This window comes from uncultured Campylobacter sp., assembly GCF_937997405.1.
Lineage (GTDB): Bacteria > Campylobacterota > Campylobacteria > Campylobacterales > Campylobacteraceae > Campylobacter_B.
The window spans coordinates 1-43,950 of record NZ_CALKTL010000150.1 but is presented as its reverse complement, the minus strand read 5'-3'; the positions used below and the strand labels follow the sequence as shown (position 1 = coordinate 43,950).

The window sequence follows — 43,950 nt, the reverse complement described above, 5'->3', positions numbered from 1 at the left end:
AAATTTGGGCGAGCTAAATCGCGAGAAGATTTATAAAATTTACCACCTCGCTTTTTGCGATACGGCGCTAAAAAACACCAAGCGGCTGATTCTGCGGATCCGCAACGGCAGCGAGGTGCTCGTTTATCCGACCGAATACATCGTGGGCGATAATTTCACCGAAAAGGTGCGCGAAATCATCGCGGCGTAGGTGCGACTCTTTCGTCGCGCCAGGTCGGTTAAAATTTTATTCTTGCTTGTTGCACTGCATACAAGCGGTATTTGAGCGCGCAGAAAGCCTAGACTTTGACGCGGTTGCGATAAGAGACGACAATATTTTCGGCTCAAAACTTGCTGCATGTAAAATTTACTGTGCTGCACGCAAAAACTAAAATCACGCAGATCGTCCGTGATATCTAAATTTATTGTGTTTATCGCGGTGGAATTTTATCTGTCAAAATTTACAAAAACGCAGACCGCTTCTGCTTCATTGCGTTGGCAAGGCTTGTAGCGCGCTGTTTGAGTTGCCGCAATAACAGCTCGCCATACCTTGACAGAGTTGAATTATATTGTCGCACTTAGCCTACCTTCGGTACAATAAATGGCGCGGACACTTTTAAATTTCTAGCTAAATTTTTGCAAAGTTTTACTTTGGCGGATCTCTACGCAGCTTTAAAATTTTAAACTTTAGCGGATTTGAAATTTTAGGTATAGCTTTACTACGTAAAATTTTATCGCGGTAAAATTTCGCCGAGCAAATTTAGTAAAGCACGCAAAAACGGACTCAAGACGTGCAGAAAAAATCCGAAACAAAGCTGACCCAAGCAAACGGTGCCCTAAAATCGAGCTAGCGCGCACTAGGCTCGAGCCGAGCCGCGCGCCGGGATGCAACCTGTCTTAAATCCAAAATTTATCAAAATTATTAAACGGCTGTATTTGAAATTTTTCGCACTGTATATATTGACTGCGCTAAACGTGTTTGTCCTTCCTAAAAATATAGGCAGTAATGCCGTTTACGCGGGCTTTGTAAGTCTTATAAAGCAGTTTTTCAAATATCGCCGTAGCAGGGATTGATCCGTACGCGCGGCTAGCATCTTTGATTTTGGCGCAGGCTACTTTCTATACTTAAAGAATGGCGCTAATTCAATTTCGCGCGATTTTTAGTGGCGAAATTTAGCGAGTTGAAATTCAGAAATTCTGCCGTTTCCAAGCCGCTGGAATTTGAGCTCAAATTTAGAGTTCGCGAGAATTTTAAATTTTACGACGTGAAATTGTGAAGCGGGATTTTAGAATTTTGAAATTCTGCGCCGTGGAGTTTTGTATTTTGAAATTTCGCGAGCTGTAAATTTAGGCTAAATTTTAAAATTTGTAACGATAAATTTTAAAATTTTAGGCTGCGCGGCTCGGCAAAGCGCATCCGCCTCTTGATAAATCAAATTTCTAATCTGGTTTAAATTTAAGAAGCACGGTTGCTGCCGTAAAATTCTATACGCAGCAGCGGTTTTTTAAACGACAGCGCGCCAAAGTGGTGATGATTCTCACGCAAAATATGCCGCGCCTGCCGCAAGCACTGCGTGGCAGGGCAAGCGAGCATTTACGCGATCGTGCGGGCTAGTTTATCTCTTAAATTTAAAATTTCATCGCGCTTTAGCACGAAGCTGTTTTTGTTGGCGATGAGGTGCGCCGAGCTTTGCATTATGGTTTCTGCGGGTTGCAGCCCGTTTTGCTTCATCGTAGCGCCGGTCTCCACGACATCGACGATAGCGTCGGCAAGCCCTATGAGCGGGGCTAGCTCGATCGAGCCGTAGAGTTTGATGATATTTACGGCGACGGCCTTGGAGGCGAAGTATTCGCGAGTGATGTTGGGCATTTTCGTAGCGATCTTAAGGCTCGGAGCGCCGTAGTTTAGCTGAGTGCCCGCATGTACGCCCACACAGACGCGGCATTTTCCGATTTTAAGATCGAGCAGCGTAAGTACGTCGGGGCGATGCTCCTCAAGCACGTCAAGCCCCACTACGCCGATATCCGCCGCACCGCCCATAACGTAAGTAGGGATATCTTGGTTGCGGACGTAGAGGAATTTAAAATCGCCCTCTTGCATTATGAGTTTGCGATCCTCGAAAGCAAAATCAAGCCCGAAGATGGTTTTGAAAATTTTAAGCGTATCGTCGGCTATACGGCCTTTTGGTAGGGCTATGGTTATCATGCGAGCTCCTTTTTTGCGATCAAGCTCACCATCGATTTAAAGATCAGATCCTTTTCATAGATCGAGTTGCGGAAATACCGCATCAGATAGGCTCCGTCGCCGCCAGTGAAGTAAATTTTATTATTGCCCGCGATGTTTTCGATAGTAAGCACGATAGGCTTTAAAATCCCGTAGTTTACGGCATTTATGGTCTTTTGCGGTAGCGGGTCCAGATCGATATTGGTTGAAAGCGTAACATCCAGCACGGGCGCGATGCTCGCGAACGACTTTAAAAGCGTGCCGATACCAGGCATTATGAATCCACCTAGGTGTGAGCTTTTAAACATCAAATCCACGGTGATTGCGCTGCCAGCATCGACGACGACGCCGGTGTTTACGGCCGAACACGCCGCTATGCGGTCGATCCCAAGCCCGCGGTAGGCGGTTTTTAGCTCAAAGTGCGGCGCGAGATCGACAAATAGAGGGTTTTTCAGTTTTTTTTTCACGCTTTCGTTTACGCTAATGAAAAAAATTCGCTCCTTCGGCTCATACCGCATAAACTCCGCTACGGGCATACTTTGCGTTACGCCGCCTTTATAAAATTTAACCCTGGAATTTCCTATGTCACACAAAAGCATAGAGGCTAAATCCGTTTTCTTTTAAAAATTTCGCGCTTTTAGAGCACATTTGCGAGTTGTAAAACAGCACGCGCTTTTTCACGACCTTGCCTAGGCTTGCGCTAATATCGCTTGCGAGCGAGAGCAGAAATTCCGCGTCGCGCATTACAAAGCGAGATTTTGCGTCGCGCATAAACAAAAGGACGTTGTAGCTTTTCAGATCTACGCCGAAATACGCGCCGTATGATCGCGAGCGCGTAAAGCTAGCGATATCTAGCGTTTGGAATTTTTGAAGCAGAAGCCCTTCGCGAACGCAAAGTTTTGAAATTTTATCTAGCATCAAAATTTAAAATTTTATCGTCGTAGTAAAAGGACGCGCCCGCGATAAAGGACTTATCATCGAACTCGCCATTTAGCTCGTAGATCGCTTGTCCCTCTAAATTTTCATTTAGACGGATGACGTAGCCGTTGCGCTCGATGATATACAAATAGCCGCCGCTAAGTAGTGCGCCACTAAACTGCGCGAAGGTAAATTTACGCGATTTGATCAAATTTAGCCCGCGATCTAGTAGCTCGACTCTGCCGTCTTTTAAGAAAAGATAAATTCTATCGCCGCTAAAAATCACGTCTTTGATGTCTACGTTATGATTTTTATTGCCCGCAGGACTTACCAGCATTAGCCTAGTGGCAGTTACGGCATAAAGGTTATCGCCCTTGTTTTCTAAGGCGATAATGTTGTTAAAAAACGGCTGGTTGCTCACGACGAAATCGCGTGCCGAGCGCCCGCCTACGTTTTCTGCGATGCTGACTAGTCCGTCTAACGCAGGATAAGCGATAAGTTGGTTGATAAATATTGGTGACGCTACGCGCGAATCGATTGCGAATGCATCGCCTACTTTATGATCGAGTACCACTGCGCCCGAACTTAGCTTGATAAGCATGATCGAATCATCGCTCATCACTAAAGCCAAATCATCGCCGCGTATATTTGCGCTGAGCGCTTGTCTGCCTAGGGCTTTTTCAAATTTTACGGCGCCTGTGCCACTAACTACTTTAAGCGTGCCATTGATATCGGCTACGACGAAATTTCCGTCATATTCGCCTAAAAATTTTTCACTTTTTAGGACTTTGAAATTTTTTACCAATCCGTTTTTAGAGATGACTTCGCCGTCTTTTAGCGTCGCGCCATCTTTACTAACCGCTACGATTTCCGATGGCAGTGAGCCGTTAAATTTCATATCACCTGTGATGTTTTCGTCGCTGGGTTCAAAATACTGGCGCTTCGTCGAGCAGCCTAAAAATAAAAACGATAGTAAAAGCGTAAATATCAGCGTTTTTTTCATTATTTATTGCCTCCATAGTGTTTCAAAGCAAGTGCGATTTGACGAACTGGCGAGTTGAGCGGAATTTTATCTAGCTCTGCGTGAGCTTGCTCGATTTTGCCCTCTTTTAGTAGGTCGTAGCCTTTGAGCAAAGAATCGTAATCGGCGAGTAGCACTCCGCCTTGTTTGCCGTTTTGTAGATTTATTATCTCTTTTAGCATAACATCGATGCCTTGGGTATTTTCTAGCGCCGCTCGCTCGTCTGCAGAGCCGTTTTGCAAAATATAAAGAGCGTATAGATTTATATCTTTTTGCTTAAGCTCGGCTAGCTTAGTGTCGTCGCGCTTGTTAAGCAGCTCGTCATAGATCGCATTGGCACTTGCTATACGGCGATCACTTAGAAATTCATTTGCGTAATATCCGATAAATGCTACGATCAAAACCGCAGCCAAAAATATCAGCGGCTTTTTGTATTTTTTTACGAAAATTTCACTTTTTATGACGCTTTCTAGAAACTGCTCTTCTGTGCCAATCTCTTTTTTCACGCCTTCGATGTCGTCTTTTAAAGCCAAAATTTAGTCCTTTATTTGAGAAAATCGGCGTAATTGTAGCATAAAAAATTTTAAATACCGCCTAAGATAAAGAATTTTTATGATATAATGTCGCATTTATCAGAAAAAGGAAAGTTATGATAATAGACGATGCCTTGCTAAGTAAGCTGGAAAGGCTATCTGCTCTTAAAATTCCAGATGAAAAACGGGAGGAATTCAAGGGGCAATTGAATAATATCGTAGATTTTGTAGAAATTTTAAATGAGCTAGATTTACAAAGCGGCGAGGTGGCTATCACTACGCTAAAAGGCGGTACTCCGTTTCGCAAAGATATCCCGCGCAAAAGCGATGTCGCAGAAAGCGTCTTAAAGCATGCTCCACAGTCCGAAGGCGGCTACTTCGTAGTACCGAAAATCATAGATTGAAAGGAATTTTATGGAAGAAGTTCAAAGAAATTTAGTAGATATCGAAACCCTACTAAAAACTGTCGTTTTTAACAAAGCGAGCGACCTTCACTTAGTTTCGCGCTCGGCGCCTCAAATACGTATTGACGGAACATTGCGCCCGCTTGCCATGGATCCGCTTAAGGGCACGGATATCGAGTATATCTGCTACGCGCTCATTACCGATGCTCAAAAAAGTGCGCTCGAGGAAAATAAAGAGCTCGACTTTGCGATCGAGCTTCCTAATATCGGACGCTTCCGTGGTAACTACTACTACACTATGAACGGCGATTTGGCTGCTGCATTTCGTATTATTCCTATCGATATTCCTAGCCTGGACGATTTAAAAGCCCCTACGATTTTTAAAGAGGTAGTTAAGCACGAAAAAGGCATGATTTTGGTTACCGGACCTACTGGTAGTGGTAAATCAACTACTCTTGCCGCGATGCTAAACGAGATTAACGAAAAAGAGCGCAAGCACATCATCACCGTTGAAGATCCGGTTGAGTTCGTCCATACCAATAAAAAAGCGCTTTTTTCTCACAGAAATATCGGCACCGATACCCATTCCTACGCTAATGCGTTAAAATTTGCCTTACGTGAGGACCCGGACATTATCCTAGTTGGTGAGATGCGCGATAGAGAGACTATCTCGATCGCCATTACCGCGGCTGAGACCGGTCACTTGGTATTTGGTACGCTACACACCAACTCCGCGATGCAAACGATCAACCGTATTATCGATAGCTTTGATGGCGGCGAGCAGCTCCAAGTGCGAAATATGCTCTCCGTATCACTTACCGCGGTCATTTCGCAATCGCTTTTGCCAAAGCTTGGCGGCGGACGTATCGCGATCCATGAAATTTTGCTAAATAACAATGCTGTAGCGAATCTAATCCGCGAAAACAAGGTACATCAGATTTACTCTCAAATGCAGCTAAATCAGCAATCTACCGGTATGATAACTCAAACTCAAGCGATGGTTAAAGCGATCCGTGCAAATCAAATTTCAAAAGACACGGCGTTTAGGTACTCGACTAACCTACAAGAGCTAATAGGCGTGGTGGGTGCTTGATGGAAGGTATTAATTGGTTCGACGTCGGCTGTTTGGTACTCGTAGTGCTCTTCGGACTGCGCGGCATCACCAACGGCATCGTTAAAGAAATTTTTGGAATTTTGGGTCTCATCGGCGGTCTTTTTGCCGCAATGCGCTATAAAACTATGGCGGGCGTGTGGATTGCAGCAAAAATTCCAGCTTTACAGAATGCAAACGGCGTGCTTTCGGGCGATACGACGCAGGTTCTCATCGGCTTTATCGCTGTGCTTTTTGGGGTATGGATCTCGTGTCTGATTATAGGCGAAATTATTTCAAAATTCTTTAAATGGAGTGGACTCGGATTTGTCGATAAGATCGGCGGTTTCGTGTTTAGCGTAAGTAAAATTTTCTTGATTTTTGCCGTTATTGTTACACTTGCAAGCGGCCCTATGTCGATGAATGAACAGACCAAAAAGTATTTTGAAAGCAGCAAAACTGCGCCGATTTTTTTAAAAATAGGAAATTGGATTTTAAATCTCAAAGACGATCCGAAGATCAAACAAAGCTTGGATTCTATTGGTTCTAAGATGGATGATAAGCTCTTAAAAGATCAGAATTCTACCGCCCGTATGAACTCGGATCAAAATCAAAGCACTGAATCTAGCGATTTTAACGCCAGTTCAGAAGTAAATTCTACAGAAAGGACGAAATTATGAATGCAAAAATCGAAAATTTAGAGTTTGACGCTCTAATTGTTGAGTTTAAAAAGGCGCTTGCCGCTAGCGGTCTAAAATATACCAAGCAGCGCGAGGTTTTACTCCGCACGCTTTATAACAATAACAAACACTTCACGCCTGAGGCGCTTCACAACGAGATCAAAGCGAAATTTCCGGAGCTGAACGTAGGCATAGCGACCGTCTATCGTACTTTAAATTTGCTTGAGGATTCGGGGATGGCGACATCGATCTCATTTGGCGCGCAGGGTAAAAAATTTGAGCTTGCGAACAAGCCTCACCACGACCATCTAATCTGCAAAAGCTGCAATAAGATCATAGAATTTCAAGATGCTACTATCGAACGCAAGCAGCTTGCCGTCGCCAAAGAACACGGATTTACGCTCACGGGGCACATGATGCAGCTGTATGGAATTTGCCCTGAATGCGCGGCAAAAAGGAAGTAGATTGTTTGATAGCCAGTTAGAGATCCAAAGGATAGACAAGGCGTCGGAACTTCGGAATTTGGGGGCTAATCCCTATCCGCACTTTCTAAAAAAAGATATGAGCATAGCCGAGTTTAAAGAGAAATTCGGCTACATAAAAGATACCGAGGATAAAAAAGCGAGCGAGGAGGTAAGCCTTGCCGGAAGGTTAAAGCTAAAGCGTGTCGCGGGCAAATCCACCTTCGCAAACATAGAAGATCAAAGCGGCAATATTCAAATTTATTACTCTCGCGACAGTATCGGCGAGGAGGATTACGCTAAATTTAAGAAAAATCTCGAAGTGGGCGATATAATTTTGGTGCGCGGATACGCTTTCGTTACCCAAACGGGCGAGTTTTCGATACATGTCAGCAAAATAACGCTCGCATCCAAAGCGATCTGCCCGCTTCCGGAGAAATTTCACGGCCTCGTCGATATCGAGATGCGCTACCGCCAAAGATACCTCGATATGATAATGAACCCCGAGATTCGCGAGGATTTTATCAAGCGCTCGATCATCGTTAGCGAGATCCGTAGCTTTTTTGAAAAGCGCGGATTTTTAGAGGTCGAAACGCCGATGATGCACCCAATCGCGGGCGGCGCGAACGCTAAGCCATTTATCACTCATCACAACGCCCTCGATGTCGATCGCTACCTGCGTATCGCGCCGGAGCTGTATCTAAAGCGCCTAGTCGTAGGCGGCATGGAGGCGGTCTTTGAGATCAATCGAAATTTCCGCAACGAGGGTATGGATCTGACGCACAATCCGGAATTTACAAGTATAGAATTCTACTGGGCGTGGCATGATTATAACGACGCGATGAACCTAACCGAGGAGCTATTTAAAGCGCTGTTTAAGAGGCTCGGGCTAGGCGAAATTTTAACTTATGATGAGCGCGAGATCGATTTTTCAAAGCCTTTTGCGCGCATAAAGTATCTCGACGCGCTTACGCAGATAGGCGGCATTGAGCCGCAGATCGTAAATGATCGCGAAAAGATCATCGCCAAACTCAAAGCCGATAAATTTGAAGTCAATGAAAAGCTCGATCTAGGCCACCTGCAGAGCGAACTTTTTGATAATTACGTAGAAGCTAAGCTCATAAATCCGACCTTCATCGTGGATTTTCCGATCTCGATCAGCCCGCTTTCGCGCAGAAGCGACGAAAATCCGCAGATAGCCGAGAGATTTGAGCTCTACATCGCAGGCAAGGAGCTAGCCAACGCCTTTAACGAGCTGAACGATCCGCTCGATCAATACGCCAGATTTAAGGCTCAAATCGACGCTAAAAACGCTGGCGACGACGAAGCTCACGAGATGGACGAGGATTACGTCCGCGCGCTTAGCTACGCGATGCCGCCGACTACCGGCTGGGGGCTTGGAATCGACCGCTTGGTGATGATTTTGCTGAATAAAAAATCGATCCGCGATGTGATTTTGTTCCCCGCGATGAGGCCGCTAAATTCTGAAAAGGAGCAGTAATGTCAAATTTAGAAAAATTCGATAATGAAATTTTTAGTCTAACCAACAAAGAGCTTGCCCGCCAGTGCGATTATTTGGAGATGATCGCGAGCGAAAATTTCACCTATCCCGAGGTGATGGAGGCGATGGGCTCGGTGCTAACGAACAAATATGCCGAAGGCTATCCCGGCAAGCGCTACTACGGCGGTTGCGAGTTCGTAGACGAGATCGAACAGATCGCGATCGATCGCTGCAAAAAGCTCTTCGGCTGTGAGTTTGCAAACGTCCAGCCAAACAGCGGCAGCCAAGCTAACCAAGGCGTCTATGCTGCATTTTTGAAACCTGGCGAGAAAATTTTAGGCATGGCGCTTAGCCACGGCGGGCATTTGACGCACGGCGCGAAGGTCTCAAGCAGCGGAAAGATGTATGAGAGCTTCGAATACGGCGTAGAGCTTGACGGCCGCATAAATTATGATAAGGTGCTTGAGATCGCTCAGATCGTAAAGCCGAAGATGATCGTTTGCGGTGCGAGTGCCTATACGCGCGAGATAGATTTTGCTAAATTTAGACAGATCGCTGATAGCGTGGGCGCGTTTCTTTTCGCCGACGTAGCGCATGTCGCTGGGCTCGTCGTTGCAGGCGAACACGCTAATCCGTTTCCGCACTGCCACGTCGTAAGCTCGACAACGCATAAAACGCTTCGCGGTCCGCGCGGCGGCATCATAATGACCAACGACGAGGAATTTGCTAAAAAGATCAACTCGGCGATCTTTCCGGGTATCCAAGGTGGCCCGCTAATGCACGTCATCGCCGCTAAGGCGGTCGGCTTTAAACACAATCTAAGCCCTGAGTGGAAGGTCTATGCCAAGCAGGTCAAGGCAAACGCTAGAGTTTTGGGCGAGACGCTGGTCGGGCGTGGCTTTGATCTCGTTAGCGGCGGCACCGATAACCATCTGATTTTAATGAGCTTTTTAAATAGGGATTTTAGCGGCAAGGACGCTAGCGCCGCGCTTGAAAACGCAGGTATTACGACGAATAAAAATACCGTTCCGGGCGAGACGCGCAGCCCGTTCGTCACCAGCGGCATCCGCGTCGGAAGCCCCGCACTTACGGCGCGCGGCATGAAAGAGAAAGAATTTGAGTTTATCGGAAATAAAATCGCCGACGTGCTAAGCGACATCTCAAATTCTAAGCTTCAGGCACAAGTTAAAGAGGAAGTGCGGGATTTGGCGCACCGCTTTATCATCTACGACCGCGCGATGTATTAAATTTAATAAATTCGGGTAAGCTTACCCGAATTTATTTATTTCGTAAATTTTGCGTGGTAGAATTTACAAAGTAAATAATAATCTTAGGAGAGAGTATGAACGACAAAAATTTCGATATGAGCAGCATAGACGACATAGTGATCAATAGCGGCAATGTCGATAAGAACGCGAATTTGAAAAAGGGTCTTACCGTCGCAGCCGGCGTCGTAGTTTTATTCTTAATCATTTTAATCATAATGAAGGCTATTAATAAAGACGATATTGATACTAACGCAGGTCTTACTATGCCTAGTGAAGAAGAGCTTGCCAAAGCGGAGCAAAAGCCTGCCGTACAAGTTCAAAAACCTGAACCTTCGCAGCCTGAGCCTGTAGAGGTGAAATCAGAGCCCAATGCAGCATCTGCAGCTCCAACCAAAGTAGAGATAAAAACCCAGGAACCTAATTCCGAAAGCAAGGTCGTCGCAAGCGCTCAGCCTGAAGCACAGAAAGTAGAAATCCAAAAGCCCGAAATCAAAGAAGAGCCAAAAAAATCCGAAGTTAAAATAGAGAGTAAAAAGATTGAGCCTAAAGACGAAGCTAAAAAACCTGAAAAAACTGACGTAAAAAAGTCCGAGCCTAAAAAAGAGTCTGCAAAAGACGAGATAAAAAAAGAACCTTCTAAAACCGAAATTAGAAAAGTCGAGCAAAAAGTAGAGCCTAAAAAAGAACCTGAAAAACAAGCAAAAACAGAAGTTAAAAAAGAGCCTTCAAAAACGGAAGCTAAAAAGGAACATGCTAAAGCTGAGGCCAAAAAAGAGCCCGCTAAGCCCGAGCCTAAAAAAGAAGCTAGCAAACCAGAGTCTAAAAGTGAGAGCGTAAAGGCTGGCGTTGCGGCGAAGAGCACCAGCACCAGCGTGGCAAACGGCAGTTATGTGCAGGTTTTCGCATCCAATGCCTACGATCCAAACGGATCTGATACCAAAAAAATCACCAAAAAAGGCTACAGCCCAATTGCGCTACAAACTCACGTCGGAAGCAAGAGCGTGACTAAAATTTTAGTCGGACCTTTCGAGGGTGAGGCGCTACAAAAGGCGCTTAGCGATATGCGCTCAATCAACAGCGGCGCGTATATTTACCGAGTGAAATAGTGGACAGATTTGCGGTTTTCGGCAACCCGATCGCCCACTCCCTCTCGCCGCTACTTCATAATTACGCTATAAAATTTCTAGCCCTAGACGCCTACTATGGGCGAGTTTTGCTGCAGCATGGCGAGGAACTGCGCGCTAAATTTGAAACTTTAGGGCTTACGGGCGCGAACGTAACCGTACCTTTTAAGCTCGACGCATTTAAAGCATGCGACGTCCTAAGCGAGGCAGCGCAGAAGATAGGCTCGGTAAACACCCTGGTGCTAAAAAGCGGCGCGTTGCACGGCTTTAACACCGATGCGCAGGGGTTTTTCTGCGCGATTTTGGGCTTTGGTGAGATTCGCAATGCGCTTATTTTAGGCGCAGGCGGCACGACGCGGGCAATCGGCTACGCGCTAAGCAAAAACGGAGTGAAATTCGACATTCTAAATCGCAGCGCAAAAGATTTTGACTTCGGCTGCGAGGAATTTTTTACCTATGAAAATTTCAGATCCAAAGACTACGACCTTATCGTCAATGCCACCGGCGCGGGACTCAAAGATGACACGCTGCCTGCGCCCGAGGGGGTAATAGATGAAATTTTATCCCGCGCAAAATTTGCTTTTGATGCGATCTATGGCAAGCAGACTCCGTTTTTGCAAGCCGCACACGCAAAAAATCTACTCGCAAAGGACGGCAAGGAGATGCTGATAAATCAAGGCGCGCTTGCTTTCAATCTTTTTTTCGGCGGTAAATTCGACCTAGCAGAGATTGTATCGCTGATGAGCCGTGCTGCAAATTTACGCTAAATCGGCTCTTAGGCTTTTCAATTATCCGCCCAGCCTAACGAAATGCTTTAGATTTTGCGCCGAGTTAATTATACGTTCTTAAATTTTATATCGTGTAATTCGGGCGTTTAGCCTCAAAATTTTTACGTCTGCTTTCAGCTGAGGCGCGTTAATTTGCCTGTAAAAAATTCTATTAAAAATCACTACGAATTAGGCACAAAGATGCTTGGTAAAGTCTCGCGCATTTTTCTGCTCGTTTCTTGGATGTGTTCTATTCTAAAATTTTACGACGAATCTAAACTAAAATTTTGTGCAGTTTAAGTAAAATGCGATCGGTTGCGAATTATGCGGTAGAAACTTTATTTAAGTGTGGTGGCGCAAAAACTCATTTATTAAAAAGATAAAATTGCTACCAAAATTTCAAAATTTAAAGCTAAATTTTAATTAATTGTTATACAATAAAAAATATAAACTAATAATTGCTAAAGGTTAAAATTTGATGTTTTTCGGCAAAATTTTAAAATTTTACGCGCACGGATTTGCTTCGATGAAGCTTGGCAAAACGCTGTGGGCGGTGATTTTGATCAAACTATTCATAATTTTCGTGCTACTTAAATTTTTCATTTTCGACGAAAACTTGGATTCTAAATTTAAAACCGATCAAGAAAAAATCGATTTCATCTATAAAAATTTGACTAAGGAGTAGGAATGCAAGAGCTTGCTAGCGTGGATTGGTCGAGGGCGCAGTTCGCACTCACGGCACTTTATCACTTTCTTTTCGTGCCCCTAACGCTGGGGCTTAGCTTTATCGTGGCGTTTATGGAGAGCCTGTATGTCGCGACCGGTAAGCAGGAGTGGCTCAAGATCACTAAATTTTGGCTGCGCCTTTTCGGTATAAATTTCGCCATCGGCGTCGCGACGGGCATCATAATGGAGTTTGAGTTCGGCACCAACTGGGCGAATTACAGCTGGTTCGTGGGCGACATCTTCGGCGCGCCGCTTGCGATCGAGGGCTTGCTAGCGTTTTTCTTGGAGGCTACCTTTTTTGCGGTAATGTTCTTCGGCTGGGACCGCGTAAGCAAGAAATTTCATCTTCTTTCAACCTGGCTCGTGGCGATCGGATCAAATTTAAGCGCGTATTGGATCTTAATCGCGAATGCTTGGATGCAAAACCCAGTGGGTACGAGCTTTAATCCTGATACGATGCGCAACGAGATGAGTAATTTTTTAGATATCGCGCTGTCTCACTTCGGAGTGGCTAAATTTTTGCATACCGTCGGCGGCGGCTATATTACCGCGGCGCTTTTCGTGCTTGGAATTTCGGCGTTTTATATGCTAAAAAACAAAGACTTCGCGATTGCTAAAAAAAGCTTCATCGTAGCGGCAAGCTTCGGTATGCTAAGCTCGCTTTTCGTGCTATTTAGCGGCGACGAGAGCGCCTATCAGGTCGCGCAAAAGCAGCCGATGAAGCTTGCGGCGATGGAGGGTCTGTATAAGGGCGAAGTAAATGCAGGCATCGTCGCGGCGGGAGTTTTAAATCCGAGCAAAACCGCGGGAGACGATAAGGAGCCGTTTTTGTTTGAGATTAAAGCACCTTACGCGCTAGGGCTGATGGCTACGAGAGGGCTTGATAATTTCACGCCGGGCATCGATGATTTGGTATTCGGAAATGAAAAATTCGGCATCGAAGGCGCGGATAAAAAGATAGAAAAAGGCAAAATCGCCCTGCAAGCGCTAAAGGATTACAAGCTCGCCAAAGACGCCAATGATACTGCGGCGATGCAGCAGGCGCGCGAAATTTTACTCGGCAACCAAAATATGCAAAATTTAGGCTACGGCTACTTTGACGACGCGAAGCAGATCGTCCCTCCCGTGACGCTTACCTTTTACAGCTTCCACGTGATGGTGGCTTTGGGAAGCTATTTTATCTTGCTATTTTTCGTGACGCTATTTTTGGCGATGCGAAAGAATCTCGCCGAATACAAAAAAATTCTATGGCTTTGCGTCTTTAGCATTCCTCTGGGATACGTCGCGTGCGAGGCGGGCTGGATCGTAGCCGAAGTAGGGCGCCAGCCGTGGGCGATACAAGATCTTATGCCTGTAGGCGTCGCGGCTACGAGCCTGGCGGGGACGAACATAATGATCTCGTTTGCGCTCTTTGCGGTTTTATTTACGGTTTTATTCATAGCCGAGATAAAGATCATGCTAAAACAGATAAAGATAGGATTTTAAGATGCACGAAATTTTTCAAATTTATTGGTGGTGCGTGGTTTCGCTTCTGGGCGGAATTTTGGTTTTTATGCTCTTCGTGCAGGGCGGTCAGACGCTGCTTTTTACGCTGGCGAAAAATGAGACCGAGAAGGATTTTATAATAAATTCCATCGGCAAGAAATGGGAACTTACATTTACTACGCTCGTTATGTTCGGCGGAGCGTGCTTTGCGGCGTTTCCGCTATTTTATGCGACCAGCTTCGGCGGGGCATATTGGGCGTGGATGGCTCTGCTTTTTTGCTTCATAATCCAAGCCATCGCTTACGAATACAGAAAAAAGCCCGATAATTTCTTGGGCGCTAAAACTTATGAAGCCTTTCTTTTCATAAACGGCTCGCTGGGTACGATCCTGCTTGGTATCATCGTCTCGACGCTTTTTAGCGGTAGCGAGTTCGCGCTGGGAGATAATAATTTCGTGCAGTGGAAAAGCCCCGCTCGCGGACTTGAGGCGCTAGCAAATCCGTTTAATTACATCTTGGGAGTTGCACTATTTTTCTGCGCTAGGACGGGAGCAAATTTATACTTAATGAATAATATCGCCGAGCCCGAAATGATCGCTAAGCTCAAAGCCTCGCTTAAATTTAACGCTAGCGCTTTTTTGATATTTTTCATCGCGTTTTTGGCGTGGGTTTTGCTAAAACAGGGCTACGCGATCGGCGCTGACGGCGTCGTAAGCCTTGAGAGCTTTAAGTATCTGCATAACTACCTAAGCCTGCCTGTTGCGCTAATCTTGCTGCTGCTGGGCGTAGTGCTGGTGCTGGTGGGGATATTCAAAGGCGCATTTACAAGCAGCGTGCGTGGAGTATTTTTCTACGGCGTGGGCGTCGTATGCGCGGTAACGAGCGTATTTTTGATCCTGGGTCTGAACAACACGGCGTTTTATCCGTCAAATTTCGACCTGCAAAGCTCGCTTTCGATAAGCAACGCAAGCTCGAGCCTCTATACGCTTAAGACGATGTTTTACGTGTCGTTTCTAGTGCCTTTCGTGCTGGGTTATATCAGCTACGTTTGGTGGCTGATGGACGCTAAAAAGCTCGATAAAGAGGGGCTTTCAAACGAGCATTATTAGGCGCGCCCGCTCTCATGCGCAGCTTTTGCGAGTCGTGTGGCGGCGAGAGGCTGCTTGCGTGCGCGGCACTGCGTGCTTTTGCGCTTGGTTAAATTTCATATCGACGGCGCCTTTTGCGCGCCGCATTATAAAAATTTTAAGGATTAAAAATGGTCAAATCTTTAGTTTTCATCGCGATTTGGATAATCTTGCTAATCGCGAGCTATAAATTTATAAAGCTAAACATTACTCATCAAGAAAAAAGAGAGCAGTAAAAGCGTAGAAATTTTAAAAGCTTGCGGCCCGGAATTTCGCTTTAAATTTAGAAAGCAAAATCTAGGGCCGCAAGGTGCGGGCGAAATTTTATCTAGCCCTTGTAATCGATATTTTTTTCAAACTCTTTAAGTCGCATATGGATTGAGCGAAGCTCCGTGATTGTCGTCCAGTTATCGATAAAAACGCTAAAGCTGCCGCGTACTTGGCTAAAAGCATTGCCTACTTGAATCATCACTCCAAGCGTAATCGCCTTAGTAAAAAGCCCCGGTCCCATTATGAGATAGGGCACGATGACTAGTATTTGCGAGAAAGAATTTAGCCATAAATCAAAGTAGCAGTAGTGCAAAAATAGCCTGTAATAGTTGTGCTTTAGTTTGCCAAATAGCGTCTTTGTGGTCTCTTCGCTCGCATATTCCGCCTTATTCTCCTCGGCATAAACCAGCTCTTTGCGAAACGCAGCTTCCGCCTTTTGATTGTTGTATTCAAGCCTAGGCAGAAACCAACCTACTAGCCAAGAAATTATCAGTCCGCCGATGCTTACTGCAAGTGCGATCCATACGAGAGAGCCGGGAATTTTTTTGAGCGCCTCAAAAGGTACTTTCTCGCTAAGACTCCACAAAACAGGGATAAACGCAAAAAGAGTCATCGCCGCCGAAAGTACGCGCGTGCCGATATCTTCGATGATTTTTGAGAAGCGGTAGATGTCTTCTTGGATACGCTGCGAGCTTCCTTCGATATCTTTACTTACCTTTTTCCAGTATGAAAAATAGGAAAAGGTCATCGCCTCTCGCCATTTAAACGCCCAAATTCGCGCCACGTATCGCTCCGAAATCGCCGCCGCTACGGCAGGCATCGCTATCCATAAAAAGACCCTCATCTGCGCGTAAAAATCGTTTAACGTATGACGATCTACGTTTTGACATAAATCATAAAATACGCGATACCATTCGTTGAAACGCACGCTCAGCGTAGTTTGGTACCAATTGATAGCGATCAAAAATACTAGCCCTGTATATGCTAAAAGCGCCCATTTTTTGCTTTTAAAAAATGAAACGAACATTAGCGTTTCTCGGAGCTTTTTGGATTTAAAATCGCCGTAAATAGCCTATCGCTTAGCATTTGTGCGGCTTTTTGCACATCCGCGCTTTTTACCGCATTTATGCTTGCCGCGTAGCTTTTTTCATCATAGAGCGGATAGCCGTAAAGCTCGTGTGCAGTGATATTAGCAAGCCAAAAATCGTTCGTCTGTGCAGCTCTTTTGGTCGATAAAATTTGTGCTTTTTTGAAATTTGCCAGCTCGCTATCTTTCGCACCGGAGCTTTCGATCTGTTTTAAAATTTCACTCACGCTTGCTGCAACCGCACTGGCGTCTTTCGGCTCGGTAGAAAACGATACGTTCAAGCTCGCTGCGATTTGTGGCTCACGCACATAGGCGCTATGCACCATCGCCGAGTAAATTTGTCCGCGCGCCTCGCGGATCTGCTCGACGATACGATTGCTTAGCACGCTTTTTAACGCTTGAAATTTATAAGTGTCTGAAAAGTCAAAATTTTGCAGCTCATAGTTTGAAAAAATCATCCGAACTTCGCTTTTATCACTATCGCCGTAGTCTTGCACAATCTCGCCGCTAGAAGTATTTAGCATCAAAGTTTTAGGCATAGCGCTGCTTGTGCCGGGCTTTAGATTACCGATATATTTGGCTAGAATTTGTTTTGCGCGCGCAGGCTCGAAATCGCCGCTAAGCACAAAGATAAAATCTCCAGCACCTGAAAAAATTTCATCCGCATCGCGCTGTAAATCGGCAAGATTTGCGCTCTTTACGTCATCTACGCTAAGCGGCTGCTTGCGAGCCGTATCTCCTGAATATAGAGATTTTAAAATTTGCTCGCCGAATTTAAATTCCGCCGTCTCGTCGCGCAGCGCGATCGCCGAAAGCGCGTCGGTTTTATATTTTGTAAGCGAGCTTGCATGAATTAGCGGCTCGCTAAATCTTGCGTAAAGCTCGCGTACCATCGCCTCCAGATCCGCTCCTGCGCCTCTAAGACCGCAGTCTGCGTCATCCATCCTAAATCTTAGCTTATAATCAAATTTTGAGGTCAAGCGCCCCGCCTCATATTCGTTTAGCTCGCCTATGGTGCCCGAGTTTAGCAGGGCAGTTAGAATTTCGCCACGAGCCTTGCCAAAGTGCGCGTAACCGCCTTTTTTAACGGCTACGAGGGCGATTTTATTTTTCTCGCTTTTAAGAGGCTTTAAAATTACCTTCGCGCCGTTTTTAAACTCCAAAATTTCAGTGCCGCTAGCGCCTTTTTGCGTTTTAAATTCCGTCTCTTTTAAATCTGCTCCCGCAAGCTGCTTGGAAGCAAGCTTCGAATCAGCGAAATTAAACGGCAGCGCTTTTTCGTAGAGCAGCTCCGCGTCTTTTTGGCTAATGCCCAAATCCTTTGCCGAGATAATCTCCGTAAATCTCGCTCCATCCGTTATCTGAGAGAAAAATTTATTAACATCTGCTAGCGTTATTTCTTCTAACGCCTTGAGGCTTAGATCGTGCTCGTCTTGCTTACTAAGCTTTACATTGCCGTTTTGTACGAAATCAAGTAGTGCCCCTATTTGCGCACTTTGTGTATCGTTTTTAAGTAGATCGGCTTGCACTTGATGTTTAAATTCCGCCTTAACGCTATCAAAATCGTCATTGTTAAATCCGTGTTCGCGTACCCCTTTGATCGCGCTAAAAAGACTATTTAATGTGGCGTTGACGTCGAAATTAAAAATATTTGCGCTTATGCTGTATAGTCTGCGGTTTTTAAACAGATCGTCCGAGCCGAAATAGGCTTTAAGCGGAATTTTGGCATTTACATTCATCGCGTCGTATCCAAGCTCCATCAGCCTCGATACGTAGGCTTGCAGCCACTCATTTTTAAGTGCACCGTAGCTTCTTAACGGCTCATATTTGCCTGCGTAAAGCACGCTAGCGACATTGGCGCCGAGCTCGGGCTCTACGGTGCTTGCTAGCCCGCCTTCAAATGGGCGTAGGCTAAGATCGCGCGGGATTTTTTCGCCGTGCGCAGAAAGAGAGCTAAAATTTTGCTTGATTAGGTTTTTAATCTGTTCAACGTTTACGTCGCCTACGACTATGATGCTAATGGCGCTAGGGAGGTAGTTGCGCGCGTAGAATTTTTTTAGTTGCTCGCCAGTGGCGCCTTTGATGATTTCATTTTGTCCGATCGGAAAGCGTCTTGAGAATATGGAATTAGGGTATAAATATGTGGCACGCTTTTCATAAAATCGCCTCTCAAAGCCTTTTTTTGCTTCCTCTAATATTACACCTTTTTCCTTTTGCGTTTCGTTTTCGTCAAATTTAACGCCGCCCGCATAATCGCGCAGCACCAAAAATACATCCTTTAGCGTCTCGTCGCTCACTTGGGCCTGGATGTTGTATGTGGTGTTTTCAAAGCCAGTCTGTGCATTGAGATCGGCGCCGAATTTCACCCCTAGGCGCTGCAAGGTATGAATTAGTTCATTTTTATCAAAATGTTCGCTGCCGTTGAACGCCATATGCTCGACGAAGTGCGCTAAGCCCTGCTCATCGTCATTTTCATCGACACTACCCGCGGCTACGTTGAGATAAAAAAGCGCGCTATTTTTTGGCACGTCATTTTTGAGGATATAAAATTTCACGCCGTTTACCAGCTTACCGTGCACGACGCTAGGATCGAGCTTAAGTGGCGCGTCCGGGTTGGTATCTGCGGAGTAAAGGCTCAAAGAGCAAAGCAGGGTGGCGATAAAAAATATAAGTTTTTTCATAATTGTCCTTGGATTTAAAAACTTACGATTGTAACAAAAGCTAGTTTAAAGTATGATTTTACAAGCTTTGCTATGGGTGAAATTTTGCCAAGGATTTGGGATTTTACTTGCGGTTTTGAAATTTAACTTGTAGAATTGAGAGGAATGGAATTTTTGGAATTTTTGGAATTTTTGGAATTTTTGGAATTTTTGGAATTTTTGGAATTCCGCCGCCGCGACTCAAAATTTTGGCAGCGGAATTTAGAAAGCTTTGAGAGCTTTAATAGCCTGCGCAAGGCTAAATTTAAACTTTACGCAGTTAGAATTTGTACGCCCGCGCGAAGAATTTTACAACTTATAGTTTGCTTGCGTTTTTGTCTAGATACTCTGCGACGCCCTTAGGATCTGCTTTCATCCCTGCGTCACCTTTGTGCCAGCCTGCAGGGCAGACCTCGCCGTGCTCGTTCGTAAATAGCATCGTATCGACCATGCGAAGCATCTCATCGATATTGCGACCTAGCGGTAGGTCGTTGATGACGGCGTGGCGGACGGTGCCATCTTTGTCAAGTAGGAAGCTGCCGCGAAGCGCTACGGCGTTACCAAACAGTACGTCGAAGCTGCGTGCGATATCCTTCGTAATATCCGAAACTAGCGGGAACTGCACTTTGCCGATACCGCCTGCGTTTACCGGAGTGTTTTTCCACGCAAGGTGGGTAAACTCGCTATCGCAGCTAACGCCGATAACTTCGATGCCCTTGGATTTGAAATCTTGATATCTGTGATCAAATGCGATGATCTCGCTCGGGCAGACGAAGGTAAAATCTTTTGGATAAAAGAATACGACGGCGCCTTTTTCGCCGATATTTTTATAGAGGTTGAAATCCTCAACTATTTCGTTGTTGCCTAAAACCGCAGTTGCCGTAAAATCAACGGCTTTGTTGGTTACTATCATTTGTTTCTCCTTGTTAATAAAATTTATGATGGCGATTATACATTTTAAAACTTTATATTTGCTGAAATTTGATGAAAATTTTTATATAATAAAATTTATTTGTTCAATAATATTAAATTTTATCATTTTTTAAATTTAGTATGTTATCATTACTCCATATTTTTTGATAAAGGAGAAACAATGGCTGTAAAAATCACCGATATTTGCATAAGCTGCGGCTCATGCATCGACGAGTGCCCGGTAAATGCGATCGTTGACGATAGCGATAACCCAAGTGGCGAGGATAGCTACTATGTATATGCCGATAAATGCGTCGAGTGCGTGGGCTACAACGATGAGCCGGCTTGCGCTAGCGCCTGTCCGACCGACGGCTGTATCGTCTGGAGCGACATCGTAGCGGGTCAACCTAGCAGGGATAGTATAGGTGCGGATCTACGCAGCGGAGATACCCCGGTATTTGCTTAGCAGATAAAATTCCGCGATCAAATGCGCGGAATTTTAATTCATTCAATCCTTAAATAAATTTTAACCTATTTTTCGATACAATCCGCCTTTCACTTTAAGGAGATTATATGCAGCAAACGCTTTCTATTATTAAGCCTGATGCCGTTAAAAAGGGCGTTATCGGCAAAATTATCGATCGTTTCGAAAGCCACGGACTAAGAATCGCAGCGGCTAAAAAATTATGCCTAAGCGCCGAAGATGCGGGTAAATTTTATGAAATTCACAAGGATCGCCCTTTTTATAAGGATCTGATTGAGTTTATGACTAGCGGCCCGGTGGTCGTAATGGTGCTAGAAGGCGATGATGCCGTAGCTAAAAATCGTGCGCTAATGGGCGCTACCGATCCGAAAAAAGCCGATAAAGGCACGATCAGAGCAGACTTTGCGGACAGCATTGACGCTAATGCCGTTCACGGCAGCGACAGCCTAGAAAACGCAAAAACCGAGATCGCATTTTTCTTTGCAAAAAGAGAAATTTGCTAAGAGTGCCACGTGAAGATAGCTTTTGCTAAAATTTCCGCCGCGCCCGTGCCGTTTGAAATTTCGAGGGATGGACTTAAACTTAGCGGAAATTTAAAACGAAAAGACTCTAAGTTTATCGAGTGCAAAGGCGAAATTAAGGGTAAAATTCCATACATTTGCGACCGCTGCGGCAAAGAATTTGATCTTGACGTAAATGAGAGCGTGAATTTGCTTTTAAGCGAAGGCGTTTTTAACGACGAAAGGCACGAGAGCTTGGACGTTATGGAGTTTTTCGGCACCGAAGTTGATCCGGATGAAATTTTAAGAAGCGAAACGGAAGCTTTCAAAAGCGACTATTTTTATTGCGAAGAATGCAAGAACTAAATTTATAAAGGAGAAAAAATGGCAGTTCCAAAGCGAAGAGTTAGTAAAACTCGTGCGGCGAAAAGACGCACTCACTACAAAGTGACCCTTCCGATCCCCGTCAAAGATAAAGACGGAAGCTGGAAAATTCCGCATAGAATAAACAAAACTACGGGCGAATATTAATCCGATGATTTCCGTTGCTATAGACGCGATGGGCGGTGATTTCGGCTGCGAGCCGATAATAAACGGAGTCGTAGATGCGCTGCGAGAGCGTAAATTTAATGCGTTTTTGGTAGGTGACGAAGCGCAAATCAAGCCTTTTATTCCACAAGATCAAGGCTTTGAGAAACATATTACTTACGTGGCCGCAAGCGAAGTTTTCGAGATGAAAGAGGGTGCAACCGACGCTCTCAAACGCAAAGAGAGCAGCATCTTTAAAGCGGTCGATCTAGTAAAAGACGGCACTTGCAAAGCCGTGGTATCGGCAGGACATAGCGGCGCTACGATGAGCCTTGCTACGCTTCGCATAGGAAGGCTCAAAGGTATCTTGCGCCCGGCGATTGCTACGCTGATGCCAAATTCCATAGGCGGTCGCACGCTTGTGCTAGATGTGGGCGCTTATGTGGATTGTAAGCCTGAGAATTTGTTTCAATTTGCGATTATGGGCGAAGCATATGCCAAGGAGATTATGGGTTTAAACGCACCACGCATCGGCTTATTATCCAACGGCGAGGAGGATAGTAAAGGCAACGAGGTAACAAAAGAAACCTTTCATATGCTTAAGAAGATGCAAAATTTTATCGGTAATGTCGAAGGCAATCAAATTTTTGACGGCTCCGTGGATGTCGTAGTTTGCGACGGATTTATCGGTAACATTATGCTAAAATCCAGCGAAGGCGTCGCAAGCACCATAGGTAAGCTCATCAAAAACGAAACTAAAAAATCCCCTATCGCTATTGCGGGCTCCCTCTTGATGAAGCGCGTCTTCAAGATCATCAAAAAAAGCACGGATTATGACGAATATGGCGGTGCGCCGCTTTTGGGCGTCAAGGAATGCGTCATTATAAGCCACGGCAAAAGCACTCCGAAAGCCGTTAAAAATGCGATCTTTCAAGCGCTTAAATTTGCAGATTCTAAAATCAACTCCGCGATAGAAAGCGAAATTTCTTCAAATGAGCAAAAATGAAAAAAGCCTCGATGATCTCGATCGCAGCATACGCGCCGAGCGAAATTTTAACCAATTTCGATCTTGAAAAAATGGTTGAAACGAGCGATGAATGGATCGTCAAGCGCACAGGCATTCATGAGCGCCGCATAGCAAAGGGCGAGACCACTAGCGATCTAGGCGCGAAAGCGGCTTTAAAGGCGATCGAGCGTAGCGGCTTACAAAAAAACGAGATCGATGCGATAATTTGCGCCACGATCTCGCCCGATTATTTCTGTATGCCCTCGACAGCATGCGTCATAGCAGATAAACTGGGCTTAAATTTCGGCATCACGGCATTTGATATAAATGCCGCCTGTACGGGCTTCATCTATCTTTTGGAGCTCGCAAAATCCCTCATTGAAAGCGGCGCTAAAAAACATGTGTTGATAATTGGCACGGAAAAGTTAAGCTCGATAGTCGATTGGAGCGACCGCGCTACGTGCATACTTTTCGGCGACGGCGCAGGCGCTGCGATTATCGCGGCACGCGACGATAACGAAATCATCGACATTCATACAGCTAGCGACGGCAGTAAGGGCGATCTTCTCATCACCGCAGCTCCGGGTAGCGTCAATCCACTCAGCCAAAAAATCATCGACGAAAAGCTGGGCTTCATGCAGATGGCGGGGCGCGAGGTCTTTAAAATAGCGGTGCCGACGCTTAGTAACGACGTTGTGGAGATTTTGGCGAAAAATAAAATTTCGCCCGAGCAGGTCGATCTTTTCATCCCGCATCAGGCAAATTTACGCATTATCGAGGCGGTCAAGGCGAGACTAGAGTTTAGCGACGAGCAGTGCGTGCTTACGATCGGCAAATACGGCAACACGAGCTCGGCGTCGATCCCGATGGCTATCAACGACGCTTACGAGAGCGGTAGACTCAAAAACGGCTCGCTTATGCTTTTAGATGCGTTTGGCGGCGGCTTTACGTGGGGCAGCGCGCTTTTGAAATTTGGCGGAAAGAGCATAAACTAGCATTTTTTAAATTTCATTAATCTTTGAATTTCGCCATATTTAAGAGTTAAATTCTAAGCTTATTTACAAAACTAATTTCAAATTTATATTTATTCCGAGTCGGGTTTCAAAATTTTAAAATGAAGCGTTTGCGATTAAAAGCATATTTATGATCTTGTGCAGTTTGAGTATTGACTTCTTACGCGAGATGGTAAAACGACATTAGTTTGAGCGCCTATCGCTTTTGACGATGGGCTTTTCTAATATAAAAGAAATCAAATATACGATAGCCTAAATGGGTGTTAATTTCAGCTGATTCTATACATTAACGGCTTGTAATTGGCTGCAAAGCTCGGCAAGTATTTTTACGGCGGTGTATGTGGATCTTTTGAGCGACCTACACATAGGCTGTAGAATAAAATTCAAATACCAAAACGCTCACAACAGCAAGCATCAAATTGCCTTAGATTTGAAATTTAGCATAAACACCGGTAAATTTAAATCAAATACTACGAATGGAACAATAAAGGACGCTATGTCATGAGTGCAGGAGCGTCGTATCTCTAAATATCTATAGGGCGTTAAAATCTCCAGCTATCTCCCGTTATACAATATATATTATCTCTATATAGATAGCGGCGAGCCGGAGGGCGCAGCCACGCTATAGCTACAGACTGAAGCGATCAATGCGTTTAGTTTTAGTGCGAAAGCTACAGCTATTTATAGGTTTTGATGGTAGGTCCAGCTCAATGCCATTGCAAGCATTTAAAAATTTTAGCACGAAATATCATCTTACAGTTATGGACGACAGGTATTAAAGCATATTATTAAGGCGATTTTTTATAAATTTTAAGTTCAAATTCCGTTCGGATAAAATTTCGATTATTTTTTAGAAAGCGATCTAAAATTATTTAAAATTCCCCCGTTAACTTGGACTATCTAGCGTTTTGTTCGTGCGCTCGGTTTAAAATTTTAAATAATGTAAAATCCCAAATTCTCGTGCTTAAGGATAATTTTTCTGATCTCTTTTAGTAAGCTGAGCGAGGCTTCAATTTCTACGCGCCGGGTGCTTACGCTCTCGATGTTCGCGCCTACGCTCACCCCTTTTGCGAGGGCGTATTTATAGATGAAATCAAACATCTCTGCGCACAGTGCTGTTGAACTTTGCAAGATATCGACGCTGCTTTGCAGTCGCTGCTGCAGAAAATCTGGCACCGAGATGCCAAGCCATTTCATAAACTCAAGCGTCTTTAGGCTGCCGCACGGCGTGAAAGTAAAGATTATAGGCACCTTTTTGCACTCCAAAGCGGCGTAATCGTCGATGAAATCTTTGGCGTTTTGCACATTATAAACCGCCTGAGTGATAAAAAATTCGCACCCGTCTGCAGTCTTCTCCGCGATTTTTAGGTGCTCGTCGCGGCTCTTTTCATGGCGTTCAGGAATGCAGATGCCGCCTAGACAAAGATGCGGTGCCACGAGTCGCTTGATCTCATAGGCGCGGCTTAGATGCAGCTTGCATTCTTCATTTTTAGAACTCGCTCCCACGAAAACACCGAGCCCGCTTGCGGCATGTCTTAGAATTTCGCAAAATTCCGCCTCGTCGTATTTGCCTACCGCGCGATAGATGATCGCTTCTTTATCGGTGTGTAGATACTGCGTGTAGTAGCGCGCAGGATCGATCGTATGCACAAAAGGGAAGGTCCGCTCATCTTTCGTGCGTGCGCTTTCATCTTGTAGATCGTAGATGACGATGCCGTCGCATTCGCATTCGCCTAGGCGCTGCGACCACGCCGTACCTAGGCGCTCGAGCTCGTCTTGAGAGGACGTGATTTTAGGCGGAACGATGCCATAGAGTAGAATTCCGCTTTTTCCGTTTCTAATTTTTTCTTTTAACACTTGCCATTCCTTGATTTTTCGCACATTTTAGCAAATTTAAATTTAAAAATTTAAATGATATAATGCCGAGCAAATTGCAAATTTAAGGAACGCAATGAAAACGCTTCAAGAAAATTTAAAGCTTTTTTATCTGGGGCTTGAAAACGGCGAGCCGTTTTTGTATAAAAACAAGGATCTGACGACCCACGCGCTTATCATCGGAATGACCGGCAGCGGTAAAACGGGACTTGGCATCACGCTGCTAGAGGAAGCCGCGATCGATAATATCCCATCCATCATCATCGACCCGAAAGGCGATCTAACAAATTTAGCTCTTACCTTTCCGCAGATGAGGGCTGAGGATTTTGAGCCCTATATCGACGAGGCCGAGGCGCAAAACAAAGGTCTTAGCGTGCACGAGTATGCCGAGCAGACGGCAAATACCTGGCGCGAAGGGATCGAGGGCTCGTATCAAGATCTGGCGAGAGTGGAGCTTTTGAAAAACAGCGCCGATTTTAGAATTTATACGCCCAAATCAAGCGCAGGTCTTGGAATCAGCCTGCTAAGCGACTTTGAAGCGCCGAAGGGCTTAAACGAAGAGGATTTGAATAATTACATCGGCGGTATCGCCACTAGCGTGCTAAGCCTGGCAGGGATCGGCAGCGATAATCTCAGCTCGCCGGAATTTTTACTAATCAGCCAAATTCTGTCCTATCATTTCGGTAGGGGCGAGGGGGTGAGCGTGGTGGATCTCATCGCGCAGATCGGCAACCCGCCTTTTGATAAGATCGGCGTTTTCGACGTCAATACCTTCTTTCCGAGCGATAAGCGAATGGCGCTTGCGATGAAGATTAACGCGCTCATCGCAAGTCCGAGCTTTAAGCTTTGGTGCGAGGGCGAGCGGCTGAATATCGCCAAGATGCTCTTTGATGAAAACGGCAGGGCGAGGGCGAATATATTTTCCATCGCGCATCTAAACGACGATGAGAGGATGTTTTTCGTCACGCTACTTTTGGGCGAGATGATCAAATGGATGCGCACCACCAGTGGCACGAGTTCCTTGCGCGCCGTGCTTTATATGGATGAAATTTACGGCTTCTTCCCGCCAAACGGCAATCCGCCGAGCAAAACCCCGATGCTTACGCTGCTGAAGCAGGCTCGCGCATTCGGTCTTGGCTGCGTATTATCGACGCAAAACCCGGTCGATCTCGATTATAAGGGGCTTAGCAATATCGGCACGTGGTTTATCGGGCGCTTGCAGACCGCGCAGGATAAAGAGCGCGTCATCAGCGGCCTAAGCGGCATCGGCTCAAATCCGATCGACAAAAGCGTGCTGATGGAGAAAATTTCAAATCTCAAAAAGCGAAATTTTTTGGTAAAAAACATCAACGAGGACGTGCTGCGAGTGATCGAGACGCGCTTTGCGCTAAGCTATCTAAAAGGTCCTTTAAGCAACGAGCAAATTTCAAATTTAATGAAGGATAAAAAGGCTGAAATTTCATCCGTGTCGGGCGCCGCGCAAGGCGTCAAATCCACCGGCTCCGCCAAGCCGGTAGTTTCTGCTGAGATTTCGCAGCTTTACAGCTACGGCGCGGGTCTTGAGCTAAGCCCATATCTGTATGCAAGCGCAAAGATGCGATTTTGCGACAAGGGAGTCGATTTTACGCAGCAGCGCACTTTTTTGCTTTCGCTTTTGGACGTAAGCGAAATAGATTGGGGCGAGGCCAGCACGCGAGAAGTTGCAAATTTAAGCGGACAGGAGCAGGCAGGCTCTAGCTACGGCGCGCTTCCTAGCTTCATCGCGGGAGCGAAAAATTTAAACGCTCAGCTTAAAAGCTTTAAGGAGTGGATCTATCGCAACGAAAAGTTAGAACTTTTTAGCGCGCTTGATCTGCTCTCAAAACCGGGCGAGAGCAGGGAGGAGTTTTTCGTGCGCTTAGGCGATAGGGCGAATGAGGCTCTAGAGGCCAAAACCGACGAGATCGCGGCTAAATTTGAAAAGGAAAAGGCGCGCCTTGAGGATAAAATTTCGCGCGCTAGCGAAAAATACGAGAAAGAAAAGGGCGACGTGCTAAGTCGCGGGGTGGATGCGGCGCTAAACATAGGCGGCGCGATCTTAGGCGCGTTTTTAGGCCGCTCGCGCAGCGCTAGCAATATCTCTAAAGCGATCAGCGGCGCCAAGAGCGCGCATAAAATTTTAAATGAACGAAGCGAAGCCAAAAATGCCGAAAATAGCCTAAGCGCGCTGCAAGAGGAGCTGGAGGTGCTTACGCAGAAATTTGAGGCTGAAGTGAACGCGCTAAAACAGAGCCTGGATCTGAAAAATATTAAACTCGAAACGAAAGAAATTTCGCCGAAGAAAACCGACATCTACGACGAGAAAATTTCGCTACTTTGGAAGAGCTAAAGGGAGAATTTTATGGATAAACTTAGTGAAATTTTAAATATCATATACGCCGCACTCTGCGATCCTAGCTCAAAATATTTTCTAGGAGATGAGCATGGAATTCTAGGAAGCGGAATTCTTGGAATTTTATATAGGACATTTACGGCGCCGAATTTTTGGTGCTACTTTGCTGCATATCTGATCGCTGCGATTCCTTTTGGGCTTTTGATCGGCAGATACCTAGGCGGCGTGGATATCAAAAGAGAGGGTAGCGGCTCCATAGGCGCCACCAACGTCCTTCGCGTCTTAAAAACTCGCGATCCGCAAAAAGCAAAAAAGCTCGCGATCCTCACGGTTGTCTGCGACGCGCTAAAGGGCGTCCTGCCGATACTGATCGCGCGGGCTTTGGGCTTTGACGAAAACGTGTTATGGAGCATGGCGGTCTTTGCAGTGCTTGGGCATTGCTTCAGCCCGTATCTGAAATTTAACGGCGGCAAGGGCATTGCGACGGGCGCGGGCGTGCTTGCTTGTTTTATCCCTATCGAGCTTATTATCGCGCTTGCCGTTTGGTTTGTAGTCGGCAAGACGGTTAAAATTTCATCTGTAGCCTCGCTTGCAGCGGCGCTTGCGCTAGTCGTAGCAAGCTACGTGATCCATCCGCAGATGCCGGCGATCAACACTCATGCGCCGATCTTTCTGATAGTTTTCATCGTATTTTACAAACACGCGCCTAATATCGCTAGGCTGCTTAAGGGCGAGGAAAAGCGCGTAGTATGATTAAAATTTTAATCGAAAAGCTGGAATTCGGCGCGATAATCGGGACGCTGGATTTTGAGCGCAAGCGCGAGCAGCGCGTGTGGGTGTGGGCAAAACTTGCAGCAGAAGAGTTCATCGACTACGCGCGGGTTTGCGAATATATCAAAGCAGAATTCCGCGAGAAAAAATTTCGCCTCGTGGAGGACGCGCTAAGATACTTCGCGCAGGAGTTTCACTCAAAATTTCGATCGATGGATTATTTTTATATGAAAATTTTAAAACCCGAAATTTTACAAGACGCGAGCGTCGGCGCAGAAATAGAGATAAAATTTTAAAATTTCTTTAAAAAATCTTGAAATTTTGCTTAAAATATGTTAAAATCGCCGCAAAATTTTAAGGCAAGGAAATTAAATGAGAATTTTAATAGTCGAGGACGAGGTGACTTTAAACAAGACGATAGCGGAGGGCTTGATGGAGTTCGGCTATCAGACGGATACTTCCGAGAGTTTTAAGGACGCAGAGTATTATATCGGCATTAGAAATTATGATTTGGTGCTAACCGATTGGATGCTAGCTGACGGCAACGGCATCGATCTCATCGCATTAGTTAAGCAAAAATCCGCGCGCACCTCTGTCGTCGTGCTATCTGCAAAAGACGATAAAGAAAGCGAGATCAAAGCACTTCGCGCGGGCGCGGACGATTTTATCAAAAAACCTTTCGACTTTGACGTTTTAGTAGCGCGTCTCGAGGCTAGACTTCGCTTCGGCGGCTCAAATATCATCAAAATCGACGATCTTATCATTGATCCTGATGAGGAAAAAATTACTTACTTGGGTCAAGAGATCGAGTTGAAGGGCAAGCCGTTTGAGGTGCTAACTCACCTGGCGCGCCACAGCGATCAGATCGTAAGCAAAGAGCAGCTGCTAGACGCCATCTGGGAGGAGCCTGAGCTTGTTACGCCAAACGTGATCGAAGTCGCGATCAATCAAATCCGCCAGAAAATGGATAAGCCTCTAAATATCTCTACGATCGAGACCGTTCGCAGACGCGGATATAGATTTTGCTTTCCACAAAAAGCCTAAGAGTCCGCTTTGTAATACAATTAGCATCCGCTTCATTGATGCTAATTGTCATTTTTTCGGTAATGCTCTATAATTATATGAGAATTACCATCTTCGAAACTCCCGTTCAAAATTTAATCCAAAGAGCACAAAAAATCGTAGAAGCCTCCGTGGCGCCTGAGAAAATTTCATCTTTTTTGCAAAACACGCCGGGCGAATACGAGAGCAAAATCATCGAAAACGAAAGTATCAATAAGCCTAAATTTATCGAAAGTTCCGAGGGCGGTAGGAGCTATTTACAGCTGCACTACCCTTATGGTAAGGATAAAATTTTAAGCATCAAAGCAGACGTGAGCGTCTATGCAAACATCGTAAATCAAATACTCATCGACATCATTTTGGTAAATTTGACGATGATATTTTTGGTGGTGTTTTACGCGATGTTTCTCTCGCGCATGCTGCTGATGCCGATTAAGCTGATCAGTCAAAGGCTTGCTTCGGTGGATGAAAAATTTCTAAAGCCGATTGACGCAGCGGAAATTCCAAGTGAATTTAGCCTGCTTTCAAACAGCATAAACCGCCTGCTTGAGCGCATTGAAACCTTCATTTTGTATCAAAAGGAGCTTTTTATCGGCATCGCGCACGAGCTCAAGACGCCTCTTGCGGTGATGAAAACCAAAAACGAAGTTACGCTTCTTAAGCCGCGCGAGAGCGAGAAATATATCGAGGCGCTTAAAAACAATAATGATTCGATCGATAGTATGAATAAGATGATCAGCTCGATCCTAGAGATAGGGCGGCAGGAGGGGGCGCAGTTTGAGGCACCCGAGCAGACCGATATGATCGCGTATCTGCGGGAGCTATGCGTAGGCTTTAAAATTTTAGCGCGCACGGCAGGCAAGGACTTGACGATGGATCTTAAGCCTGAACAACTTGAAATTTCGGTGCAGAAAAGTCTCTTTATGCACGTGATTCAAAATTTTATCCAAAACGCTATAAAATTTTCTCCCGATGGTGAAAAGGTGTTGATCGAGAGCGAAATTTCGGACGGAAATTTCATAGTGCGGGTCGCAAACAAAGGCGAGCCGCTTAACGAAGAGATCGATTATTTTGCTCCTTTTAAGCGCTACGGCGGCAAACCGGGAGCCGGGCTCGGGCTATTTTTAGCCAAAAATGCTGCTCAAGCGATGGGCGCGCAAGTAGATCTTAAAAACGACAAAGGGCGCTCGCTAATCGTCGCGATTTTCAAACTTCCGTTAAAAAATTTAAGAAATAGCCCGAAATTCCGCTATTTTAAAACAAAATGAAGCTTTTTATGGTATAAACGCCATAAATTTTTTCGTAAGGTAAAATTATATGTCATTGTTGATTACAAAAGAATGCATCAGTTGCGACGCGTGCCGCGAGGAATGCCCTAATGAAGCGATTTTTGAGGATGAGCCGATATACATCATAGATGCCGATCGATGCTGCGAGTGCGTAGATGATTATTCAGAGCCCGCTTGCATCGTGGTTTGTCCCGTCGAGTGTATCATCACCGACCCCGATAATATCGAGACGGCAGACGAGCTGAAATACAAACATGTCCATATGGAAATTTAAATGCCCAAGCGCGTCGCCGTCATAGATCTGGGCTCAAATTCCGCCAGAGCCGTGATTTTCGAGCGCACGAGCAGGCTTGGATTTTTCATTTTGGCCGAGCACAAGATCAAGATCCGCCTAGGCGAAGGCGCTTACAAAAACGGCGGAATTTTAACTTCCGAAGCGATGCAAAAATGCCTACTCGCATTTAAAAAATTTAAAACCCTGGTATGCAATTACAAGGCCAAACGCGTGCTTTGCATCGGTACGTCCGCGCTTCGCGATGCTCCGAATGGAGCCGAGTTTATAAATCTCGTCCGCAAGCAAACGGGCATTACAATCCGCAAGATAGACGGGCAGATGGAGGCGTATCTGGGCGCTTATGCGGCGCAGAATTTACTTAGCGACTTTTCCGAGGGCGTTACGCTGGACATCGGCGGCGGCTCGACCGAGCTTGCTTACATAAAAAACGGCAGGATAGAAAATAAAATTTCTCTAAATTTAGGCACGGTGCGGCTAAAGGAGCTGTTTTTCGACCGCGGCGACACGAAGGGGCTGGAGAAATACATAAACAGCGCGATCTCGCAGCTCGGCGCCGAGTTTCGCACGCAAAATTTAATCGTAATGGGCGGCTCCGCGCGAGCGCTTTCCGGCGCCGTGATGAGCCTGCAAAACCACCCGCTAAAAATCGTGCATAATTTCAGCTATGATTATGAAAAATACGCGCCGTTTTTTGCCAAGCTGATGAGCGCAAAGACGCTTGATCTGGCGAAATTCCCGATCAAAAAGGACCGCTACGACACAATCAGAGAGGGCGCCATCATCTTTGATAAGATCGTAAGGCGCCTGGGAGCGAAAAAGATCATCACAAGCGGCGTGGGAGTGCGAGAGGGGGCGTTTTTAAGCTCAATTCTACGCGGCGCAAACCTACCTAGAGGCTTTAATCCGAGCCTAAGAAGCCTTAAAGATCGCTTCGCTTCCGAGCCGAGCGAGGCTCCGAAGTTCGCAAAGGCGCTGTTTTGCGCGCTATCGCCTCTACACGGCTTGGGCGAAAAATATATTAAAATTCTGCAGACCGCAGCATCGCTTTGCGAGATCGGGCGGGCGATCGGCTTTTATGCCAAGCACGAAACCAGCGCGGATATGGTGCTCGGCGGGCTAAACTACCGCACGACGCACAAAGAAAAGGCGCTCATAGCCGCGATCATCTCGATGCACGGAAAGCGCGAGCTGGGCGCTACGTTCGCGCCTTTGAGCGCGATTTTGCCCGATGCCGGCAAGCTCGCCTGGCTGAGCTATATTTTGGAGCTTGCGCGCCTTCTAAGCGAAAATGCGCTAAAAAATTTAGAATTTAGCTTTGAAAACTCCACTCTTAAAATCTCCAGCGCGGATAATTTGATAATGCTTAAAGGAAGCCTTAAAAAGCTCTCAAAACCCGCGATTTTTGCAATAAAATTTCTTTAAATAGTGCCCCTACTTGTCGCGCAAGTTTAAGGCGGGCGGAGTTCGTTTAATTTTATGAGCTTGAAGCGGGCGATAAATCCCTATCAATAGCGCTTTTTAAATTTTAATTCCATTCTCGGCTAAATAATAAATGCTAAAAAATCCGTAGTCGGTGCGGACGTAAAGGCGCTCGCCTGAGATTTTAATAGCAGCAGTTTTGACGCAGTGCTCGCACTCAAACTCACCTAAGAGGCGAAAATCCTCCAAGCTGAATGCTTTAAACCTGCCATAAAAATACGTAAGAAAGATTTGATTGTTTGCGGCAAACCTCATTACGCTTCTTGGCAAGCTTTTTGGTACGCTTAGACGCTTTTTGCTTGCGACGTCCCAAAAATACAGCTCATCAAAGCCGTTATTTACGACCAAAATCGCGTCATTTTTGATAAGCCCCACGTTTAGGGAGTGGATATAACCTACGTCGCATTCGATACGGCAAAGCTCGGCGAAGTCTTTTAGGCGGTAGAGCCTAGCGATATTTTTGCCACCTTCATCCCCACAGGCTACGCAAATTTTATTGCCGAAGCCTATTGCTTTTGCAGAAAATTCCGTTTTAAAATTTAGCTTCTTGTCGCTTCCGAAAGCTAAAATTCCATCCGTGCTGCAGGCTAGAATTTCGCCGTTGCCGCTTAGAGCAGAGCTAAAGCCTCCTCCTATGATACCCCAGGCTTCAAAAAGCTTACTGAATTTCTCTCCGTCAAAAAGAAAGAATTCGTGGTCCAAATCAAGCACTAAGGCTTTTTTGGTAGCGGTCATTTTCCACGCTAAAATTTTTGGTAGTTCAATTTGCGCAAGAGTTTTTAGCTCGCCGTCCAGCACGATTAAATAATCGCAGCCGTGCTCGTCAAAATTACATTTATAGACGTAAAATTTATCCTCAAACTCAGCAAATCCAAGCGCTCCACTGTATCCGCCGCCGATATAGGTATGCGCTAGTGCTTCGCCGAATTTCGCTTTTTTGTTTTCGTAGATGAAGCCTTTTTTTAGGGCATCAACTTGCTTTTTTATGAAAGCTTTTTGCAGAGCATCGCGATTTGCGAATTCTTTAGAGTTCAGCCTTTCTTTGCCGTTTTGTAGCGTCTTTGAAATCAAACTAAGCCCTTGCGTTTGAAGTAGAATTTCTTTCTTGCCGTCGGTAAATTTTTTCATAGCAGCCCCTAAGTATAAATTTTAAGTCTAATTTTAGAATTTTAAAGCTTAAACTACTGGGCGCGGCAAAGCTGCTTAAAATCTACCGAGTGCTTCTTTGACGTGATCCTCCGCCATGTCGATATTCCACATCGGCTCAAAGACGAGATCGATCTCCACCTCGCCGACGTCCTCCACGCTCTCGACACCCGCGCGCACCCATTCCACCATCATCTCATGCAGCGGGCACGACTGAGTCGATAGCGTCATCGTGACTTTGGCGTTGTTTTCATCGTCCACGGCGACATCGTAAATGAGCCCCAGCGACACGACGTCAAAGCCCACCTCAGGATCGACAACGGCGCGAAGCGCGTCGTAAATTTGTTCCTTCGTTACTTTCATTTTTCCTCTCCGAATTTTATGTAGTTAAAGATATTTACGGTGTTGATTAGCACCAAAATTATGCTTGCTGCTTGTAAGATCACCGCGGGCGTTAGCGCTCCAAAGCCCGCGCACGCAAGCGCTAAGACGTTCGGCACGCAGGCTGCGTAGGCGATCTTTTTGATTATCATATCCTCAAGCATAGGGATTTTGCGCTTGCCGACGAAGGGCGAGACGTAGTGGTACCAGATGAGAAAGGGCGCGATTTTATAAAGGTGCGCGACGATGAAGGCGAACAAAAAGCCGTATAGCAGCCCAAACGCCGCCGCATCTGCGCGACCCATTAGCCAAAATGCCGCGCTAAATCCCAAAGCTGCGAGCGATATGTAGACGTTTAAATTCCAATAATCGATCGCTTTTCGCACGCGCCTGGCTAGGATATAGATCGCCTGAGCCGCAAAGCTCGCAAGCGCGGCAAATGCGATGAAAATTCCAAAGTCTTTTAGTAAAAATAGCCCTGCGAGCAGATACAGCGCCAGCGAAGCTTTTGCTAGTGCGAAGCTTAGATCGTGCGCCAGGCTAAACATCGGCAGCAGCACGCACGCAGCGCCTACGATGACGAAAAACACAAAGCCTAGCACGAAGTATATGTGATAGGATAAAATTTCTGAAAAATACACTCCGAAAATCTCCACGCCGCTAAGCGCTAGTACGAGGGCAAAGCCAAGGCTGATCCCTACCGCCAAAAACGCAGCCGAGATCGCAAGCGCAACGGCGGGGAAGCTCCATTTGGGCGTGCCGATGAAGCTTAGCGCGTAGCAGATCGTAAAATAAAATAGACTAAGCAGCAAAACGGCGCCGCCTGCGTGCATCAAAGGGATGCTTGAAAGCAGCAATCCAGCGCTTAGTAGAGCCACGCCCGCGCCGTAGGCGAGGAGATTTAAAAATGCAAATTTGACGGTGAAAAATTCCTTTTGGATGATGACAGAGGTGAGCTGATAGAGCGCTCCGATGATTATGCTGATTACAAATCCCAGCAAAAATACGTGAAAAAAGCTCGCCGTCTGCGGCGCCTGGATCGCGCCGAAATCGGTCTTTAAAAAGCTCGCCGCGCTTAGCAGCAAAAAGATAAAGCCGCAGATGAAATAGCCGCCTACGATGCGAAACGGCGGCGAAAAGGTCGTGATATTCATCTAAATTTTAAAGCCCTTTAGCCGTGGCACTTCGCGTCGGTGTCGAAGCCCTCATTGACCGCGCCGGGCTTTAGGCTGATGGTGAGCTTGACCGCGTCGCCGTCCAGATCCTCGCGGGCGATGTCAAATTTAGACTCGATCTTCGGGATCAGCCCCATCGGAAATTTATGATTGACCATGACGACCTTTTTGGTTTCGTCTTTTACGAAATTTAGCGCCACCAGCGCATTTACCATCGGCTCGGGCGGGACGCATTTGCGCGAATCAAAGCCGATGTACTCCACGCCGCCTTGCGATTTTTTATAAAATTTCACCGTAGCGCCCGCTGCGTCGAACTCTTGCCAGTCTGTGAAAAAATCCATACTTGATCCTTTTTTAAAATTTCGCGCGATTATATAGCAAATTTTAAAATTTTGAAATGAGGTAGGTCAAGTCCTATTTGGAATTTGTAAATTTAGCCGAATTTTAATACACTACGCGTTAAAATTTTAAATCCGAGGACCATTATGCAGACCATCACGATCATCGATACGTTCGGCTTTTTTTTCAGGCTCTACTACGCTATGAGCGGGCTTAAGACCAAAGACGGCAAACCCAGCGGCATGGTGAGCGGATTTGCGAGCTTCATCGCAAATCTTTCGAAGGAATTTAAGAGCGATTATATAATTTTCGCTCTGGATAGCAAGGGTAAGACCTTCCGCTCGGATATCGATCCCAACTACAAAACCAACCGCCAAGCCCCGCCGCCTGCGCTTTTGCAGCAGCTGCCCGTCTGCATCGAGATGATTGAAAAGATGGGGCTTTACTCGCTCGGATGCGAGGGCTACGAGGCGGACGATCTCATCGCAAGCGTCGTTAAAAAGTACGGCGCCACGCATAAAATCAATATCGTTACCTCCGACAAGGACCTGTATCAACTCATTGGCGAAAACGTTAAAATTTACAGCCACGGCAAAAAGATGCTTTACGGAAGGGATGAGTGCTTGCAGCGCTACGGCGTCTATCCCGAGCAGATCGTGGATTTTTTAGCGATCTGCGGCGACAGCGCCGATAATATCCCGGGCGTGCGCGGTATCGGCGATAAGGGGGCGAAGAAGCTTTTAGACGAATGGGGCTCGCTCGATGAGATCTATTCAAATTTAGACCGCCTGCCGCAAAACAAACAGCGCGAGTATCTGATAGAAGGGAAGCAGAGCGCCTACATAAGCAAGCGCCTGGCTACGCTTTACGACGAGCTGGAAATCCCGCCTTTAGAGGACGCGAAATTTCCGCAGCAAAATCCGCTTTTTAAAATCCGCGAAATTTTAAAAGATTACGCGCTAAGCAGACTGCTGTCTGCGTTAAGCTTGCAAGAGCAGAACGGACTTGATCTTTGGGGCGAGGGCAAAGGCGCAAGCACAAAAAGCTCCGTTTTGGGCGCGGGCACAGAGCCGTCTCGCGGCGGCTCTATCTTGGGCGCTGCCGTAGGGGGGCTAGACGGGCAAAATTCTATCCCGAGCAGCTCCTCTTGCGGCGAGCAAAGCTGCGAGAGCGCTTTTAAAACGCCCTTTGAGCCTATTTGTATCACCGATGCCGCGGAGCTTGCAAGGCTGTGCGAAGGCGTCAGCGCCGAGACCTTGGTGAGCTTTGATACCGAGACGACGAGCATCGACAGCAAAAGCGCCAAAATCGTGGGCTTTTCGTTTGCGTTTAACGAGGAGCGCGCCTATTACGTCCCGCTCGCGCATAGCTATTTGGGCGCTCCGGCTCAAATTTCTTCGGACGCCGCAAAGACTGCGATCGGCTCGCTGTTTAACGGATATGTAGTGGGGCAAAATTTAAAATACGATTTTGAGATCGTGAAAAATAATTTTAATATCGAGCCACCCGCGCGCTTTGCCGATACGATGGTACTAGCATGGCTGCTCGATCCCGCAAACGCCGTAGGAATGGACTCTATCTCGCCACGGTATCTGGGGTATGAGACTGTGCATTTCGGCGACGTCGTCAAAAAGGGCGAGACCTTCGCCTCCGTGGAGCTGGACGCTGCTACGATCTATGCGAGCGAGGATGCGTGGGTGACGCTGAGGCTGTATTTTAAGCTCAAACAGCTGCTAGAGCCCGCGCTTTTTAAGCTCGCGCAGGAGCTTGAGTTTCCATTCGTGCGGGTGCTTTGGCAGATGCAAAGATGCGGCATCAAGATCGACACGGAGATGATAAAGGGTCTAATCGGGCGCAACGAAAAGTCCCTGCGAGCGCTTACGGATGAAATTTATGAGCTTTGCGGCGAGCAGTTTAATATAAACTCTCCCGCTCAGCTCGGCGCCGTGCTTTTCGAGCGGCTAGGGCTTCCTGCCGCAAAGCGCACTAAGACGGGCTACAGCACCGATGAAAGCGTGCTAAAGGATCTTACGGCGCTGCATCCCGCGGTGGGTAAAATTTTAGACTACCGCGAGCTGTTTAAGCTGCAAAGCACCTACTGCGAGCCGCTGCTGCAGCTTGCGTTAGCCGATGCGCAAAACCGCGTCAGATCGAATTTCTTGCAGACCGGCACGGCCACCGGGCGGCTAGCGAGCAAAAATCCGAACCTTCAAAATATCCCCGCGCGCGGCACGTTTGCGAAGGACGTGCGAGACTGCTTTCTAGCAGACGAAGGCTACTCGCTGATCTCGCTTGATTACTCGCAGATCGAGCTGCGCCTGCTCGCGCATTTTTCGCGCGATCCTGCGCTTTTAGCGGCGTTTAGGGCGGATGAGGACATTCACGCGCGCACGGCGATCAGTATTTTCGGCGACGCGCAGCCCGCGCACCGCACGATCGCAAAGAGCATAAATTTCGGCCTCATCTACGGCATGGGCGCGGGCAAGCTAAGCGACAGCCTAGGCATCGCGCGCGCCGAGGCGAAGAGCTATATCGAGCGCTATTTCGCGGCGTTTTGCACGATCAAGGAATTTTTGCAGAGCATAAAATTGGACGCGAAAGCAGACGGCTACGTAAGCACGCTTTTTGGGCGCAGGCGCTACTTCGACTTCGCAAACGCACGAAACAACATGGTCTATGCGAGCTACGAGCGCGAGGCGGTAAATACGAAATTTCAAGGTTCCGCCGCCGACATCATAAAAAAGGCGATGGTTGAGATTTCGCCGCTGCTAAACGACGAGGCGCGGCTGATATTACAGATCCACGACGAGCTAATCTTCGAGGTGCGGGATGATTTGGCGCAGAGCTTCGGCGCGCGCGCGCAGGAGATAATGCAAAGTGCGGCGAGCCTGAACGTGCCACTTAAGACGAGCCTAAACATCGCCAAGCGCTGGGGCGAGCTGAAGTAGCTCCGCTAAATTTAAAGCGCGGCTAAAATTTAAGCGGAATTTAAACTGCGCGTAGAATTTTAAATTTTGAGCAGGGCAGAGCTTAAATTTGCTCGTTTGATAAATTTAATTGCGCTAAATTTAAACTGAGCGGTTGGCACGGTGCGGCACAGATCGTCGCTGCCTTTAAAATTTTGATTAAATTTAAGCTCTTCGCTCGGCAATATCAAACGGCGGTTAGATAGATTTATCCGAATTAAATTTAAACGATGTGTTTTAGCAAGAGATCTGGGTAAATCTTGCCGTGCGTATAAATTAAAATTTCATTTCAATGCCGTAGTGGCGGAATTTTTAAATTTTACGCAAAGCCGCGCGCCTCGTAAAATTTAACGAGTGAAAATTCATACAAAATTTAGCTCGCGAGAAAATGGGTATAGGTTTTGCGAAAAAAGATTTTTGTAAGACGAAATGATCGACGGCGGGTCTTTTTAAACCGCCCTGCGCGCCGGCTAGTAAAGACCACGCCCTTATAGCCTCACGAGCGAAGCTATAAGGATTTCGGACTAAATTTTGGCATGAATTATGCGCGCCCGCGCAAATTTTGCGAGCTTGCGCAAATTCTGCGCCGCCTATTTTTTAGATTTTTCTAGCGCGGTGGCAAGGTCCGCTATGAGATCATCCGCGTTTTCGATGCCTATGGCTAGGCGGATTTGGTTGACGGCTGGAGTAACGCGCGCTGTTTCCAGCAGAGCCTATGGCTAGGCGCAGCAAATTTTGACTGATGCCGATGCGCTCTTGCAGCTCGCGCGGATAGCTCTCGTGCGTCATCGACGCGGGGTGGCAGATCAGGCTCTCTACGCCGCCCAGGCTCACGGCTAGATCGAATAGCTCAAGGCTGCGCGCAAAGGTTTTATAGTCGTATTGCGGCTTAAGCACCAGCGAGATGACCGCTCCGATACCGCTGGCTTGGCGATCTTGTATCTTTTTTTCGTTAGCCGAATGCGAGCCTGCAAAATTTACCGCCTCTACCGCAGGATTGCCGCGTAAAAATTCTATTATCTTTAGCGTATTTTCGCTCTGGCGGTCGAAGCGTACGCTTAGCGTTTTAAGCCCGCGTATGAGCGAATACGCGTCGGTAGGCGATAGCGTCGCGCCCAGAGTGTTTTTCATAAACTGAATTCTTGCGGCAAGCTCGTCGTCATTCGTCGTAACGATGCCGGCGATCAGATCGGCATGCCCGCCTATGTATTTGGTCGCGCTATAAACCACGACGTCTGCGCCGTGCTCTAGCGGGCGCTGATAATATGAAGTCAAAAAGGTATTATCCATAACCACGAGCGCGCCGTTTTTGTGCGCGAGCTCGCTGATGCGCTCAATATCGGTTACTCGCAAAAGCGGATTTGATGGCGTCTCGATGAAGACCATTTTGACGTCGCTTGGAATTTTGGTGATCAAATTTAGATCGTCCACCAAGTCGTAATTGATCCCTTGATTTTTAAAAATCCTGCTTACGTAGCGATAGGTACCGCCGTAGACGTTGTTATTTAACAGCACGCGATCTCCGCTTTTAAGCAGCGCAAATGCAGCGCTCGTAGCCGCCATGCCCGAGGCTAGCGCGAAGGCGTATTTGCTGCCTTCAAATTTTGCAAAAAGCTCTTCAAAGGCGTTGCGCGTAGGATTTGCGCCGCGCGAATAGGCGTATTTGCCGAAATCATCCAGGCTTTCTTGCACGAAGGTGCTGGCTAGATATATCGGCGGAATCACCGCGTTGTGGGGGTTGGACTTAGCCTCTATGCCCTTTACGATTAGGGTATCTATTTTCATCTTTTCTCCTTAAAATTTAATGGATTTAAAAGCTCATCGCTCCGATAAATTTAGCTATGCGCTCATCGCTGCTACCGAAGAATTCCTCTGCGTCGCCGTCGAATGCGATAACTCCGCCGTCTAAGAATAAAATTCTATCTGCGATCTTGCGCGCAAAGCCCATATTGTGCGTGACGATGATAAGCGAGCGATCCTCTGCGGCAAGCTCGGCGATAGTCTTTAGCACCTGTGCCTCAAGCTCGGGATCAAGCGCGCTCGTAGGCTCATCCAGCAGCAAAAACTCAGGCTGCATCGCAAGAGCCCGCGCGATCGCCACGCGCTGGCTCTGACCGCCGGAGAGGCGAGCCGGATACGCGCCAGCTTTATCCGCCATACCGACTTTTTTTAGCAGCGTCATTGCATTTGCCTCGGCAAGCTCGCGTGGCTGCTTTAGCACGTGCACGGGTGCTTCGATGACGTTTTGCAAGACGTTGAGGTGCGGAAAGAGATTGAAGCTTTGAAAAACCATGCCCGTATGAGCGCGGAATGGATGATATTCGCTTGTTTTATGCTGAGCGTCGAAATTTATCTTAAACTCGCCTAGCTGTAGCTCGCCGCCGCTTGGAATTTCGAGCAGATTTATGCAGCGCAGCATCGTGGATTTGCCGGAGCCGGAGCTTCCTAAAATCACTGTCGTTTGCCCGTCGCGAAATTCTAAGCTTAGCCCATTTAGCACGACGTGATCGCCGAAGCGCTTAGTTAAGTTCGTAAATTTTATCATCACACGAACCTTGAAAATCGTCGCTCTAACTTGGATTGCAAGAACGTAAGAAGGGTGCAGACTGCTAGATAAAATAGCGCCGCCAGTACGTATAACGTGAGCGGATCGAATGCCCGCGCAGCAATACGTTGAGCGACCATAAACATATCGACCATCGTAATCGAGGCTACGAGCGAAGTGTCTTTAAGCGTAGAGATAAATATATTTGATAGCGGCGGCAGCGATATGCGCGCTGCTTGCGGAGCGATAATGCGGCGCAGAATTTGAGCGTAGCTCATGCCTAAAGAGGTAGCCGCCTCCCATTGCCCCTTTGGCACCGATATGATCGCAGCTCGCACCGCCTCTGAAGCGTAAGCGCCGATATTGAGGCTGAAGGTAATGATCGCAGCAGCCCAAACATCAAGTGTGATCCCAACGATTGGAAGTCCGAAATAGACGATAAAAAGCTGCACCAAAAGCGGAGTGCCGCGAAAAATCCAAATATAAATTTCGCTTAGCTGCTTTAAAATTTTAAAATTTGCGATGCGTGCGACCGCCGTCAGCACCGCAAGCACGAGCCCGAGCAGAAATGAGATTATCGTAAGCGGGATCGTAACTTGCAGCAGGGCTAGCGCCATTGGCTCTAGCGAGCTGCTAACAAGCTCTAGAATTCTGCTTGTTTCGTTCATTCACTCACATCTTTGCCGAAATATTTAAGCGAAATTTCTTTTAGCTTGCCTTCGGCTTTGAGTTCGTTTAAGGCTTTGCTGATTTGATCTGCGAGCTCTTTATTGCCCTTTTGAACTATTACAGCGCTATAATCGACGTCTTTTAGCTTTGCGGCGATCTTAATCGGAGCGCCCGGACGTTGTTTTAAAAAGTCGTAAAATACGGTATTATCGCGCACGACGGTATCTACGCGGCGAGCGATCAGCAGCTCCATACTTTTGGCGAAACTATCGACGGTTACGTTTTGCGCGCCGTATTTTTTAGCGACTTGCGCCCAGTTGCTGGTAGCGGAGTCTGCATTTTTCTTGCCTTTTAAATCCTCGAAGCTTTTAATGTCGTTGTTATCTTTATGCACGATAATAGCTCCGTAAACGACGGTGTAGGGCACTGAATATTCATATTTTTTCTTGCGCTCATCAGTAATGCTTACTTGATTAAACACAGCGTCTGCCTTGCCTGCATCAAATGCTGCAAGCATCGCATCCCAAGGCGCGGTTAGAAATTCTATTTTTAGACCAAGCTTTTCGGCGACTGCGCGCGCGACATCTACGTCGTATCCTACGAGCTCATTTTTGTCGTTATAATACGAAAATGGCGAAAAGGTGCCTTCCGTAGCTACTTTAAGCGTGCCTTCGCGTAGTGTTTTAGAGTTTGCGCCGCATATTAAAAGCGCGCACGCAAGCAAAGTTTTTATTAAATTTTTCATAATTCCTCCAAAATTTTATGAGCAAAATTTAAAATGCAAAATTCCGCTCAACTAAGTTTAAAATTCCACGCTTCAACTAAGCGGTCGTAGAATTTATTCCGTAATGTCTTTGCCAAAATATTTAAGTGAAATTTCTTTTAGCACGCCTTTTTGCTTTAGCGATTTTAGCGCGGAATTTATCTGCGCCGTCAGCTCATCATCCTTTTTAAGCAGCACGGCGGAATAGATCGGCTCATTGCCTTGAGCTGCGATCTTTAGCGGGGCGTTCGGGCGCTGCTTCATATAGTCGAAAAATGTGATGTTGTCGTTGATCGTAGCGTCTGCGCGACGAGCTATGATAAGCTCCACACCCTTGCTAAATCCGTCTGCTGTAACGATCTCGGCGCCGTAGCTGTGTGCCATGTCCGCCCAGTTACTGGTAGCGGAGTGGACGCTTTTTTTGCCTTTAAGATCCGCAAAACTCTTAATCCCTTCGTTATCAGCTCGCACTACTAGCGCAGCATAAGCCACGGTATAAGGCTCGCTGAAATTATATTTTTTCTTGCGCTCCTGCGTGATGCTTACTTGATTCATCGCTATGTCCGCTTTGCCTGCGTCAAATGCCGCCAGCATCGCATCCCACGGCGCGGTTAAAAATTCCGCCTTTAGCCCTAGCTCTTTTGCCAGCGCACGAGCGATATCGACATCAAAGCCGGTAAGATTATTTTTCTCGTCATAGAAAGAATACGGCGAGTAAGTCCCCTCCGTGGCTATTACGAGCGTGCCCTCTTTGAGCGTCTTAGCGCTTAGGGTGGCGGTGATTAGCGCTGTTGCGAGCAGGGCTTTAAATATTTTCATTGAATCTCCTTGAAATTTAGCTATCGCTCGCGCTGCGAGCAGATGCGCGATTATATCGTGCGGAATATATAATTTTTATTAAAAATTTTAAATTTTAGTAAGACGTGATACAAAATTTCGCCTGCATGACAAAACTTTAGCTCATATATTTTTAAAATTTTGACAGAGGTGATTTATAAAATTTCAAGTTTATTAGGTA

Annotated in this window: 45 protein-coding genes; 27 read left to right on the top strand and 18 right to left on the bottom strand. The window is 46.5% G+C overall.

All coding sequences use genetic code 11. The annotated features are described in order from the left end of the window. Together Q0372_RS08315 and Q0372_RS08310 are read left to right on the top strand one after the other, a co-directional pair. Positions 1-190, top strand: a 190-nt coding sequence (locus tag Q0372_RS08315) for a hypothetical protein (RefSeq protein ID WP_298104788.1), incomplete at its 5' end; no start/stop codon positions are given. Positions 191-915: 725 nt separating this feature from the next. Next, positions 916-1,053 carry a hypothetical protein gene (locus tag Q0372_RS08310; protein ID WP_298104787.1) on the top strand — a complete coding sequence of 46 codons (138 nt, stop codon included), beginning with the start codon at positions 916-918 and terminating at the stop codon, positions 1,051-1,053. Positions 1,054-1,573: 520 nt separating this feature from the next. On the opposite strand, the gene hisG is transcribed toward Q0372_RS08310, so the two are convergent. The 5 genes from hisG to Q0372_RS08285 are packed head-to-tail and all read right to left on the bottom strand — an operon-like array spanning position 1,574 to position 4,675. Beyond that, positions 1,574-2,185 (bottom strand): ATP phosphoribosyltransferase, encoded by a 612-nt coding sequence (gene hisG, locus Q0372_RS08305; RefSeq protein WP_297924251.1) that lies wholly within the window; start codon positions 2,183-2,185, stop codon positions 1,574-1,576. Then, positions 2,182-2,802, bottom strand: a complete 621-nt coding sequence (locus Q0372_RS08300; RefSeq protein WP_298081766.1) for a type III pantothenate kinase — start codon at positions 2,800-2,802, stop codon at positions 2,182-2,184. Before Q0372_RS08300 ends, hisG begins: the two co-directional genes overlap by 4 nt. Next, complete coding sequence (locus Q0372_RS08295; protein ID WP_297879852.1) at positions 2,789-3,124, bottom strand: hypothetical protein; 336 nt, start codon at positions 3,122-3,124, stop codon at positions 2,789-2,791. The genes Q0372_RS08300 and Q0372_RS08295 overlap by 14 nt, the downstream gene beginning before the upstream one ends. Next, positions 3,111-4,124 carry an L-seryl-tRNA selenium transferase gene (locus tag Q0372_RS08290; RefSeq protein ID WP_298104785.1) on the bottom strand — a complete coding sequence of 338 codons (1,014 nt, stop codon included), beginning with the start codon at positions 4,122-4,124 and terminating at the stop codon, positions 3,111-3,113. The genes Q0372_RS08295 and Q0372_RS08290 overlap by 14 nt, the downstream gene beginning before the upstream one ends. Then, positions 4,124-4,675 carry a hypothetical protein gene (locus Q0372_RS08285; RefSeq protein WP_297963491.1) on the bottom strand — a complete coding sequence of 184 codons (552 nt, stop codon included), beginning with the start codon at positions 4,673-4,675 and terminating at the stop codon, positions 4,124-4,126. Before Q0372_RS08285 ends, Q0372_RS08290 begins: the two co-directional genes overlap by 1 nt. 116 nt (positions 4,676-4,791) lie before the next feature. Between Q0372_RS08285 and gatC the strand changes: the two genes are divergently transcribed. The 11 genes from gatC to cydB all read left to right on the top strand — a co-directional run bounded on the left by gatC (position 4,792) and on the right by cydB (position 15,289). Further along, positions 4,792-5,079, top strand: a complete 288-nt coding sequence (gene gatC / locus Q0372_RS08280; protein WP_298104784.1) for an Asp-tRNA(Asn)/Glu-tRNA(Gln) amidotransferase subunit GatC — start codon at positions 4,792-4,794, stop codon at positions 5,077-5,079. A gap of 10 nt (positions 5,080-5,089) precedes the next feature. Beyond that, positions 5,090-6,172, top strand: coding sequence for a type IV pilus twitching motility protein PilT (locus tag Q0372_RS08275; RefSeq protein WP_005871218.1), 1,083 nt, complete (start codon positions 5,090-5,092; stop codon positions 6,170-6,172). Then, positions 6,172-6,849 carry a CvpA family protein gene (locus Q0372_RS08270; protein WP_298104782.1) on the top strand — a complete coding sequence of 226 codons (678 nt, stop codon included), beginning with the start codon at positions 6,172-6,174 and terminating at the stop codon, positions 6,847-6,849. The genes Q0372_RS08275 and Q0372_RS08270 overlap by 1 nt, the downstream gene beginning before the upstream one ends. After that, entirely contained in the window at positions 6,846-7,313 is a 468-nt protein-coding gene (locus tag Q0372_RS08265; RefSeq protein WP_005871221.1) for a Fur family transcriptional regulator, read from the top strand. Before Q0372_RS08270 ends, Q0372_RS08265 begins: the two co-directional genes overlap by 4 nt. A gap of 1 nt (position 7,314) precedes the next feature. Then, positions 7,315-8,811, top strand: coding sequence for a lysine--tRNA ligase (lysS, locus tag Q0372_RS08260; RefSeq protein ID WP_298104780.1), 1,497 nt, complete (start codon positions 7,315-7,317; stop codon positions 8,809-8,811). Beyond that, positions 8,811-10,058 carry a serine hydroxymethyltransferase gene (locus tag Q0372_RS08255; RefSeq protein ID WP_005871225.1) on the top strand — a complete coding sequence of 416 codons (1,248 nt, stop codon included), beginning with the start codon at positions 8,811-8,813 and terminating at the stop codon, positions 10,056-10,058. The genes lysS and Q0372_RS08255 overlap by 1 nt, the downstream gene beginning before the upstream one ends. A gap of 95 nt (positions 10,059-10,153) precedes the next feature. Beyond that, positions 10,154-11,185 carry a hypothetical protein gene (locus Q0372_RS08250; protein WP_298104777.1) on the top strand — a complete coding sequence of 344 codons (1,032 nt, stop codon included), beginning with the start codon at positions 10,154-10,156 and terminating at the stop codon, positions 11,183-11,185. Further along, the gene (locus tag Q0372_RS08245; RefSeq protein WP_298104774.1) at positions 11,185-11,970 is read left to right on the top strand and encodes a shikimate dehydrogenase; all 786 of its coding nucleotides are present in this window, start codon (positions 11,185-11,187) and stop codon (positions 11,968-11,970) included. Before Q0372_RS08250 ends, Q0372_RS08245 begins: the two co-directional genes overlap by 1 nt. A 478-nt stretch (positions 11,971-12,448) precedes the next feature. After that, a complete protein-coding gene (locus Q0372_RS08240) occupies positions 12,449-12,655 on the top strand; it encodes a DUF4492 domain-containing protein (RefSeq protein WP_005871229.1) in 207 nt (68 codons plus the stop codon). Positions 12,656-12,657: 2 nt separating this feature from the next. After that, positions 12,658-14,181, top strand: coding sequence for a cytochrome ubiquinol oxidase subunit I (locus Q0372_RS08235; RefSeq protein WP_298104771.1), 1,524 nt, complete (start codon positions 12,658-12,660; stop codon positions 14,179-14,181). A 1-nt stretch (position 14,182) separates the two neighbouring features. Beyond that, positions 14,183-15,289, top strand: coding sequence for a cytochrome d ubiquinol oxidase subunit II (gene cydB, locus Q0372_RS08230; RefSeq protein WP_298104769.1), 1,107 nt, complete (start codon positions 14,183-14,185; stop codon positions 15,287-15,289). Between the two features lie 346 nt (positions 15,290-15,635). On the opposite strand, the gene Q0372_RS08225 is transcribed toward cydB, so the two are convergent. The 3 genes from Q0372_RS08225 to Q0372_RS08215 form a co-directional block, all read right to left on the bottom strand. Then, positions 15,636-16,604 (bottom strand): putative transporter, encoded by a 969-nt coding sequence (locus Q0372_RS08225; protein WP_297903955.1) that lies wholly within the window; start codon positions 16,602-16,604, stop codon positions 15,636-15,638. Beyond that, complete coding sequence (locus tag Q0372_RS08220; protein ID WP_298104767.1) at positions 16,604-19,345, bottom strand: M16 family metallopeptidase; 2,742 nt, start codon at positions 19,343-19,345, stop codon at positions 16,604-16,606. Before Q0372_RS08220 ends, Q0372_RS08225 begins: the two co-directional genes overlap by 1 nt. 334 nt (positions 19,346-19,679) lie before the next feature. After that, the gene (locus Q0372_RS08215) at positions 19,680-20,276 is read right to left on the bottom strand and encodes a peroxiredoxin (RefSeq protein WP_291939968.1); all 597 of its coding nucleotides are present in this window, start codon (positions 20,274-20,276) and stop codon (positions 19,680-19,682) included. A 180-nt stretch (positions 20,277-20,456) separates the two neighbouring features. Here Q0372_RS08215 and Q0372_RS08210 point away from each other — a divergent pair, with 180 nt between their 5' ends. From Q0372_RS08210 to Q0372_RS08185, 6 genes are all read left to right on the top strand, one after another. Next, a complete protein-coding gene (locus Q0372_RS08210; RefSeq protein ID WP_005871245.1) occupies positions 20,457-20,741 on the top strand; it encodes a 4Fe-4S dicluster domain-containing protein in 285 nt (94 codons plus the stop codon). 107 nt (positions 20,742-20,848) lie between these two features. Beyond that, positions 20,849-21,262 carry a nucleoside-diphosphate kinase gene (gene ndk, locus Q0372_RS08205; RefSeq protein ID WP_177388469.1) on the top strand — a complete coding sequence of 138 codons (414 nt, stop codon included), beginning with the start codon at positions 20,849-20,851 and terminating at the stop codon, positions 21,260-21,262. 9 nt (positions 21,263-21,271) lie between these two features. Next, the gene (locus tag Q0372_RS08200; RefSeq protein WP_298104765.1) at positions 21,272-21,625 is read left to right on the top strand and encodes a hypothetical protein; all 354 of its coding nucleotides are present in this window, start codon (positions 21,272-21,274) and stop codon (positions 21,623-21,625) included. An 18-nt stretch (positions 21,626-21,643) separates the two neighbouring features. Continuing rightward, a complete protein-coding gene (rpmF, locus tag Q0372_RS08195) occupies positions 21,644-21,790 on the top strand; it encodes a 50S ribosomal protein L32 (RefSeq protein WP_005871250.1) in 147 nt (48 codons plus the stop codon). 4 nt (positions 21,791-21,794) lie between these two features. Continuing rightward, positions 21,795-22,793 (top strand): phosphate acyltransferase PlsX, encoded by a 999-nt coding sequence (gene plsX / locus Q0372_RS08190; protein WP_298104763.1) that lies wholly within the window; start codon positions 21,795-21,797, stop codon positions 22,791-22,793. Then, positions 22,790-23,788: a beta-ketoacyl-ACP synthase III gene (locus Q0372_RS08185; RefSeq protein WP_298104761.1), complete on the top strand. Its 999-nt coding sequence runs from the start codon at positions 22,790-22,792 to the stop codon at positions 23,786-23,788. Before plsX ends, Q0372_RS08185 begins: the two co-directional genes overlap by 4 nt. A gap of 951 nt (positions 23,789-24,739) precedes the next feature. On the opposite strand, the gene Q0372_RS08180 is transcribed toward Q0372_RS08185, so the two are convergent. Beyond that, positions 24,740-25,663: a methylenetetrahydrofolate reductase gene (locus Q0372_RS08180; protein WP_298104759.1), complete on the bottom strand. Its 924-nt coding sequence runs from the start codon at positions 25,661-25,663 to the stop codon at positions 24,740-24,742. A gap of 94 nt (positions 25,664-25,757) precedes the next feature. On the opposite strand from Q0372_RS08180, the gene Q0372_RS08175 reads away from it, so the two are divergent. The 7 genes from Q0372_RS08175 (at position 25,758) to Q0372_RS08145 (ending at position 32,891) form a co-directional block, all read left to right on the top strand. Further along, positions 25,758-28,049, top strand: coding sequence for a DUF87 domain-containing protein (locus tag Q0372_RS08175; protein ID WP_298104756.1), 2,292 nt, complete (start codon positions 25,758-25,760; stop codon positions 28,047-28,049). A 12-nt stretch (positions 28,050-28,061) separates the two neighbouring features. Continuing rightward, positions 28,062-28,805 carry a glycerol-3-phosphate 1-O-acyltransferase PlsY gene (gene plsY / locus Q0372_RS08170; protein WP_298104754.1) on the top strand — a complete coding sequence of 248 codons (744 nt, stop codon included), beginning with the start codon at positions 28,062-28,064 and terminating at the stop codon, positions 28,803-28,805. Continuing rightward, on the top strand, positions 28,802-29,119 hold the full coding sequence (locus Q0372_RS08165; RefSeq protein ID WP_298104752.1) for a dihydroneopterin aldolase: 318 nt from the start codon (positions 28,802-28,804) through the stop codon (positions 29,117-29,119). Before plsY ends, Q0372_RS08165 begins: the two co-directional genes overlap by 4 nt. Positions 29,120-29,195: 76 nt before the next feature. Further along, positions 29,196-29,867: a homeostatic response regulator transcription factor HsrA gene (hsrA, locus tag Q0372_RS08160; RefSeq protein ID WP_005871260.1), complete on the top strand. Its 672-nt coding sequence runs from the start codon at positions 29,196-29,198 to the stop codon at positions 29,865-29,867. A gap of 38 nt (positions 29,868-29,905) precedes the next feature. Continuing rightward, positions 29,906-31,153, top strand: coding sequence for a HAMP domain-containing sensor histidine kinase (locus Q0372_RS08155; RefSeq protein ID WP_298104750.1), 1,248 nt, complete (start codon positions 29,906-29,908; stop codon positions 31,151-31,153). Positions 31,154-31,202: 49 nt separating this feature from the next. Further along, entirely contained in the window at positions 31,203-31,448 is a 246-nt protein-coding gene (locus Q0372_RS08150) for a YfhL family 4Fe-4S dicluster ferredoxin (RefSeq protein WP_005871264.1), read from the top strand. Then, positions 31,449-32,891 carry a Ppx/GppA phosphatase family protein gene (locus Q0372_RS08145; RefSeq protein WP_298104748.1) on the top strand — a complete coding sequence of 481 codons (1,443 nt, stop codon included), beginning with the start codon at positions 31,449-31,451 and terminating at the stop codon, positions 32,889-32,891. A gap of 96 nt (positions 32,892-32,987) precedes the next feature. Here the strand turns inward: Q0372_RS08145 and Q0372_RS08140 are convergent, their stop codons facing one another. The 4 genes from Q0372_RS08140 to Q0372_RS08125 all read right to left on the bottom strand — a co-directional run bounded on the left by Q0372_RS08140 (position 32,988) and on the right by Q0372_RS08125 (position 35,991). Beyond that, positions 32,988-34,076, bottom strand: a complete 1,089-nt coding sequence (locus Q0372_RS08140; RefSeq protein WP_298104746.1) for a hypothetical protein — start codon at positions 34,074-34,076, stop codon at positions 32,988-32,990. A gap of 75 nt (positions 34,077-34,151) precedes the next feature. After that, entirely contained in the window at positions 34,152-34,457 is a 306-nt protein-coding gene (locus tag Q0372_RS08135) for a metal-sulfur cluster assembly factor (protein ID WP_298104744.1), read from the bottom strand. Then, entirely contained in the window at positions 34,454-35,629 is a 1,176-nt protein-coding gene (locus tag Q0372_RS08130) for a peptidase M50 (protein WP_298104742.1), read from the bottom strand. Before Q0372_RS08130 ends, Q0372_RS08135 begins: the two co-directional genes overlap by 4 nt. Positions 35,630-35,646: 17 nt before the next feature. After that, positions 35,647-35,991, bottom strand: coding sequence for a hypothetical protein (locus tag Q0372_RS08125; RefSeq protein ID WP_005871273.1), 345 nt, complete (start codon positions 35,989-35,991; stop codon positions 35,647-35,649). Positions 35,992-36,135: 144 nt separating this feature from the next. On the opposite strand from Q0372_RS08125, the gene polA reads away from it, so the two are divergent. Next, the gene (gene polA, locus Q0372_RS08120) at positions 36,136-38,937 is read left to right on the top strand and encodes a DNA polymerase I (protein ID WP_298104740.1); all 2,802 of its coding nucleotides are present in this window, start codon (positions 36,136-36,138) and stop codon (positions 38,935-38,937) included. A gap of 654 nt (positions 38,938-39,591) precedes the next feature. On the opposite strand, the gene Q0372_RS08110 is transcribed toward polA, so the two are convergent. From Q0372_RS08110 to Q0372_RS08090, 5 genes are all read right to left on the bottom strand, one after another. Continuing rightward, entirely contained in the window at positions 39,592-40,740 is a 1,149-nt protein-coding gene (locus Q0372_RS08110) for a PLP-dependent aspartate aminotransferase family protein (RefSeq protein WP_298104738.1), read from the bottom strand. A 25-nt stretch (positions 40,741-40,765) separates the two neighbouring features. Continuing rightward, positions 40,766-41,500, bottom strand: a complete 735-nt coding sequence (locus tag Q0372_RS08105) for an amino acid ABC transporter ATP-binding protein (RefSeq protein WP_297882925.1) — start codon at positions 41,498-41,500, stop codon at positions 40,766-40,768. Beyond that, positions 41,500-42,168 (bottom strand): amino acid ABC transporter permease, encoded by a 669-nt coding sequence (locus Q0372_RS08100; RefSeq protein ID WP_298104735.1) that lies wholly within the window; start codon positions 42,166-42,168, stop codon positions 41,500-41,502. The genes Q0372_RS08105 and Q0372_RS08100 overlap by 1 nt, the downstream gene beginning before the upstream one ends. After that, positions 42,165-42,914: an amino acid ABC transporter substrate-binding protein gene (locus Q0372_RS08095; protein WP_298104733.1), complete on the bottom strand. Its 750-nt coding sequence runs from the start codon at positions 42,912-42,914 to the stop codon at positions 42,165-42,167. Before Q0372_RS08095 ends, Q0372_RS08100 begins: the two co-directional genes overlap by 4 nt. Positions 42,915-43,007: 93 nt before the next feature. After that, a complete protein-coding gene (locus Q0372_RS08090; RefSeq protein WP_298104732.1) occupies positions 43,008-43,751 on the bottom strand; it encodes an amino acid ABC transporter substrate-binding protein in 744 nt (247 codons plus the stop codon). Between the last annotated feature and the right edge of the window lie 199 nt (positions 43,752-43,950).

Coding starts and splice junctions, on each gene's coding strand:
- hisG (WP_297924251.1), bottom strand. CDS start 2,185: ATGATAACCATAGCCCTACCAAAAGGCCGTATAGCCGACGATACGCTT.
- Q0372_RS08300 (WP_298081766.1), bottom strand. CDS start 2,802: ATGCTTTTGTGTGACATAGGAAATTCCAGGGTTAAATTTTATAAAGGC.
- Q0372_RS08290 (WP_298104785.1), bottom strand. CDS start 4,124: ATGAAAAAAACGCTGATATTTACGCTTTTACTATCGTTTTTATTTTTA.
- gatC (WP_298104784.1), top strand. CDS start 4,792: ATGATAATAGACGATGCCTTGCTAAGTAAGCTGGAAAGGCTATCTGCT.
- Q0372_RS08275 (WP_005871218.1), top strand. CDS start 5,090: ATGGAAGAAGTTCAAAGAAATTTAGTAGATATCGAAACCCTACTAAAA.
- Q0372_RS08270 (WP_298104782.1), top strand. CDS start 6,172: ATGGAAGGTATTAATTGGTTCGACGTCGGCTGTTTGGTACTCGTAGTG.
- Q0372_RS08265 (WP_005871221.1), top strand. CDS start 6,846: ATGAATGCAAAAATCGAAAATTTAGAGTTTGACGCTCTAATTGTTGAG.
- Q0372_RS08255 (WP_005871225.1), top strand. CDS start 8,811: ATGTCAAATTTAGAAAAATTCGATAATGAAATTTTTAGTCTAACCAAC.
- Q0372_RS08250 (WP_298104777.1), top strand. CDS start 10,154: ATGAACGACAAAAATTTCGATATGAGCAGCATAGACGACATAGTGATC.
- Q0372_RS08240 (WP_005871229.1), top strand. CDS start 12,449: ATGTTTTTCGGCAAAATTTTAAAATTTTACGCGCACGGATTTGCTTCG.
- Q0372_RS08235 (WP_298104771.1), top strand. CDS start 12,658: ATGCAAGAGCTTGCTAGCGTGGATTGGTCGAGGGCGCAGTTCGCACTC.
- cydB (WP_298104769.1), top strand. CDS start 14,183: ATGCACGAAATTTTTCAAATTTATTGGTGGTGCGTGGTTTCGCTTCTG.
- Q0372_RS08225 (WP_297903955.1), bottom strand. CDS start 16,604: ATGTTCGTTTCATTTTTTAAAAGCAAAAAATGGGCGCTTTTAGCATAT.
- Q0372_RS08220 (WP_298104767.1), bottom strand. CDS start 19,345: ATGAAAAAACTTATATTTTTTATCGCCACCCTGCTTTGCTCTTTGAGC.
- Q0372_RS08215 (WP_291939968.1), bottom strand. CDS start 20,276: ATGATAGTAACCAACAAAGCCGTTGATTTTACGGCAACTGCGGTTTTA.
- Q0372_RS08210 (WP_005871245.1), top strand. CDS start 20,457: ATGGCTGTAAAAATCACCGATATTTGCATAAGCTGCGGCTCATGCATC.
- ndk (WP_177388469.1), top strand. CDS start 20,849: ATGCAGCAAACGCTTTCTATTATTAAGCCTGATGCCGTTAAAAAGGGC.
- rpmF (WP_005871250.1), top strand. CDS start 21,644: ATGGCAGTTCCAAAGCGAAGAGTTAGTAAAACTCGTGCGGCGAAAAGA.
- plsX (WP_298104763.1), top strand. CDS start 21,795: ATGATTTCCGTTGCTATAGACGCGATGGGCGGTGATTTCGGCTGCGAG.
- Q0372_RS08185 (WP_298104761.1), top strand. CDS start 22,790: ATGAAAAAAGCCTCGATGATCTCGATCGCAGCATACGCGCCGAGCGAA.
- Q0372_RS08175 (WP_298104756.1), top strand. CDS start 25,758: ATGAAAACGCTTCAAGAAAATTTAAAGCTTTTTTATCTGGGGCTTGAA.
- plsY (WP_298104754.1), top strand. CDS start 28,062: ATGGATAAACTTAGTGAAATTTTAAATATCATATACGCCGCACTCTGC.
- Q0372_RS08165 (WP_298104752.1), top strand. CDS start 28,802: ATGATTAAAATTTTAATCGAAAAGCTGGAATTCGGCGCGATAATCGGG.
- hsrA (WP_005871260.1), top strand. CDS start 29,196: ATGAGAATTTTAATAGTCGAGGACGAGGTGACTTTAAACAAGACGATA.
- Q0372_RS08155 (WP_298104750.1), top strand. CDS start 29,906: ATGCTAATTGTCATTTTTTCGGTAATGCTCTATAATTATATGAGAATT.
- Q0372_RS08150 (WP_005871264.1), top strand. CDS start 31,203: ATGTCATTGTTGATTACAAAAGAATGCATCAGTTGCGACGCGTGCCGC.
- Q0372_RS08145 (WP_298104748.1), top strand. CDS start 31,449: ATGCCCAAGCGCGTCGCCGTCATAGATCTGGGCTCAAATTCCGCCAGA.
- Q0372_RS08140 (WP_298104746.1), bottom strand. CDS start 34,076: ATGAAAAAATTTACCGACGGCAAGAAAGAAATTCTACTTCAAACGCAA.
- Q0372_RS08135 (WP_298104744.1), bottom strand. CDS start 34,457: ATGAAAGTAACGAAGGAACAAATTTACGACGCGCTTCGCGCCGTTGTC.
- Q0372_RS08130 (WP_298104742.1), bottom strand. CDS start 35,629: ATGAATATCACGACCTTTTCGCCGCCGTTTCGCATCGTAGGCGGCTAT.
- Q0372_RS08125 (WP_005871273.1), bottom strand. CDS start 35,991: ATGGATTTTTTCACAGACTGGCAAGAGTTCGACGCAGCGGGCGCTACG.
- polA (WP_298104740.1), top strand. CDS start 36,136: ATGCAGACCATCACGATCATCGATACGTTCGGCTTTTTTTTCAGGCTC.
- Q0372_RS08110 (WP_298104738.1), bottom strand. CDS start 40,740: ATGAAAATAGATACCCTAATCGTAAAGGGCATAGAGGCTAAGTCCAAC.
- Q0372_RS08105 (WP_297882925.1), bottom strand. CDS start 41,500: ATGATAAAATTTACGAACTTAACTAAGCGCTTCGGCGATCACGTCGTG.
- Q0372_RS08100 (WP_298104735.1), bottom strand. CDS start 42,168: ATGAACGAAACAAGCAGAATTCTAGAGCTTGTTAGCAGCTCGCTAGAG.
- Q0372_RS08095 (WP_298104733.1), bottom strand. CDS start 42,914: ATGAAAAATTTAATAAAAACTTTGCTTGCGTGCGCGCTTTTAATATGC.
- Q0372_RS08090 (WP_298104732.1), bottom strand. CDS start 43,751: ATGAAAATATTTAAAGCCCTGCTCGCAACAGCGCTAATCACCGCCACC.